Raw genomic sequence first — 56577 nt, 5'->3', positions numbered from 1 at the left:
TCGTCGAGCACGGCGCGCTGCGCCGGTGTGGCGCTCGCCGCGTCGAACGCGGGCAAGCGGGCGTGTGGCTGTGTCATCTGGCTGCATTCCCCGTTGGTCTGGCGTCGGCGCGGCAAACGTTGTCCGCGCCGATCGTGTCGGTGCGCGCCATCCGGCGCGTCTCGGCGCGACCGCGAACGACGCGGCACGGCCGCCCGGTCCGCTCAAAAACCACGCGGATCGCGTGGGATCGCGGACGGGCCGGCTCATTGTGCCACTCATCGGATCGCGCAACCGTTTGCGCGCATGCGTCGTTCGCGGCGGGCATCGCCATCGTGCGCACGGCACGGCGGCAACGCGCCCGGGGCGCGCGAATATGGGCGTGTCCGGTCGAGGGATTCACTCGTCACGGTTTCGTGCCGTCGGCGGGACGCGTCAAGCCCCACGCCTGCGACGAAGCGAGTGCCCAAGGTATTCGCGAGGCGCTTAATCCGGCCGATCGGCCGCCTTCGGCAGCCGTCCCGATCATGCATCTTCTTTGAATCGGAAGAGCGAACGTGGCCGGCCGTCCTCTCAAAAGGCTGTCCTCCGGTGCACCAGGCGCGGCCGGACGACGCGGCGCTGCTTGCGCGCCGCGACACAAACAAAGGAAGCACCCGTGCGGAAACGGCTATCAGCGCTCGCTCGCCGCGCCGCGGTCCGAGTCGACGGACGGCGAACGACGTGCCCGACAACGGATGACGCCCGCTCGCCCCGCGCACGCTCTCGCTATTGCCGCTTGACGAGGCCGCGCCGCGCATCACGCCACATAGGCCCCCTTCGCATGCAGATCCGCTTCCGCTTGTTCGAGCGCGGCGATCGCACCGCTGCCTTCGAGCGCGAGCAACTGCGCGACCAGCGCCTCGACCAGCGCATGCGCGGCGACCAGCGACGGAAAGAACGACGGGCTGTCGTGCGTGAAGATCAGGCAGGCATCCGCGCGCAGCGCGATCGGCGACACCGCGCTGTCGGTGATCGCGACGATCCTGCTGCCCCGCTCGCGCGCCGCCTGCGCGACGCGGCTGGCCTCGGCGGAATACGGGGCGAAGCTGACGATCACGGTCGCGCTGTGTTTCGCGATCGTGCGCAGCTCCATTTCCAGCGAACCGGCGACGCCCGTCAGCAGCGACACGGTCGGCCGGAACAGCCGGTAGCCGTAGACGAGGCCGAACGCGACGGGATGGCATGAGCGGAAGCCCGCGACGTGCACGTGCGGGGCCCTGCGGATCAGCTTCGCGGCGTCGACGAGCGCCCGCCCGTTCTGCGCGGCGGTCGCATCGAGATTGTGTTGCTGCGCGGCCAGCAGGTCGTGCGCGAGCGCCGCCCTCGCGTTGGGTTTCACGAGCGAGCGGGCGCGCTGCGTCAGCGGTTCGGGCCGCGTGCGCACACGCGCGACGAACAGGTCGCGCAATTCGTTCCAGCCCGGGAATCCGAATTGCTGCGCGAGCCGCACGAGCGACGCGGGCTGCACCTGCGCGCGCTGCGCGACCTTGCGCATCGACGACACGGCCACTTCGTCGGGATGATCGAGCAGGAACGCCGCGCCCACCTGGAATTGCGGACTCAGCTCGGAAAATTGCGCCCGGATCAGGGACGCGAGTTCATCGAAAGTGGCGGGCATCGTGATAACGGAAAGAACCGGCCGGACATGGTATCACCGGCCCCGGCCCGGCCGGCACGGTGCGTCCGCGAGCCGCGCGACGCGCCCGCCGCGCGTGTCCCGCGAGCGGATTCGCGGCGGCTGCGGCAATCACTCCGGAGGCATCGGCGCACACGCGCTGTTTGCCGTTGATGAACCTGAACCGCCCGCATGATTCGTCCTGCTGATCGTTGTTGCCGAGCGACTGCCGAGCGACTGCCGAGCGACTGCCGAGCGACTGCCGAGCGACTGCCGAGCGACTGCCGAGCGGCGACGGCAAGCTCCATCCCGACCGGTCGCGAGGAGGAAGCCGCACGCCGACATCGGCCCGCATCAGGAGACGATCGCCGGGCGATACGCTTGCGCCGGCGACGAGACGTGGCGCGGGGCCGACGACGCGCATGTCGATGAACGGCGTCGCGCCCGCATGCCGACGGCGACGGAGCCGACCGACGCATCCCGTGCACGCCCGCGCTTGTCCACAGATTGTGTTGGCAAGCATGTGGATATCCTGCGCATCGCTCGATCAACCCATTGATCCGGAAAGGCTTTCCACTCGGGGTCAGCGGCGCGGCAATGCCCGGTCGCAACCGCTCGCCGCGCAGGGTGCGAGCGCGTCCGATCGCGCGTCGGCGACACGCCTTTTATCCACAGATTTTGTGCGCAAGCTTGTGGATATCCTGAGCACCCGGCACTCAACCCCTTGATCCCGCATCGTTTTCCCGAACACGTGCGATCGGCGGCAATCGGTTCGATATCCGCGCCTGCCCGCGTCGCGGCACGCTCCGGTTCCGATCGCGAGCGCGCGCCTCCTGCAGGCGCCCCGCTCCAGGCGCGTACCAGGTGCGTGCTTGTCCACAGATTGTGTTGGCAAGCGTGTGGATATCCTGCGCATGTCCCCGTTAAACCGTTGATGCAGCGGACTTTTCCGCGCGGTGTCAGGCACGAGGCAATACGCTTGCTCCGCGCGCGCCGCAGTGCCCGCGTCCGACGACGCGCAGTGTGCCCCGTCCAATGAATTCGCAAGCGGGTGCCCATCGAGCGCATCCCGCCGTTAAAGCGTTGATGCGGCGCGTCTTTCCCATCGAGGAAAGAGCGGCGGCATGCAGCGCTCCGGCCTCCGATGAAGTGTCGCGATCCTCCGTCGATCGCGCGCGCCCGCCCGAATCGCGCTCGCCGCACCACGCGGCAGGTTCTCCACAGATTGTGTTGGCAAGCCTGTGCATATCCTGAGCATGCGGCCACCAAGCCGTTGATACGACACGCGTTTTCGTTCGATGTCACGCAAGCGGCAGCATGCGGGCGGCTCGCATCGAGAGGATCGCGCCGCGCGCGGCAAGGTCCGCGACCCTCGCGCCGCAGCGACCGCACCGCGCGAGGGCCGTCACGCGTTGTCCACAGATTGTGTTGGCAAACGTGTGGATATCCTGAGCATGTCCCGGCTAACGCGTTGATGCGAGACGCATTTCCGTCCGGTGTCACGTCTGCGGCAGGCGCGCCGATCGCAAGCCCTCCACCGCCGCCTCGCGCTTCGCCGCGCGGATTCGATCAGGGCTGCGCCGCCCGTCCGCCGCGACGCGGCGCGTTGTCCACAGATTATGTTGGCAAGCATGTGGATATCCTGAGCATGTCCCGACCAACCTATTGATACGCAACGCCTTTCCCGAGCGCATCAAGGATGCGGCAGCGGCACGCCCATCGTCAGGAATCCGTTCGATGCCGGGCGGCGCCGCGCCGCCGCCGTCACGCGGGATAGTCGAGCTTCGGATACCAGTGGGGATCGCGCCCTTCGGGGGTCGTGTCGAGGATCGTCCAGATCGGCATCAGGTCGGGCGCACCGCGCGGATCCTGGCCCGGATCGGCGGTCGCGTCGCCCATTTCGCCGCCCCAGAAATGCCGCACCGTGCCGTCGCGGCGCGTGAATACGTTGAGCCCCCCCTCTTCGCCGCCGTCCGCATCGACGCCGAAATAGTCGCGGCTGTACAGGCCGTTCAGGTCGGAATACAGCTTCAGGTCGCGCCAGCCGCGCGTCTGCTTGAACGCGACGAGCCGCTCGATCGGCGAGCGCGCCACCACCGCGAGCGACACGCGCTGCGCGACATCGCGCGCCTCGCCTTCCCACGCGCTGAGCAGCGACGTGCACATCGGGCATGGCCGCTCGCGCTGCGGGCCGAACATGTAGCTGTAGACCACGAGCGTGTCCTTGTCGCCGAACAGGCCCGCGAAATCGATCGGCCCGCGCTCGCCCTCGAACCGGTAGTCGCCCGTCACCGCGCCGCCGGGCGGCAGCGCGCGGCGCTGTGCGGCAACGCGCTCGATATGCCTGCGCAACTCGATCTCCTCGGCGAGCAGCGCGGTGCGCGCGCGCCGGTATTCGGCGCTTTCGTTCGGAAACCTGAAGGAACTGCGCTCGGCCAGCACGTCGGCGGGCACGAGAGACGAAGCATGCGTCATGTCTGTCTCCTGGATGGGAACGGCGGAATCAATCCCGCTCGGGTGCGCCGAGCGGGAACAGCGAACGGTACGGACGCGCCTCGTCGACCGCGCGCGCGAACGACGCCCGCATCAGCAGCCGGCGCCGGTACGCAAGCACATGATGAAACGACGCGTCGATCCGATGCGTCCAGTCCGCGTAGAAGAGGAACGGCGCGGCGGCGCAATCGGCCAGGCTGAAGTGCTCGCCGGCGGCCCATTCGCGCGCCGCCATCACGTTGTCGAGCCACGCGTACGCGACGTCCAGCTGCGCCCGCGCGTCCGCGACGCCGCGCGCATCGCGCTCCGCCTCGGGCCGCAGGCTGTCGGCCACGATCCGCTGCTGCGGCGTCGAGATGTAGTTGTCGAAGAAGCGGTCCATCGCGCGCACCTTCAGCGCCTCCGCGGCCGCCTCGGGCAGCAGCCGCACCGGCCCCGGATGATGCAGTCCGAGGTATTCGATGATGATCGTCGCCTCGACGACCGTGCAGCCCGCGTCGACGAGCACCGGCATCCGTTTCAGCGGCCACAGCGCGGCGAAGGTCTTCAGCAGATCCGGATCGTCGGGCGACAGCAGCCTGAATTCGAACGGCGTGCCGTTCTCGTAAAGCGCGACCAGCACTTTCTGGCAGTACGACGAAAACGGATGGGCATAGAGCGTCAAGGCCATCGCCAACACCTCCTGTCATGAACGGACCGACGGGAACGGAGCGCCGCGGCGCCCCGCCCGTCGCTCACCGGCCGCCTTGCTGCGCGATCATCTGTTCCATCCCTTCGCGGATCTGTTCGTTCGTCAGGTCGCGCCGGTGCGTCGCCACCGACCAGCGGTGCCCGAAAGGATCCTCGACCTGGCCGTAGCGGTCTCCCCAGAACATATCGGTCGCCGGCAGGGTCAGCTTCGCGCCCGCCGCGACCGCCTGCGCGATGACCGCATCGGCATCCTCGACATACAGATGGAGGAACACCGGCGAGCCTTTCAGCGCGAGCGGCCCGTGTGCGCCGCAGTCGGCCATTTCGTCGGCGAGCATCATCACCGAATCGCCGATCCGCAGCGCCGCGTGCATCAGCCGACCGGACTGCGGCGCGTCGAGCCGGGTGATCTCGACCGCGCCGAACGCCTGTTTGTAGAACGCGATGGCGGCGGCCGCGCCGTCGCAAATCAGATGAGGGGTCAACGAATGCATCCCTTCGGGGATCGCTTTGACGGCAGCGGACATGGTGGCGGCTCCTTGACTCGAAGTAAGTGACTCATGAAATGAGAGGCCCCCGGCACTTCGGGAAGACTCTACTCCTACGACGAGCGGCACGCGGCCGAATCGACACGTGCCCGACAATGCCTCTCCGACCGGCGGCTTGTCAGCCGGATCGCAGCGGGTTACGTTATCCACAGTTTTTGTGAGCAAGCATGTGGATATCCTGAGCATGCGCCCCGCAACCCGTTGATGCGAAGGGATTTTCGCGCAACCGATCCGATCCGGGCACCCCTGCCCCCTTGCCGCCCATGTCCAGCCCGATTGTGACGCTCCGCCCCGCCGCCGAAGCCGACGTCCCGTTCCTGATGATGCTGCGCGAACGCACGATGACCGAGCACCTGGCCCGCGCCGGCGCGCCGGTGGATGCGGCCAGCCACGAGGCGCGCGTGCGCTCGCGCCTCGACGATGCGCAGATCGTCTGCGTCGACGGCGAGCCCGCCGGCATGCTGAAGGCGTACCGGGAGCCGGATGCGTGGTGCGTGATGCAGATTCAGATCCTGCCCGCCCATCAGGGCCGGGGCATCGGCGCGCAGGTGCTGCGCGCGGTGATCGACGAAGCCGACCGGCAGCGCGTGCCGGTCTCGCTGCATGTGCTGAAGGGGAATCCCGCCCGGCGCCTGTACGAGCGGCTGGGATTCCGGGTCGAGGGAGAAACGGAGCTGGAGCTCCTGCTGATCCGCGAGCGCTGAGTGCGTCCCTGCGGGCTTGCCGTCACGGACGGCCTCGAACCCGCCGCGCGGCGGGGCTTGCGTCAGCCGGCGGACGCCGCTGCGTCGCGATGCATCGTCTCGGCAAGCCGCTCGATTTCCTGCTGCGCGAACACCGCGATGCCGTGCCGGCGCAGCAGCGCGGCCGTGACGCCCGCGCCTGCGTGCCGCCGGCCGCTGAACGAGCCGTCGTAAATGATCTCGCTGCCGCATGAAGGACTGCCGTCGGTCAGCAGCGCATAGCGGCACCCCTGCTCGAGCGCGAGCGCCAGCGCCGCGCGCGCACCGTCCACGAACGCCCCGGTCACATCCTGCCGCGCGCGGTCGACGATGCGCGCGGTGCCGTCCAGCACCGCGCTACCCGATGCGGCGCGCTGGATCTCGGCGGGCGGGCGCGGCGTCGGCATGCCGCCCGCCAGCTCCGGACAGATCGCCACGAGCCGGTGCTCGGCCTGCCATTGCGTCAGCAGCGGATGCAGCAGCGTCTTGGGCGATCCGTCATAGCGAACCGGCGCGCCCAGCAGGCAGGCACTGACGAGGATACGGAAGTCGTTCATCGATGGCGGGAGAAACAGAACAACAGATCGGGGATCGGGCACGCGCATCGCGTGCGGCAAGACAACACCCGGCCCGCCGCACCCAGGCGAAGGGCCGAACGGAAACGGCGACAGCGACGACAACCGCCGCGCGGACCAACAAACCCGGCGACTTCGTCATCCCGCCCGGGCCGGCGCGACACCCGAAGTTATCAACAGTTTTTGTGAGCAAGCATGTGGATATCCTGAGCATGCGCGCGGCAACTCGTTGAAACCGCGCGACTTTCCGCTCTCCCCACGATCGCGGGCAGCCGCGCGCCTTGCGCGTCAGCGCTTCTCGAGCAAGACCGTCAGTTCGCTGGCCTTGTCGCGCAGCGCCTCGTAACCCGAGCGGGCGTGTTCGGGCAGGTCGGGATCGCCGACCAGCGTGCCCAGCGTTTCGATCAGACTGAACAGGATGCCCTTCGCGGCGCCGGCCGCGATGCTCTGCGATTCGATCGATTCGTGCAGATGATTGACCGCCGCTTCGAGCTGTTCGAGTTTCGGTTGGCCGTCTTCCGGCCGCGTATCGTTCGACATGGAGGGTGCCTCCTGGAGAGGTGATGGGGTCGCGAACCGACCCGCGATACCGTCATTCTAGGCCCGGGGCCGCGCGCGCGCCCCGGGCTTCTCGCGAAGCGCTACAGCGCCGCGACGACCTTCGCGCCGCCCGGCTCCGCCGCCGCCACCACCTTGCCGTCGACCCGCCGGAACGTGAGCGACACGCTGTCGCCGCCCACGCGCAGCCCATCGAGCTGCAGCCAGTCGACGCCTTCGGGCAGCGCCGGCCGCTCGATCCGCACCTCGCCGCGCGCGGCGTCCACGCTCACGCCCAGGCACGCCTGCAGCATCATGAACGGCGCACCCGCCGCCCACGCCTGCGGCAGGCACGCCACCGGATACGCGGTCGGCGGCTCGCCGCGCCGCCGGGGAAATCCGCAGAACAGCTCCGGCAACCGCATGTCGAAGCTCACCGCCGCCTCGAACAGCGAGCGCAGCAGATCGAGCGCCGCGCGCTTGTCGCCGTAGCGCGCGAGGCCGCGCGCCGCGAGCGCGTTGTCGTGCGGCCACACCGAGCCGTTGTGATACGCCATCGGATTGAAGCGCGGCTGCCCGGCCGCCAGCGTGCGCACGCCCCAGCCGGTCTGGAACAGCGTCGAGCCGAGCATCCGCGCAACCGCTTCGCCCCGGCCCGCTTCCGGCAGCCCGAACGCCAGCAGGTGCCCGGCATTCGACGCGAACACCCGGCACAGCTCGCCGTGCCCGTCGAGCGCGATCCCGTAGAAGCCGGCCTCCGGCATCCAGAACAGGGTTTCGACCTGTTCGCGCAGCGCCCGCGCGCGCTGCGTATAGCGCACCGTATCGGCCGCATGGCCGCGCCGCCGCGAGAATTCCGCCATCGCCTCGAACGCGGCGCACGCATAGGCCTGCACCTCGACCAGCGCGATCGGCCCGTCCGGGAACCGCCCGTCCGCGTGGAACACCGAATCGTGGCTGTCCTTCCAGCCCTGGTTCGCGAGCCCGTGCTCGGAGGTCCGCTGATAGTCGAGCAGCCCGTGCGGATTGCGGTCGCACACCTTGATCACCCACGCCGCCGCGCGCTCGAGCGCGGGCCACAGCTCGTCGATCAGCGCATCGTCGCCGGTGTGCTCGAGGTAGGCGCCCGCGAGCACGATGAAGAGCGGCGTGGTGTCGACGCCGCCGTAGTACAACGCGAACGGCACTTCGCCGGTGGCCGCCATCTCGCTGCGGCGAAACTCGTGCATGATCTTGCCCGGCTCCGCGTCGCGGAACGCCGACGTCTCGCGCGCCTGGTGCGCGGCAAGAAAACGCAGCACGCCGCGCGCGAGCGATGGCTGCAGCCACAGCATCTGCAGCGACGTGATCACCGCGTCGCGCCCGAACGGCGTCGAGAACCAAGGGATGCCCGCGTACGGATACGGGCCGGTGTCGAGCTGCGTCGTCAACAGCCCGAGATCGGCCAGCGAGCGGTCGAGCCACGCGTTGAACAGCGGATTGCTGGTGCGCACCCGCGCCATCGCGCGGCGGCGCTCGCGCATCGCCCGGTGGACGCCGACCAGCGCCTTGCGCAGCGCGGGCCGCCCCGTCGGCGGCTGCAGCCGCGATTCGAGCGCGCGCGACGCATCGTGCGCGTCCGGCTCGCCGACCTGCGTCTCGACCGTCAGATAGATCGACACGCAGGCTTGCGCGGCGATCAGCAGCGTGTAATCGGCGCGGTCGGGCGCGAGCGCGTCGGGCTCGGGCGAGAACCCGATCCGCACGGCGCGCTCGACCCGGTCGAGTCCCGTGTAGCTGAGCCGGACCGCGCCCGCCTCGACGCACGGCGGCGCGATCGTGCCGCGCCGCTCGCGCGTCGTGCCGCGCACCTCGAACATGTCCTTGAAGTCGGCGCCGAACGAGATCGACAACGGCACCTCCGCATCGCTCGTGCCGTAGTTCGTCAGCGTGAGCGCGTCGTACAGCACGTTGTCGGCCAGCACCCGCATCCGTTCGATATGGATCACGCCCTCCGGCGTCTCGTGACCGCCGAGCGGCGGCAGCGGACGGTTCGTCAGATGCGCGGTGAACGACGCGTTGTCGGCGCTGGTCGCGCCCGACAGCAGCGACGGCGCGCGGCCGCCGAAGGTCAGCCGCCATTGCGAGAGCACCCGCATGTCGTCGACGAACAGGCCGTCGTCGTAGCCGCCGATGTCCCCGAGCGCATCGCTGACGGCGAATGCGTCGCCGGATTTCAGCACGTACTGGCTGCCGCGCACGGGCTTTTGCGCGTCGGGTTCAGGCGTGATGAAGGGCGGCACCGCCGGCGCGGGCGGGGAGGAAGAATCGTCTGCTGGCCTGCTGGGCATCGCGGCTCCTGTCCGGTTGCGGCGCGCGGCATGCGCGCCGTTTCGGCACAGGATAGGTCAGAACGCACCCGCCGCGCAGCGAACCCGGCACCGCGTGCCGCCGCATCGCGGCCGCACGCGCGAGGCGACCGGCCGGCGCTCGCCGCCCGAGCGCGTCACGCCTGCCGCATCCAGTCCGGAAACGGGTCGGCGAAGCCGCGCCACGCCGCTTCCGACATCGCCAGTTCGTCGTCGTTCAGCAGACACGCATCGAACGACGCGCGCAGCCCCGCCTCGTCCATCTCCGTGCCGATCAGCACCAGCTCCTGCTGACGGTCGCCGAAGCGCGCGTCCCAGCGACTGCGGATCATCGCCTGCGCCTCCGGGTCCTGCGGCCACGCGTTCGGCGGCACCGCCGCCCACCAGGTGCCCGCGCGGCCATGCCGCGAGACCGCCCCCGCCTGCGACCATTCGCCGACCATCTGCGGCCGCGACGCGAGCCAGAAGTACCCCTTCGAGCGCACGACGCCCGGCCATTCGTGCTGGATCCAGTCGAACAGCCGCTGCGGATGAAACGGCCGCCGCGCGCGATAGACGAAGCTGACGATGCCGTACTGCTCGCTTTCGGGAATGTGATCGCCGCGCATTTCCTTCAGCCATCCCGGCGCCTGCGCGGCGGCCTCGAAATCGAACAGCCCGGTGTTCAGGATCCGGTCCGTCGGCACGGCCCCGAAACGGCTTTCGACGATCTGCGCCCGGGTGTTGAGCGCGCGCAGCACGCCCTTGAGCCGGGCCAGATCGCCCGCCGTCACGAGATCGGTCTTGTTGAGCACGATCACGTCGCAGAACTCGACCTGCTCGGTCAGCAGATCGACCACCGTCCGCCGATCCGCGTCGCCCATGGTCTCGCCGCGATCGGCCAGGAAGTCGTGCGAGCCGTAGTCGTGCACGAAGCTATACGCGTCGACCACCGTGACCATCGTGTCCAGCCGCGCGATATCCGACAGGCTGCGCCCCTCGTCGTCGCGGAACGTGAACGTCTCGGCGACGGGCAGCGGCTCGGAAATCCCCGTCGATTCGATCAGCAGGTAGTCGAAACGGCTTTCCCGCGCGAGCCGCTCGATCTCGATCAGCAAATCCTCGCGCAGCGTGCAGCAGATGCAGCCGTTGCTCATCTCGACCAGTTTCTCGTCGACATGCGACAGCGCGCTGCCGCCGTCGCGGATCAGTTGCGCGTCGATGTTGACTTCCGACATGTCGTTCACGATCACGGCGACCCGCTTGCCTTCGCGGTTGTTCAGCACGTGATTCAGCAGCGTGGTCTTGCCGGCGCCGAGAAACCCGGACAGCACGGTAACGGGGAGCTTTCGCATGAGGGGGCCTCGTGATGGCGGATGCCGGCGCGGGGCTGCCGGTCTCATCGTTTTGAAATGATATAACATATCACTTCGATTCCGCTCGCCCGTCTCCCTTTCTTGCGCTGCTCCCCTCCCTTACGTCATTCCGCCCGCCCCGCCCGCCGCTTCCCGCCCGCCCGCCTCGGGCGGGCGCCGTCATGCGGCCACTTCGGTCTGCAGCCGGCCCATGGCTTGGCCCGCGCCCCGCACCGCGCAGGTCAGCGGCTCGTCCGCGACCCGTACCGCGAGGCCGGTTTCGTCGAACAGGCGCTTGCCCAGATTCGCGAGCAGCGCGCCGCCGCCCGTCAGCACCACGCCCCGGTTCGCGATATCGGTGATCAGTTCGGGGGGGGCGTTCTCGAGCGCGGTCTTCACCGCGCCCACCACTTGCTTGAGCGGCGCGGCGAGCGCATCGGCGATGTCGTGGTTCGTCAGTTCGATGGTGCGCGGCAGGCCGTCCTCGACGCTGCGCCCGACCGCGTGCATCGACTCGCGCGGCACGCCGTAGCTGGCGGTCCCGATGATCTTCTTCACGTGCTCCGCCGTCTGCTCGCCGAGCAGGACGCCGTACAGGTTGCGGACATGGTTGACGATCGCCGCGTCGAACTGGTCGCCGCCTACCCGGATCGCCTCCTGGTACACCACGCCGCCGAGCGCGATCACCGCGACCTCGGTCGTGCCGCCGCCGATGTCGACCACCATCGACCCGACCGCCTCCGTCACCGGCAGCCCGGCGCCCAGCGCCGCCGCGAGCGACTCGCCGATCAGGCTGACCTTCGAGGCGCCGACCGCCACCGCGGCTTCGCGGATCGCGCGCCGCTCGACCGCCGTGGCGTTCGACGGCACGCAGATCGTGAATTCGGCGCGCCGCCCGAACAGCGCGCGCGCATGGGACATGTCGATGAACTGCCGCATCATCTGCTCGGCCGCGTTGTAGTTCGCGATCACGCCGTGGCGCAGCGGGCGGACCGCCTGCAGGTGCTCGGGGGAGCGCCCGAGCAGCGCCTTCGCCTGATCGCCGACCGCCTCGACGCGCGCCTTGTCGACCGTCGCGCCCGGCTTGCGAAAGCACACGACGGACGGCTGGTTCAGCACCACGCCGCGGTTGTGGACATAGATGAGGGTGCTCGCGGTACCGAGATCCACCGCGATGTTGTGCGCAAACAGCCTTCCGAGAAGGGGGGTCGACATGATGATGCCTTTACGGACGAACGAACCAGGGAGGGCTTTGCGGGACGCCGGCTTGCCGCCGGATGGTCTCATGCGCCGTGCGGCGGTCATAAGCGCTTAGCGGCAGCTTGTAACAATACTTTAGGCGATTTCGAATATTTTCTACAGAAAATGAGCGACGGGTCGCAAACCCCCGCCGTTGCGCTGTCGCAGCGGAATCCGTTCTCCATGGGATATAAAAAGCGGTACTCTTGCGTCTTTGTGCATTTTCCCAACCGCACTCCCACTGTCCGACCACACCAAGTAAAGAAAATGACGGTGCCCGCCTTTCCCGGCCGTCCGGGCTTTCTTGTCGGCATGCGCCGCGTCGCGCCGCTCCTTTGCTGTATCGCAGCATTTCACTGCGCCTCCGTGCTGGCGGCGGATCCGGCTCGTCCCGCACCCGTCGCGGCTTCGGCTTCGGCTTCGGCTTCGGCTTCGGCTTCGGCTTCGGCTTCGGACCCGACCTCGCCGGCCGCAGCGTCGAGCCTGTCCTGCACGCCGGACGGCGGTCCGGGCGGACGGCCGTCGATCGGCCTGGTGCTGTCGGGCGGCGGCGCGCGCGGCTATGCTCACGTCGGGGTGCTGAAGGTGCTCGAAGCACATCGCATTCCGATCGACTGCATCGCCGCCACCAGCATGGGCGCGGTCGTCGGCGGCCTCTACGCGAGCGGGATGACGGCGGAGGAAATGGAAAGGAAGCTGTCGCACGTGAACCTCGCCGACATCGCGTTCGACGTGACCGACCGCGCCGACCTTCCGCAAGCCCAGCGCGAGGATGAAAGCACCTATATCAATAGCCTGACGATCGGCTTCGGCTCGAAGGGCTTCAAGGCGCCCGCCGGACTCGTGCAGGGCAACCGCCTGCAGGCGCTGCTGGCCGACTGGACGGCCGCCGTGCCGACCAACCAGCCGTTCGACCAGTTGCCGATTCCGTATCGCGCGATCGCCACCGACCTGCAGACCGGCCAGATGGTCGTGCTCGACCACGGTTCGCTGCCGCTCGCGATCCGCGCGAGCATGGCGCTGCCGGGCCTGTTCGCGCCGGCCGAAATCGACGGCCGCACGCTGGTGGACGGCGGCCTCGTCAGCAACCTGCCGGTCGACACCGCGCGCGAGATGGGCGCGAACGTCGTCATCGCCGTGGACATCGGTTCGCAACTGAGGCCGCTCGACGCGCTCGCGTCGCCCGCCGACGTGATGCAGCAGATGATCGGCATCCTGATCCGGCAGAACGTGTCGAGCCAGCGCAAGCAGCTTACGTCGCGCGACGTGCTGCTCCAGCCGGCGCTCGGTTCGCTGAGCTTCACGGATTTTCAGACCGCCAGCCAGGCGATCGAAGCCGGCGCGGCGGCGGCCACCGCCGCGCTGCCGAGGCTGGAACGGTACGCGCTGACGCCCGAACAGTACGCGTCGTACCGCGCCGCCCATACCGAGCCGCCGCCGCAGCCGCTGCGCATCACGTCGATCGACATCCGGATGAACGGGCCGGTGCCGAAAAAAATCGTCAGCAACGCACTGCACGTTCGGCCGGGCGACACCTACGATCCGAAGGCGGTGAGCCAGGATCTGCTCGCGTTGACGACGAGCGGCAACTTCGAGAGCGTCACGCAGCAGGTGGTCAGCGACGGCGACGCGCACACGCTCGTGATCGATGCGCGCGAGAAATACTGGGGGCCGAACTTCCTGCTGTTCGGCCTCGGCATGTCGAGCAGTTCGAGCGACGAAGGCGGCTTCCGCCTGCACGTCGGCTACCGGCGGCCGTGGCTCACGCAATCGGGGCTCGAGTTCCGCGCCGACGCCACGCTCGGCAGCGATCTGCAGTCCGGACACCTCGAACTGCGTCAGCCGCTGTCCGACAAGGTCGGCTACTACATCGCGCCTTACGTGGAAGTCGAGCGGCGCTACGCGAATCTCTACGACGAGAGCGGCGAAACGAAGCTGAACCAGCTGCGGCTGCGCACGCAGCGCGCCGGTATCGACTTCGGGGTGCCGATCGGGCGCCTCGGCGACTTCCGCATCGGGCTCGCCTATGCGCACGGCACCGCGACGCCGAACTACGGGACGTTGGACTTCGACGACGGCGACGACGCCGATTCGCTCTTGCTGTCGACCTTCCCGCTGCCGACCTACACGTCGCAGGCGCTGAGCGCCCGCGCGCGGCTCGTGATCGATCAGCTCGACGATCACCTGTTCCCGCGCAAGGGCTATTACACGGAGTTCAAGGTCGAGCGCTCGCTCGCCACGAGCACCCGCCTCGTGTTCGGGCCGGACGATTTCACCGACAACACGCCGTACACCGAGGTGCGCGGCAAGGCGATGATCGCGCAGCAGTTCGGGCGGCACAGCTTCAGCGCCGGCGTGGAAGCCGGCAAGAGCTTCGGCGGCACCAACAACGTGTTCAACGGCTTCGACTTCACGCTGGGCGGCTTCCAGCATCTGGCCGCCTATGCGGCCGACCAGTTGAACGGCGATGCGCTCGTCTACGGGCAGATCACCTATATGAACCAGCTGATGACGTTCAACGCGTCGCCGATCAAGGCGCTGTACCTCGGCGCGAGCGCGGAAGTCGGCAACGTCTGGTCCGACGGCGCGCGGATCGGCGGCGGCGCGCTCAAGCAAAGCTATACGTTCTTCACCAGCCTCACGACGTCGTTCGGGCCGCTGTACATCGGTGTGGCGTTCGCGCCGGGCGGCCGCCGCAATCTGTACTTCCAGCTCGGCCGGACCTATTGACGGAACGGACTTCGGCGCGGCGGCGCGCCGCAGTCCGGCGAACGCGCGCGATGCGGCGTAGCGGGGCATAGCGAGGACGGGAACATTCAGCCACGTCGATCACGCGGGCACCGGTCTGTTTCCGCGGCCCGTGCAACGCGGCCGCTTGGTTCGCTTGGTTCGCTGAATTCACCCGGGCTTCGCGACTGCGCCGTCGGAATCCGTCGCACCCGCGCTGCGATGCCGCGCCGGCGCTACACTGTCACGCGCGAATCCATTTACCGGCGGTTTCCCGAACGCCGCGCGCATCGCGCACGCCGCACCCGGCCCATCCGTCCGCTCACGCCCCGGACCCGCACGGGATCGCGCTCACCGCCAGCCGAGTCACGCCATGTCCACAGGCACGCTGTCCGATCCGGTCCCGCCGCGCTGGCTCAGGGCGGCGCCCGTGCTGTTCCTGCTGCTGTGGTCGAGCGGCTTCGTGTTCCTCAAGCTCGGCCTGCGCTACGCCGACCCGCTGACCTTTCTCGCACTCCGCTACGCGTGCGTGGTCGCCCTGCTCGCCGTGCCCTGCGCATGGCTCAAGCCGGGCTGGCCGTCGAGCCGCCGCGCATGGCGGCATCTGCTGGCGGTCGGCCTGCTGCTGCAGGCGGGCTACTTCGCGTTCACCTATCTGAGCTTGAAATTCGGGATGTCGGCGGGCGCGGTCGCGCTGATCACGTCGCAGCAGCCGATCCTGGTCGGGCTGCTCGCGCCGGCAATCGCCGGGGAACGCGTCGACCGGGTTCGCTGGATCGGGCTGGCGCTGGGGATGGCCGGCGCGGCGATGGTCATCCTGGCGCGCTCGTCGATCGATATCGCGTCGCCGCTGGCCTTCGCGTATGCGCTGCTCGCGCTCCTGTCGATGACAGGCGGCACGCTGTGGGAAAAACGCTTCGGCGCCGCGAACCCGACCCACCCCGTCACCGCCAATCTGGTGCAGTACGCGGTGGGACTGGCCGTCACCGCGCCGCTCGCGTGGCTGCTCGAACCGATGCATGTCGAATGGACGCCGGGCCTGTTCGGCTCGCTCGCGTACCTGGTGTTCGGCAACTCGATCGTCGCGATCTCGCTGCTGCTGGCGATGCTCCGCCACGGCGAAGCGTCGCGCGTATCGGCGCTGTTCTTCCTGGTGCCGCCGGCGACGACCCTGATCGCATTCGCGGTACTCGGCGAGGCGATTCCGGCGCTGGCGTGGCCGGGCATGCTGCTGGCGGCCGCCGGCCTTCATCTGGTGATGCGCAAACGCGCGGGCTAGCCGCCGCCCGCGCCGCTTACACCGGCCAGCTGATCTCGAAGCGCGCGCCCGGCAGCAGTTGCGGATCGGTCACCGCGATCCGTCCGTTATGCGCGTGCAGCACCTGCTGCGTGATCGCGAGGCCGAGGCCGTAACCGGCCGTGTGGCGGTCGAGCCGCACGAACGCCTCGAAGATCCGCTCGCGCTCGCTCTCCGGCACGCCGTGCCCGTCGTCCTCGACATAGATCTCGATGTTGCCGTGGCGCATCTCGATCCCGACGACGATCGTCGACTGCGCGTACTTGCTCGCGTTGCGCAGCAGATTGCGCATCGCATACGACATCAGCCGCTTGTCCATCCGCACCCGCACGTCGCGCGCGATCGCGATGCGCGACTCGATGGTCTTGCTCGCGTACAGCAGCGCCGCATCGGTGACCTGGTTCTCGAACCACGCGACGAGCACGGTCTGTTCGAGATTCGATTGCAGCGAACTGTATTCGAGCCGCGCGTAGGTCAGGCTCATGTCGATCAGTTCGTCCAGCTCGGTGACGTCCTGCGCGATGCTGTCGAGCGCGTTCTGATATTCGCCGGCCGAGCCCGGCTCGCGCAGGATTTCGAGCGCGAAACGCACCCGCGCGAGCGGCGTGCGCAACTCGTGCGAAATCCCGTTGGTCAGGTCGCGCTGCGCGGCGATCAGCCGCTCCATGCGCATCGCCAGCGCGTTCAGCGTGCGCGCGAGCGGCCCGATGATCACGCTGTGCGATTCGCGCGCGCGGGTATTGAAGCGCCCGCCGCTGAAATCGATCGCCCGCTCGCGCACCATCACCAGGTCCGCCCACACCGGCCGCATCCAGCGATAGGCGGCGAGCGCGGGCACCACGCAGACGAACAGGAAGATCAGCAGCGCGCCGCCCGGCAGCACCTCATACGCATGCCAGACCCTCTCGGGCGTCAGCACGACGCACAGCGCGAGCACCGGCACGAGCGTCGTCAGGAGCACGAGGCCGATCAGGTGCAGATAGGTCCGCACATAGAGCCGCGACCAGCTCGGAATCCGGTCGGCACGCATGTCGGTCCACGACCGGCGAAAGTTCAGCCAGCGCCACTTGCAATAGCGGAACAGGGAAAGTTGAGGCGCAGCACTGCGGTTCATGGTCGTTGGCGAGCGTCAGGAAGGACGGGCGTGACGGAAAGACAGGCGCGGCGCGAACGGGATCGGTTCGGGCGCTGGCGGCGGGATCATTTAATCATAGTGATCAATATCCGCCGCCTGTGTCGATTTACCTGTCGTTCTGTCGACTTATGTCGCAGTCGCCCCCCGCAGCCCCCTATTCCCACGCGTGCTTGCTGAACTGATAGCCCTTGCTGCGGATCGTCTTGATCCGTTGCGGGCTGCTGGCGTCGTCGCGCAGCTTGCGACGCAGCTTCGAGATCCGACCGTCGATCGTCCGGTCGAGCCCGTCGAACTCGACGCCGCGCAATTGCAGCATCAGGTCGTCGCGGCTCACCACCTCGCCCGCGTGGCACACCAGCGCCCACAGCAGGTCGAATTCGGCCGACGTCAGATCGGGCGCGCTGCCGTCGGGCAGGCGCACGGTCCGGTTGGCGCGGTTGATCGCGAATTTCCCGAACGTATAGCTCTCGGGCTGGCTGCTGGGCTCGGGCTGGCGCACCGGCGCGCGGCGCAGCTGCGCCTTGATCCGCGCGAGCAGGATGCGCGGCTCCACCGGCTTGTGCACGTAGTCGTCCGCGCCGAATTCGAGGCCGAGCAGCTCGTCGAACTGCTCGTCGCGCGCCGTCACCATGATGATCACGCCGTCGTAGTGCTCGCGGGCCTCGCGGCAGATCTCGAAGCCGTCCTTGCCCGGCAGGTTGACGTCGAGGATCACGAGGTCGGGCTGGCCGTGAAGGATCGCCGGCACGGCCTCGTCGCCGTGCAGCACGGTCTCCACGTCATAGTCATGCTTGCGCAGGTAGCCCGCGATCAGCGTCGATAAGCGGTTGTCGTCCTCGACAAGAAGAATCCGGAAAGGCATGGGCAGTCGGTCGATACGCACGGAATTGATACAAAACAGGGACAGATACCCCATCGTCCGAGTGGTCGAACAACGTTTGTAATATCCCGAAATGTTTCGCATGATACGCGCCGCTGGACGTAGCATGAATTCCATGTTCAAAAAAGGGCTGGATAATTGCCAAAAAAGGCGACCCCGACTATCTCACTTTTGAGCGGCGGCTGCCGGCGGATTTGGCCGGCCGCTCCGCCGGGCGTCGGCGCCCGCGCTTGACGAATCGGCGCCGAAACGGTTCCATACGGGCTCGCTCGACACCGCGCGGCGCCGCGGCGCCCGCCCGATTCAATGAATTACCTCCCGATTCTCGAACGTATCCACTCCGAACTCGCGCCCTGGATCGGCGCGGGACGGGTCGCCGACTACATCCCCGAACTCGCGAAAGTGCCCGCCGATCGCTTCGGCATGGCGATCGTCAAGCTGAACGGCGAGATCTGCACCGTCGGCCATGCGCGCGAGCGCTTCTCGATCCAGAGCATTTCGAAGCTGTTCGCGTGCACGCTGGCCTTCCAGCTGCTCGGCGACGAACTGTGGCAGCGGGTCGGCCGCGAGCCGTCAGGCACCGCGTTCAATTCGCTGGTTCAACTGGAGAGCGAGCGCGGCAAGCCGCGCAATCCGTTCATCAACGCGGGGGCGCTGGTCGTCACCGACGTGCTGGCGCGCCGTTTCGTGCGCGCCGAGACGGCGCTGGTGGAGTTCATCCGGCGGCTGATCGGCGTCAACGACATCGACTACGACTCGCGCGTCGCGCAATCCGAGCTGCAGCACGCCGAGCGCAACCGCGCGATGGCGCACTTCATGGCGAGCTTCGGCAACATGCGGATGCCGCCGGAAACCGTCGTGGACGCGTACTGCCGCCAGTGCGCGATCACGATGAACTGCGTCGAACTGGCGCAGGCCGCGCTGTTCCTCGCGAACGGCGGCGTCGCGCCGATCACCGGCGAGCAGATCGTCGACGCGAGTTCGGCCAAGCGGCTGTCCGCCTTGATGCTGACCTGCGGCACCTACGATGCGGCGGGCGACTTCGTCTACCGCGTCGGCCTGCCCGCGAAAAGCGGCGTGGGCGGCGGCATCGTCGCGGTGCTGCCGGGCGAGATGGCGGTCTGCGTGTGGTCGCCCGGCCTCGATCCGAACGGCAACTCGCTGGCGGGCACGCTGGCGCTGGAGTGGCTGACCACGTATTCGGAGCGCTCGATCTTCTGAGGCGTCGAATACGTCGGTTCGAAACGAAGCGACCGCTTCGCGACGGACCCTCCGGAGGGATGGCTGTTCCGTGATGCGCGTCAGGCGCTGCGATGCGGCGCCGATTCCCGGGCTTCATTCAGCATCCATGTCGCGAATGCCCGCAGCGGCCCCTCGGCCAGTTCGAGCGGTTCGGGAAGGACGAGGCAGAAGTGCTTGGCAATCGCTTTGCCGTCCGGCCACGGCGCGACCAGACGCCCCTGCTCCAGCTCGGCTTCGATATAAAGGCGCGGCACCAAGGCGACACCCAGACCGGCCAGCGCCGCTTCTATCAGCATCGCATGCAGATCGTAACGCGCGCCGATCGCCGAATTGGCCAGCACGATGCCGGACTCCTGCGCATACATCTGCCAGGCGTCGGGGTTTTGTCGCCGGTGAAGGCGCGGCAGATCGTCCAACGACGGGTTCGCTCCGGCGCCCGCGAGAAGCGCCGGACTACAGACCGGCACCAGCACTTCCTCCAGCAGAGGATGCAGATGCATCCCCGCCCATGCCGGGTGCTCGAAATGAATGGCTGCGTCGAAACCGCTGCCGGCCAGAAGGAACGGCTCCATCCGTTCGGCGATATGCACCGTCACGTTCGGATGCCGATTCTGGAAACGTTTCAGCCGGGGAATCAGCCAGCGGGTGGCGAACGTCGGAATGGCGGCGATATCGATGCTCGCGCCTTCGATGGGCTGCCCCATCAGATACAGGCTGTCCCGTTCCAGCCGATCCAGGATCTCGCGCACCTGCACCGCGTATCGCGTGCCGTTGGGTGCAAGCCGTACCCGGTTGCCGATTCGCTCGAACAGGGCGACGCCCAAAAACGCCTCCAGCCGGCCGATCTGACGACTGACGGCGCCCTCGGTCCGCGCCAGTTCCTCGGCGGCTCGGGCAAAGCTCCCGTGTCGGGCCGCAGCCTCGAACGCCAGAAGCGCGGAATTGCTTGGAATCTTGCGTGGCATCGGCGCCTCATCGATCAGAGTGTGTTCGCCGTCAGCTTGAGTAAATATCACTGAAGCCTGACTTTATTTCGTTTTATCCCGTGGAAATGCGAGCTTAGCATGACGTTACCGCACTGAATATCAAACGTTCGCAGCAGGACGGGCCTCCTGCCCGAAGGACAATCCGATGATCTATACCGTGGAATGCAGCTTCGCCGATCTCGACAGCGAAGCCGAATGGAACGACTTCTACAGCCTCGACAAGCTGCCCGCCCTTCTCTCGGTGACCGGGTTTCACACGTCGCAGCGGTTCAAATCGATGAGCGCAGGTTGCCCCCTCTATCTGGCCATCCACACGATCGACGGCCTCGACGTCCTGACCGGAGAGGAATACCGGCGCAAGGGCGGCGGCAATTTCGCGAGGTGGCAGCAGCACATCACCGACTGGCATCGAAATCTCTACGGCGCTATCGGCACCGCTCCAGCGGTAAAGGACGATGAGCGCCTCGTGCTTTGCGCAAGCGGGCCGGCGCCCCTGATCCGGATGGGCGTCACGCCGCTGGCCATGCAGGCCGTCGCGCTGGAGAAGTGTCCGGCGCGCCGTTGGCTGGCCGTCCTGCCTCGGGATAGCGCTCAGTTGGCTGAAAACATCGCCGAGGACATTCACCTTTACTCGCCGATGACAGCGCAGCTGACAAGCGCCCGCCCCCTTCCGACCGAGCAGGAATAGGCCCGCGATGCCCAACGTCACGTTCCATATCGACGCGATGCGGATGCCGTCCGACGCAAGCCTTGCCGAACTTTCGCGCGACTGCGTCGCGCTTTGCACAACCGTTCTCGAAGCCAAGATCAAGAACGTTCACGTCATGTTCCTGGATGTTCGGCATGGGTACGGACACCCGGTCTTCGCGGACATCCAGTATCGCCTCGAGACGTTTCGCACGCCGCCGGTCATGAACCGGTTCATGGAAGCCCTGGATAGCGCGATCGTCCGCCGCACCGGTCTCACGGCGCGCATCCGCCTTTTTGGTTACGCCGCGTCGAACATTCACGCCCGAAATTAGCCAGCCCGGAGAAGCACAATGTCCGCCCTTAGCTTTCCCAGTCAGCAAGTCGGGGATTTCACGATCACCGCCATCAGCGACGGCTATCTCACCGCCAGCCTCGAGCTTCTGTCGAATATCGATACGTCCGAAGCGTCCAGAATGCAGCGCGACGCAGCGCAGAAAGAGCCCGCCGCCGTGCACATCAATTGCTACGTCGTACACGGGGCGGGCCGCACCGTTCTCATCGACGGCGGCGCGGGAGGAATCAAGCAATGGGGCGGCCGCCTGACGGCCAACCTGGCGCTTGCGGGTATCGAACCCGCCGCGATCGACACCATCCTGCTCACCCACGCTCATCCCGACCATGTCGGGGGGCTCGTGAACGGAGCAGGACGCGTCGTCTTCCCGAATGCGGAGCTTGTCGCGCATCGGCGAGAGGTCGAGTTCTGGCAAGACGACGGCAATCTAAGCCGCGCCGGCGAGCGGGCACGCGGTAACTTTCTGATGGCGCGTCAGGTGTTCGATGCCTATCGCGACACGCTCCGTCTGTTCGACGGCGGAGCAGTGCTTCCCGGTATCAGCGCGATGCCGCTGCCGGGACACACCGACGGGCACACCGGGTATGTTCTCGAATCCCGCGATCGGGGCCTGCTCGTCTGGGGAGATGTGGTGCATTTTCCGCACATCCAGATTCGGCGGCCGGATGTATCGATTGCCTTCGATCAAGACGCGGCTCTCGCGGCCGCCACACGGTCGAGGCTGCTGGATCGGGTCTGTTCGGAGGGGCTTGTGATCGCCGGCATGCATCTGGGCGAACTCGGTTTCGCGCGAATCAGGCGAAGCGGCGGGGAATACGGTCTGCTTTATGAGACCGACTGATGGGCGGCCGACCGAAAACGCGGGGGGATGAGGGTTTCCGGCGGGGGACCGTTTTAGCCGCGATGGCTAGGACGGGGTGACAGGCGAACTTCACGCTGCGCGGTAGGGCGTTGCTCAAGGGACCCACCCTGCTATTTCGGCGATCGACCCGACGCCAGCTCGGCTCGCTTTTTCAACGCGTCATTCATCGCATGCATGCTATCGACCGTGTCGTTCAGGACGCTCCGGGTCAGGGTTCCGGCAAGCATGCCGGTGAAGGTTTCACCCTGGATAAAGCGCGTTTTATTGCCCACGGCTTCGAGAATGAAGCGGTGCTCGCCGTCAAAAATTCCGGGAAACCCCACGTACCCTTTCCATCGCAATTCTCGACCAGCCTGCACCGCAAGTATCTTGGGATGAAACACCATTGCGTCCTGCCCCGTCCCCTCTGCAAACTCGATGACGTTGCCCTCGCGAAGCTGTCCACTCAGTCGTGAAATCTCCGGATTCCACGACGGATAGTCGTCGGTCGCCGTGAGGACCGTCCACACCGTTTGAGGCGAGCTGTCGATCAAGATCTCCGTCTCGATCGACCCATTGCGATGCAACGCCAGTATTGTCAGGACGCTCAGGAAAACCACGCCGGCAAAACCGTAGATAACGCGCTTTGCTAAGGTCAAGACGAGTTCCTTGCGGTCGGAGAAATCGCATATTAACCGGTGCGGTGTGTTCGTTACTCCAACCGATTATGGCTTCAAGATTGTTGCGGATTGGCGGCGCGCTTTCGGGCGTCTCAGCTTGGCCGGACCTCGTCTCATGCGATGGGCATAGAACGCCTGCATTTGTGAGCGAGGCGTGCCGATTGCAACGTGTGGCGCAGGTTATCGCTCACGGTCGTCAGATCAGGTCCGCGCGCGGAGTCCGATCTGCTACGGAATGCCGACGCATGACTGTGTGTCTGAGAGACGGATCACCCATCGGTAGAAACCGTCACCCCCTCCCAAGCCCCAATCTCGCCCTCCAACGCAGATAACCTCCCCCTCACGACCTGCAACGCATCGCTACCAAGCAACAAATGCACCGGCGGGTTCTCCGCCCGAATCACATCAAGCATCGCCCGCGCCGCCTTCACCGGATCGCCCAACTGCTTCCCGCTCTTTTCCGTGCGTGCCCGGCGAACCGGATCGAAGATCGCGTCGTAATCGGCAATGGAGCGCGGCGTGCGGCTCATCGACCGGCCGGCCCAGTCGGTACGGAATGAGCCCGGCGCCACCGCGGTCACCGCGATCCCAAAGGGCCGCACTTCCTTGGCGAGCGCGTCCGAGATACCTTCCAGCGCGAATTTGCTCCCGCAGTAATAGGCGATACCGGGCATCGTGATGTAGCCGCCCATCGACGTGATGTTCAGAATATGCCCCCGCCGGCGCGCTCGCATGAAAGGCAGCACCGCCTTCGTCATCGCAACCGCGCCGAACACGTTCACGTCGAACTGGCGGCGCATCTCGGACAGCGGCGACTCCTCCAGAATGCCCTCATGTCCGTACCCCGCGTTGTTGACGAGGACGTCGATCGGGCCGACGTTCGCTTCGATCTCCGCCACAACGCCGTCGATGGCGTCGAATTCCGTCACGTCGAGCAGGCGGGCGAACGCGTTGTCCGCCGACAAGGCTTCGAAGTCCCGCTTCGCCTGCTCGTTTCTCACCGTACCGACCACGCGGTGGCCGGCCGCCAACGCCTCCCAGGCGAGTGCCCGACCGAAGCCGCTGCTGACGCCGGTGATGAGCAAAAGTTTGCTGGATGCCATTTATACGACTCCCGTAGATAGACTGGAAATCGCATATTATTCTTCCAATATCGTCTCAGTAAGCACGTATTTTCTATTTTTCTTGCCTGAAACTATGACCCTCAAGAAAGCCGTGAGCGATCGCTCCCGCTCGTCCGATCAAGCGCAGCGCCGCACGGTCGATCTGCTCCGCACGTTGGCGCCCGACGAGGGCTACAACCTCACGGCGCTTCCCGGCGTGCGGATACTGCGCTCCGATCGCGCGCTATCGCGCACGCCGGTGCTCTACGATCCGGGCATCGTGATCGTGTGCCAGGGACGCAAACGCGGCTACTTCGGCGACAAGCTGTACGTCTACGATGCGCAGCACTACCTGGCCGTGGCCGTTCCCGTTCCGTTCGACATGGAAACGGACGCGACGCCCGCGCGCCCGCTGCTCGCGATTTACCTGCATCTCGATTTCGCGGTTGCCGCGGAGCTGATGCTGCAGATCGACCGTCAGTCGACGGCCGAGCGAACGCAGGCGCCGCAGAGCATGATGTCGAGCCCGATGGATGCGGACATGCGCGCTTCGGTGCTGCGCTTCCTCGAAGCGATGAACCGTCCGCTGGAAGCGGCCGTCCTGGGCCCCGGCCTATTGCGCGAACTGTATTTCCGGGTGCTCGCCGGCACCCAGGGAAGCGCGATGCGGGCGGCGCTGGCGATGAAAGGCCACTACGGAAAGATCGGCCGCGCGCTGCGCTGCATCCACGCCGGCTACGCGGAACCGCTCAACCTGCCGCAGCTCGCCCTGGAAGCCGGCATGAGCATTCCCGCGTTCCACAGCCACTTCAAGGCGATCACGCAGACATCCCCCATGCAGTATCTCAAGTCGACGCGCCTGCATCAGGCCCGCCTGCTGATGGTGCGCCAGGATCTGACCGCGGAGGCCGCGTGCCGTGCCGTGGGTTATACGAGTCCGTCGCAGTTCAGCAGGGAGTTCAGACGGCTGTTCGGTTTGACGCCGGCGGCGGAGACGAAGCGCATGCGGCAGCACTTCGCGATCCCCCCGGTGTTCCCCGATGCGCAATACGTGTCGTCGCACTGAGCGTTGCGCGCGGAGGCCGGATTGAATCGATCAAAGCGCTTCGCGCGAGACGGCGCGAAGCAGCCGGCCCACGCTCGATATGACGCCTCGTGCCGCCCGACTACCGGACGACCCGCTCGTAAAGCGACGCGATATAGCCGCTGGGAAACGGCTTCGTCCCAACCCGGGCGAAGCCCAGAGATTCATAGTAGGCGCACAGCCCGGCGTTCTTTACTTCGCAATCCAGCCGCAAGCGATCGCGGTGGTTGGCGCGAACGAAATCCGCACACCAGTCGATTGCGTAACGGCCGAGGCCCAGCCCGCGAAAACCGTCGCGCACCGACAGTCCATGCACGTAGCCGGCATCGGGCTCCCGCGGCCCCCAGTATTCGTCGTCCTGCCACGACAGCGACAGCATCCCCGCCGGAACCCCGTCCTGCTCGACGACGTATGAGCCGCCCCGATCCAGCATCCGCTGCGCCGTTTCGAGCGTCCATCCGCTGGCGCCCCAGACGGCATCGCCCCGTTTCAGCTTGTATGCGATCGACTCGTTGCGAATAGCCGCGAGCAGCGAGGCATCCCCTGCTCCGGCACGACGGACGTGCCGCCGATGAGGGGACGCTTCCCTCGTGCCGGAACCCGTTGGATTCATCATTTGTGTCGACAGCTCCTGGCAAGACGGCCTGCGCACGGGCCGCGCGGAGCAGGATTGTCGGCGATTCGCGCTCCGTCGTCGAGCGCCCCTTTCGAAACGGCGGCCAGGGTCTTGAAGCACCCCGAACCGCCGCCCGCCCTTACTTCGAGATATAGACGCCGGACGACGGGCAGGTGCCCTGCACGTTGCCGTCCGTCACGAGCGACGCCGTGCTCGGAAACTGCGCCGCCGAGGCCGTCTTGACCGAGATCCACGCCTCGGTGAAGTAGCTGACGCCGTTCGCTTTCGTGCACTTGAGCGACACCGCGCCGCGCGTATTGCTGCCGAACGCGGTTTCGAACGCGGCGAGCAGCTGGTTGCGCGTCACGGTCTTGCCCGTGTTCGCCTGCAGGTAGCTGTTGAACGACGTGTTCGCGAGCCGGCTGATCATGCCCGTCGCCTGGTTCCAGTACGCATCGGGCGAAGCGGCCGACGCGCAAGTGCCGTGCTTGAACCACTCATGCTTATCGAGGCACGACGCGACGCCCGGCATGTAGGTCGACAGCGTGTTGCGGGTGGCCGTGCTGATCGGATAGGCATCCATGCTGCACCACGCATGGCTGTTGTCGAGATCGATGTCGCGTTGCGGCACGCCGCAGTAGAAAGGCTGGTCGCCGTCGTAGTTGTTCGGCCAGAGGCCGTGCAGCGACAGATTCGTCGCCGCATACGAACCGGAGAGATTCGTGCATTCCGGCGTGTCGTGGGTCGCGCAGAAGCCCGGCTCCCAGGATGCCGCCAACAGCAGATAGTCATAGGACTGCGCGCTGGCGAAACCGCAGTTCAACGCAATGACAAGCCCACCCACCACGCGCACGAGCGTTTTGATCATACCGGCCCCTTTTGTAGGTTCGCGGTTGCTGCGTCGCAGCCGCCGCGATGTTGACGAAATGTCGGGTGCCTATTGTGCTTTCGCCAATATTACGTCGTCATGACTAAATGCCGACATGCGGCAGGCGCGCGGCATCGGGCGTGCACCGGCGGGGCGAACGGGTGCTCGGAAGGAGCGAGGCGAGGCGGCACCGGTCCGGTGCCGCTCGGTATGGCGGGAAAAGCGTTCAGGCCGGCTGCGGATCCCGTTGCCGTTCGAGTTCGCGCACCAGCGGCAGCACGCGCTTGCCGAAATACTCGACCTCCTCGTGGTAATGCAGGAAGCCGCCCAGCACCAGATCGACGCCGAGCGCCTTCAGCGCGACGATGCGCGCGGCGATCTGTTCGGGCGTGCCGATCAGATTGGTCTTGAAGCCGTCGTTGTACTGCACCAGATCCTCGAACGACGAGTTCGCCCACATCCCCTTCCCGTCCGGCGCGGCCTTGCCGGCCTGCTTCACCGCGTGGCCGAAAGCCTTGACGGCATCCACGTCGGCATGCCGGACGATGTCGTCGAGCACCTGGCGGGCCTCGTCCTCGGTATCGCGGGCGATGATGAACGCGTTCACGCCGAACTTCACGCGGCGCCCCTGCGCCGCGGCCGCCGCGCTGATCTCGTCGATCTGCGCGCGGTGGCCCTCGGGCGTGTTGCCGTTCATGAAATACCAGTCGGACACCGCCGCCGCCATCTGCCGCGCCGCCGCCGAATTACCACCCTGGAAGATCTCCGGATGCGGCTGCTGCAGCGGCTTCGGCTTCAGCGTGTAGTCGTTGAAGCGGTAGAAGTCGCCCTTGAACGTGAAATGATCCTGCGTCCACACGCCCTTCACCGCGCGGATGAATTCCTCGGAGCGGCGATAGCGCTCGTCGTGTTCGAGCCAGGGTTCGCCGAGCGCGGTGAATTCCCCCTTGAACCAGCCGCTCACGACGTTGATCGCGACGCGGCCCTGGTTCAGCTGATCGATCGTCGCGAGCTGCTTCGCGACGACCGCCGGGTGCCACGGCCCCGGCAGGATCGCGGCGATCACCTTCAGGCGCTCGGTGGCCGCCAGCAGCGCATGGCTGAACGCGACCGACTCGTGCTGGTACTCGGCGCCGTAGCCGGCCGTGAAGCGGATCTGCGACAGCGCGTAGTCGAAGCCGTTCTGCTCCGCGAGCTGGGCGAGACGCCGGTTGTAGTCGATATCCCAGCTGGTGCGCTGCTCGATCTTGCTGACGACCAGGCCGCCGCTGACGTTCGGCACCCAGTAGGCGAACTTGAGAGATTCCTGCTCGTGGCTCATCGAAACATTCCTTGCATGGACAGGCAAACAGCGACATCCGGCCCGCGTGCCGCGCAAGCGGCCGATGCGGACCGGCCAGAGGCCCTCGCGCGCCGTTTCTTCGCACGGCATCTGTGTCGCCGCATCGTAGAAGCGCCGGCCCGTTCGCCCAACCAAGGATTTCGGCTATCGATGCCCGGCACGCACGTATAAGCAAATGAAAGTCGCGATCGGCCGCCGCGGCATGACCGCCGCGCGACAAACCTTCCTCCTACGCAACAAAACCTCGGATTAATCACGCGGAAGCGGGTAAAGAGGCGCGAAAATTGTGAATATCTGTCGGAAAGTTGAGAAGTTTTGTCTCCCCCTTGAACTGGCGGGCCAATCTGTATTCCAATAACCGGTTTGCAATTTCATTACATTCCAACCGTTCGTTCGGACCGCCCGCTCTCTCATGAAAAAAAGTCAACGTCGCTGGATCGGCCTCGCGGTGGGCATCGTCGTGCTGATCCTGCTCGTCGTGCTCTACCAGCACTGGTTCGCCAAGGACAAGGGGCCGCTCTACCTGACCGCGAAGGTCGGCCGCGCGGACCTGGAAAATGCCGTCCTCGCCACCGGCACGCTGCAGGCGTTCAAGCAGGTGGACGTCGGCGCGCAGGTGTCGGGCCAGTTGAAATCGCTCAAGGTGAAGCTCGGCGACAAGGTGACCAAGGGCCAGTGGCTCGCCGAGATCGATCCGGTGCTGCCTCAGAACGCGCTGCGCCAGGCGCAGGCCAGCGAGGACAACCTGATCGCGCAAAAACGCTCCACCGCCGCGCAGCTCACGCAGGCGGAACTCGCGTTCAAGCGCCAGCAGCAGATGCTGCCCGACGATTCGACGTCCCGTCAGGACTTCGAGACCGCGCAGGCCAACCTCGGCGTGCAGCGCGCGGCGCTCGCGTCGTTGGACGCGCAGATCCGCTCGGCCCGCATCCAGATCGAAACCGCGCAGGCCAACCTCGGCTACACGCGGATCATCGCGCCGATGGACGGCGAAGTGGTCGCGATCGTCACGCAGGAAGGCCAGACCGTGATCGCGCAGCAGCAGGCGCCCGTGATCCTGAAACTCGCGGATCTCGATACGATGACCGTCAAGGCCCAGGTCTCCGAAGCGGACGTGATCCGCGTGCATCCCGACCAGAACGCGTACTTCACGATCCTCGGCGAACCGGACCGGCGCTACTACGGCAAGCTGCGCACGACCGAGCCCGCGCCGCAGAACTTCCTCGACTCGCAGAGCCCGATGGGCGGCGGCATGAGCAGCGGCGCCGCCAAAAGCAACACGGCCGTGTTCTACAACGCGCTGTTCGAAGTGCCGAACGCCGACCACCGGCTGCGCATCTCGATGACCGCGCAGGTCAACGTGCTGCTCGGCACCGCGCGCAACGCGCTGAACATCCCGGTCGCCGCGCTCGGCACGAAGGACAAGGACGGCACCTACCCGGTGCGCGTGCTCGGCGCGGAAAACAAGGTCGACACCCGCAAGGTCCGCACGGGCATCAACAACAGCGTGAAGGTCGAGGTGCTGTCGGGCCTGAAGGAAGGCGAGCGCGTGATCATCGGCGATGCGGCGGACCGCGCCGAGGCCGATGCCGCGGCGTCCGGCGCGGGGAACTGACGATGCGGGAGCCGCTGCTGCAACTGACGAACGTCACCCGCCGCTTCCCGGCGGGCGACAAGGACGTCGTCGTGCTGAAGGACGTGAATCTGTCGATCGACGCGGGCGAGATCGTCGCGATCATCGGCGCGTCCGGCTCCGGCAAGTCGACGCTGATGAACATTCTCGGCTGCCTCGACCACCCCACCTCGGGCAGCTACCGAGTGGGCGGCCGCGAGACCGGCGAGCTGACCAACGACGAGCTGGCGCGCCTGCGCCGCGAGCACTTCGGCTTCATCTTCCAGCGCTATCACCTGCTGCCGCACCTCACCGCCGCGGGCAACGTCGAGATGCCCGCCGTCTACGCGGGCACCACGCATGCCGACCGGCGCGCGCGCGCGACCGAACTGCTCGCGCGCCTCGGGCTCGCCGATCGCGCCGAGCACCGGCCGAGCCAGCTGTCGGGCGGTCAGCAGCAGCGCGTCAGTATCGCGCGCGCGCTGATGAACGGCGGCGAGGTGATCCTCGCCGACGAGCCGACCGGCGCGCTCGACACCCGCAGCGGCCAGGAAGTGATCCGCATCCTGCGCGAACTGAACGCGCTCGGCCACACCGTCATCATCGTCACCCACGACGAGCACGTCGCCGCGCACGCGCGGCGCATCATCGAGATCAGCGACGGCGAGATCGTGCGCGACCGCCCCAACCCGCACGACGCGAACGGCGATGCGGCCGCCGAGGCCGGCAGCGACAGCCGCGGGCTGCGTCACGCCGCGCGGCTGTCGGCCGGCTTCGGGCGCTTCGCCGAGGCCTTCAAGATGGCCTGGGTCGCGCTCGTCTCGCATCGGCTGCGCACGCTGCTGACGATGCTCGGCATCATCATCGGCATCACGTCGGTGGTGTCGATCGTCGCGATCGGCGAAGGCGCGAAGCGCTACATGCTCGACGAGATCGGCAGCATCGGCACCAACACGATCAACATCTATCCGGGCACCGACTGGGGCGACAGCCGCAACGACACGATCCAGACGCTCGTGCCCGCCGACGTGACCGCGCTCGGCGAACAGCACTACGTCGACAGCGCGACGCCCGAGACCTCCCGCAGCCTGCTGCTGCGCTACCGGAACATCGACGTCAACGCGATGATCAGCGGCGTCGGCGAGAACTTCTTCCAGGTGCGCGGGATGACGATGGCGCAAGGCATCGGCTTCGGCGCCGACGAGGTGCGGCGCCAGGCACAGGTGGCGGTGATCGACCAGAACACCCGGCGCAAGCTGTTCGGCGCGAATCCGAACCCGCTCGGCGAGGTGGTGCTGATCGACAACCTGCCGTGCATCGTGATCGGCGTGACCGCCGACAAGAAAAGCGCGTTCGGCAACCTGAAAAGCCTGAACGTGTGGGTGCCCTACACCACCGCGAGCGGCCGGCTGTTCGGCCAGCGCCACCTCGACAGCATCACGGTGCGGGTCCGCGACGGCCAGCCGAGCGCGGCGGCCGAGCAAAGCCTCTCGAAGCTGATGCTGCAGCGCCACGGCCGCAAGGATTTCTTCACCTACAACATGGACAGCGTCGTCAAGACCGTCGAGAAAACCGGCCAGTCGCTGACGCTGCTGCTGTCGCTGATCGCGGTGATCTCGCTGGTGGTCGGCGGGATCGGCGTGATGAACATCATGCTGGTGTCGGTCACCGAGCGCACGCGCGAGATCGGCATCCGGATGGCGGTCGGCGCGCGCCAGACCGACATCATGCAGCAGTTCCTCGTCGAGGCCGTGATGGTCTGCCTGATGGGCGGCGCGATCGGGATCGTGCTGTCGTTCGGCATGAGCTTCCTGTTCTCTCTCTTCGTCAACCAATGGAAAATGGTGTTCTCGGCCGGCTCGATCGTGTCGGCTTTCCTGTGCTCGACGCTGATCGGCATCGTGTTCGGCTTCATGCCGGCCCGCAATGCATCGCGGCTCGATCCGATCGATGCGCTCGCCCGCGATTGAGGACGACAAAACCATGACATCGATCGCCCGTTTCCCGCGCCGCGCCGTTGCCCTCGCCTGCGTCGCCGTGCTCGCCGCCGGCTGCGCGAATCCGCGCAACGCGCCGCCCCCTCCCGTCGAGATGCCCGCGCACTGGACCTCGCCCGCCGCGCCGAACGCCGCGCCCGCGCAGGCGCTGTGGTGGCGCAGCTTCAACGACCCGGTGCTCGATCAGCTGATCGAGGACGCGCTGCGCACCAACAACGACCTCGCGGCCGCCGCGATCCGCGTCTACCGCGCGCAGCTGCAGGCCGGGATCGCCAACACCAACCTCACGCCCAACGTCACGCTCGGCGCGACCGGCAGCGTATCGCGCACGCTCGACACGCACGTGATGAGCCGCGCGAGCGCCCTCACCGGCACGCTCAACTACGAGCTGGATCTGTGGGGCAAGCTCGCCGCGCAGCGCGACGTCGCGCGCTGGGAGGTCGAGGCGACCGTGGCCGACCGCGAGGCCGCGCAGCTGTCGCTGATCGGCACCACCGCCGCGCTCTACTGGCAGGTCGGCTACCTGAACCAGCTGATCGCGCTCGGCGACGCGAACATCGCCTATGCGCAGCAGACGCTCTCGCTCGTCCGGTCGCGCTATACGGCCGGCGCCGTGTCGGGGCTCGACGTCGCGCAGGCCGAGCAAAGCCTGTCCCAGCAGCGCGCAGCGCAGACTCAGCTGATCCAGCAGCGCACCGAGAACCGCAACGCGCTCGCGATCCTGTTCAATCGCCCGCCGCAGGTTGCCGCGGCGGAGCCGAACACCCTGCCCGATCAGCCGCTGCCCGATGTGCAGGCCGGCCTGCCCGCCGATCTGCTCGGCCGCCGGCCCGACCTGCGCGCGAAGGAATTCCGGCTGCGCGAATCGTTCGCGAACGTCGAGATCACGCGCACCAGCTTCTACCCGACGTTTTCGCTGACGGGCTCGCTCGGCACGACCAGCACGAGCCTCGAGCGCGTGCTGCAGAATCCGGTCGCCACGCTCGGCCTGGGGCTCACGCTGCCGTTCATTCAGTGGAACACCACCCAGCTGCAGATCAAGGTGTCGAAGACGCAGTACGAGGAAGCGGTCGTGAACTTCCGCCAGACGCTGTACGGCGCGCTGCGCGAAGTGGAAAACACGCTGTCTGCGCGCGTACAGCTCGACAGCGAGGCCGAGCAGCGCCGGCTGTCGCTCGATCAGGCGCAGCGGGCGGAAACGCTCGCGCGTTCGCGCTACCAGGCGGGCGCGAGCGGCGTGCAGCCGTGGCTCGACCAGCAGCAGCGGCTGCGCGACGCGCAAAGCACGCTCGCGCAGAACCAGTTGAACCGGCTCAACAACCAGATGAAGCTGTATCAGGCGCTGGGCGGCGGCGCGAGCTGAGCGGCGGCCCGCGCCGTCACGTCACTCCGCGCATGCGCTCGCCACGCGCGTCGGCTGGGTCGGCGCGAATACCAGCAGGCTGGCCAGCGCGAGCACGCCGACGCCGATCGCGCCGTAATCCATCGCCCAGCCGAAGCCTTGCGCAAGCGCCGCGTGCATCGCGGCGCCCGACGGATCGAAGCGCGCCAGCTCGGGCGCCGCGTCCCTGAGCGCGCCGGCATGCCCCACCGCGACCTGCTGCGCGACCCGCCGCAGCGCCGCCGCGTCGACCGACTTCGGCAGGCTCGCCTTCAGGCTCGACACGATACCCGCCATCACGATGAACCCCATCATCGCGATGTTGAGCGCGAGCGAGATCATCCGCGCGCTCATGTCGATCCCCGACGCCATCCCCGCGCGGGCACTCGGCACCGCGCCCGTCGTGGTGTTGGTGACCGGCGTGTTCGTCAGGCCGAGTCCCATGCCGGCGACCACGCAGCCGGGCAGCATCGTCAGCCAGTCGGGATGCGCGGCGCCGCTGCCGAGCCGCATCAGCACGAAGCCCGCGCAGATCGTGAACAGCCCCGCCGGAATCACCATGCCCGGGCCGTAGCGCAGCGCGAGGCGCTCGCCGAGCGGCGGAAACACGAGCGTCGGCAGCGTATAGGCGAGCAGCGCGAGGCCGGCCGTCACGCTGTCGTAGCCGAGCGCGATCTGAAAGTACGCCGGCAGATAGATCATCAGCGGCCAGAAGCTGAAATTCATGCCCATCGATCCCAGCAGCGCGCCGGAGAACGCCCGGATCCGGAACACCGAGAAGTCGAACATCGGGCGCGGGCTGAACCGCTCGGCGAAGCCGAACGCGATCAGCGCCAGCACCGTCGCGGCGAGCACCCCGAGCCCGGCCGCGCTCGTCAGGCCGAGATCCGCGCCTTGCGTGATGTAGTACGCGAGCCCGAGCACCGCGAGCGACAGCGTGACGATGCCGGCGAGGTCGAGCCGGCCGGCGTGCGGATCGCGCGACTCCCGCACGCCGCCCGCGACGAGCGCGAGCGACACGACGGCGAGCGGCGCATGGACGAGGAACACCCACTCCCAGCTGGACAGCGCGACGATCATCCCGCCGACGATCGGACCGAAACCGAGCCCGATGCCGAACACGATGCCCCAGATGCCGAATGCGCGGCTGCGCTCGCGGCCGTCCTGGAACTGGTGCGACAGCACGGCGATCTGCGAGATCAGCATCGCGCCGCCGCTCGCGCCTTGCAGCAGCCGGCCGGCGATCAGCACCGGCATGCTCGGCGCGACGCCGCACAGCAGCGACGTCACGCCGAACAGCACCACGCCGATCGTGAACATGCGCTTGCGGCCGAACCGGTCGGCGAGCGTGCCGGCCGCCATCAGCACCGTCGTGCAGGCGATCGTGTACGCATTCATGATCCACTGCATGCCCTTGAAGTCGCCGTGCAGCACGCGTTCCAACGTGGGCAGGATGACCGGCACGCTGGAAATTTCCAGACCGAACATCAGCGAGGCAAGGCAGACGGCCGCCAGCGCGACGGCATTTTGACGGGAACGGGACAAGGTCATCGGTATCGCGCGATGCTCGGCGGGCGAGCGGCGCGCCTCCTGGGCAACAGGGTTGGGCCGCGCCGCGCGCGCCGTTCGTCGGGCGGCGCGCGGCATTCGAAGTGGGTAATATAGGGTGAATTTTCATCCCCATTGGATCGATTGATTCGCCCAAATAGGTCCATATAGGAACCAATCAAGGACAGCCCGCCCATGACCGACAAGCTCGATGGCGTGACGACTTTCGTCCAGGTCGTCGAATCCGGCAGCTTCGCGCTGGCCGCCGAACGGATGAACATCACGCGCTCGGCGGTGGGCAAGGTGGTGGCCCGGCTGGAGAAACGTCTCGGCGCGCGCCTGCTGCAAAGGACCACGCGCAGCCAGAGCCTGACCGACGACGGGCAGGCGTATTACGACCGCTGCGTGCGCGCGCTGGCGGAGCTGGAAGCGGCGGAGGCCGATCTCGACAACGGCCGGCGCGAGCCGCGCGGGCGCTTGCGCGTCAGCGCGCCGCTTGCGTTCGGCCACTACTGCGTCGCGCCGGTGCTGCTCGATCTCGCGCGCACCTATCCGTACCTGCAGATCGACGTGTCGATTTCCGACCGCTTCGTCGATCTGGTCGAGGAAGGCGTCGATCTGGCGATCCGGATCGGCCGGTTGCGCGACAGCACGAGCCTCGCGGCGCGGCGTCTCGGCACGCAGCACGGCAGCCTCGGCGCGGCGCCGTCGTATCTCGCCCGCTACGGCACGCCTACCCGCATCGACGAACTGGCCGGGCATCGGACCATCGCCTATGCGCGGGGCGGCGTGCCGATGCCGTGGGATGTTCGCGACGCCGAAGGCCGCGTGACGCGGATCGAGCCGCGCCATCAGCTGAGCTTCGACGACGTCCAGGCGATCGCGCAGGCGGCGGTGTCGGGCTTCGGGATCGCGTGGCTGCCGAGCTGGCTGCTCGCGCGGTACGTGCAGAAAGGCGAACTGGTCGCGGTCAGGGATCGCTGCTTCGAGCCGGAGCAGGATATCCACGCGGTGTGGCCGCAGACGCGGTATCTGCCGCGCAAGACGCGGTGTGCGATCGATGCGCTGGTGGGGGCGATTCCAGGAATGATGGGGGAGTGAGGGGGCGGACAGCAGTCCATCCATGCTGCGGCCACGCGCATTCATCGCAAGGCCGCACACGCGCACTCGGCGGCGCGGGCGGTTCGGGTGATGCGCGTTGAAATTGTCATCGGCCCCATACGCATGGAACCCGCGTCACCGCCATGCATCGGCCTACCCACCATCGGGATGGATATCGCCTAGGCCTCCCGGGGGCTAACCCGCATCGATCACGATTGCTCCGTCGCCGATCCAGTCGCGGCGATTGAGGTGCGGCTTCCCTGCTTCGCCGACGCTGATTTCAGCGCGTCGACTCTCCGCCTCAAGTCATACAGCTTCAACACGGGGAAGCAAGATCGAATTGCCGTCGCGCCGATGCCGCACTCAGAGGGAACCAAGCATCGGATTTAAGTCCGGCGGCGGCGCTTACGCTGTTGCAGCGACGCCATCCGTTCGATCACGTCCTGCGGCAATTTGCGTGCGCGAGCGATCGCCACGCTGTCGCGGCCCGCCGAATCCGGAATCGAAGGGTCCGCCCCCGCCTCGATCAGCAAGTCCAGCGTCGCGAGCCGCTGCAGCCTCGCGGCATAGAACATGGGGGTCTCGCCATGCGCCCTCAGGTTCAGTTCCGGTTTTGACTTCAACAGTGCGCGGCACATATCGGCATCGTCCCGCCACACCGCCGCCCAAAGCGAATAGCTGGCGTTGGCGCCACGCCGCAAAAGAAACTCGACCAACGGAAAATTTTCGCCACGGGCGACCGCGTACCAGAGCGGCGTCGCGCGGAAATCCCCTTCGTCCTCATCCATGGGCACGGCCTGTTCGAGGTCCGCGCCCGCTTCGAGCAACATTGTGACAGTCTTGACGCCGTTCGGCTCGACCCGTTGCGAACGACTGTCGGGCTTGACCGCGCAAGCGCGATGCAACGCAGTGTGCCCCTGCGGATCGCTCGCCGCGACGAGTTCGGGGGCCGCATCCAATAATGCAGCGACCGTTCGCCAGTCCCAGATGCGGGAGGCAGAAAATAACGCTGTTCTCGAAGGCTTACCCATGTGCGTCTCCGCCCTTGATTGCGACTGCTCCGTCGCTCGCAGTCCCGATTGCCACCAAGCCCAGGTGTCGGATTGTCGTCAATTCGGAGCAGGCAGTCCAATGGCCTGCGTGGCCGAGTCCGGCTCAGCGACAAGGATTGCGTTGCATCGTCGGAACTGTAGGCGCCGAAGGCGGTTTCCGACCCGATTCGGTCGATACGCCGCCTTCCTCGTCCCGCCGCCCCGCAAGCCCACCGGCCTTGCCACGCGCGGCGGGGCGCGTGCTATTGATCGCAGCCATGCAGACGCAACGCATCGGTCAGGCTCGCGTGCGCACCGCGCAAATAATCCAGCGCGTAGGCAGCCTGATCGAGATCCGTCGGGTCGAGCAGGAATGGCGTCAGCGGCGGTTTGAAGTCCGCGAACAGATTGAACTGGTCGGCGGACGCGTAATGCCTCGTGTGCGGCGACCAGGGCAGCCGCATGAGTACGGCATAGGGCGGCGCGGCTTGCAGCGAGACACCGGCCGCTTGAAGCTCGGCCACCAACGAGGCGCTGCCGTGGTAAGTCACGGGGCTGCCGTCGAATACGGATCGGATGGCGGCGAGCCTTGCCCGTTTGTCCGCATCACTCATGGCGCGGTCGAATAATCTGGGCGTCAGCATGACCGCCACCGAGGCACCTGGCTCGACGAAGCCGCGCAGCGGGCGAAGGGCCGCGACGATTTCCCCGGTCGTCAAGACCCGCGGCTTGCCCGTCCCATCCGTGTAATTCCCGCCCAGCCAGATGACGTGATCCGCGGCGGCCAACACGGTGTCCGCGTGGCCATCCTCGTCGGACCGGGGCGGCAAGGTGGTGTCCAGCGCCAACGGCGCGGACCAGACGCGCGCCGGTTCGATGCGCAACATGGCGTAAGCGGACGCATTTCTCAACCGGAGCAAGGCAAGCTGGGAATCGGTAAAAAACAGATTCAGCGCGCCGCGCCCACGCAACGCCTTCGCCAGCGCCAAGCCAGCCTCGTCGATCACGTGCGCGTAGAGCCCGACGGTCCGCCCGGACAGCTTGGCGGTCGCCGACGCGGCCTGCGCCATGTCTTGGATGGCGCCTTGCCCGACGACCAGAACGCAGCGATACCGCGCTAGATCCGCATGTTCCGCTGACTCGCTGGAAAGATTCAACAGATCGGGTTTGACGCCGCCCCAGGTGCTTTGCAGAACCCTCGCTCCGCTTGCGTCCCCGCCGCCGCCTTTCGTGATGATCAGCGTTCGCGTGTCGGCCGCGCCGGCATCCGGCTCCGCACCGGCTCCGCAAGCCGCGGAACAGGCTGTGCACAAAACCAGCACGACCCATCGAGATAAATACCAGCGCACCATCTTTCCTCGCCTTGAACACCCGCCATCGTCCGACCGCCTTGCTGGGCGTCCGGGCCTAAGACGCGGCCGCCCGGCCGCGCTTGCTCACCGGCGCGGATCGCGTCCGGGCCCGCCCGATCCGCATGCCGCGCCGATGCTGCCCTCGACCGCCGAGGGCGTCGTTAAAAGACCGCATACATCAAACTGCCGTCCCCGCGAGAACGAACCGACGCAGCAAGCGGCAACGCCTACGCCGCCCGCAGATCCCGCAACACCTCAAGCACGTGTTGCGTGGAACGCTCAATGTGCCCGGCACGATGCGCAATGCCGAGCCGGCGCCACAACGCCGGGCGCAGCGCACGCATGACGATGCGCCCGTCGGGTAACGGCGTCGCGGCCTCATGAGGCAACAGCGCCGCGCCGTAACCTGCCGCGACCAGACTCTTGATCGCGTCGTTGTAGTTGAGCTGAATGCGCGGCACGGGATGATGCCCCGCGGCCGCGAACCACTCCGCGGTCAGACGCGAGAGACGCGTGTTCGCGTCATTGAGAATGAGCGGTCGGGCAGCGAGCCATTCGGCCGTGACGCGGGCCGGGCACTGCCAATGCGCGGGGACGAAAGCCATCACGGGGTCGCGGCGCCAAGGCTTTATCACGAGCCCGGCCACCGGCGGCTGAGGCAGTGCGACCAGCCCGATATCCAGCGTTCCATCCGCCAGCCGGGACAGCGTTTCATGCGAAGTGAGCACCGCAACCTGAATGTCGATGGCGGGATGGTGCCGGCGCAGCACCTCGAGCGCCTGCGGCAACAGATGCGCGATCGCGCCGGTCGACGCACCGAGCCGCACGCGTCCTTCCAGCCCCTGAACCTGGCGTTGAATATCGTCCAGCGCCCGCTCCGCATCGGCCAGCAGCCGACGCGCGCGCTCCACCAGCACCTCCCCGATCGCCGACGGCCTGACCTGTCCGCGCTTGCGTGAAAGGAGCGGCGCGCCAATGCGATCCTCGAGTTCAGCGATGTGGAGGCTGACCGTCGGCGGCGCCAGGTTCAATGCACGCGCTGCGTCGGCGAACGAGCCACGGTCGGTAATCGCGACCAGGGTGCGCAAGCGGTCCAGGCTGATCTCTCGCATGTCGGTGTCCAGATTCAGAAAAGCTGAATACACTCGTTATGAAATTCAACTTTCTCTATTCTAGCAATCCATCGAACATAGGGGCTCGTTCTCCTTGTTACCACCGACAGTCACCGGGGTCTTCCACGTATGAGCGCTCCCATTGTCTTCATCGACGGCGACCAAGGCACCACCGGGTTGCAAATCCACGAACGGCTGCGCGGCCGGACCGATCTCAGACTGTTCACGCTTGCCGCGTCCGAACGCAAAGATCCGCGGCGCCGCGCGGAAGCCATCAACGCCTGCGACATCGCTATCCTCTGTTTACCCGATGCCGCCGCGCGCGAGGCCGTGGACGCCATCGTCAATCCCGCTGTCAGGGTCATCGACGCAAGCTCCGCCCACCGCACCCGGCCGGACTGGACATACGGCTTTCCGGAAATGGCGCCGGGGCAGGCCGAGCGCATTGCGAACGCGCGTCGCGTCACCAATCCCGGTTGCTACCCGACCGGTGCCATTGGCTTGCTGCGTCCCCTGTCGCAGGCCGGGCTCATACCGGACCACTACCCCGTGAGCATTCAAGCGGTGTCGGGCTACTCGGGACGCGGGCGCGCCGGCGTGGAGGAACATGAAGGGCAAGGTGCCGTCAACGCACCCTCATATCAGGTATATGGGCTGGAACTCGCGCACAAGCACACTCCGGAGATCCAGTTGCATGCCGGGCTCGCGCAGCGTCCCCTCTTCGTCCCCGCGTATGGTGCGTTCCGCCAGGGCATCGTGCTGACGGTGCCCTTGGCGTTGCGGCTGCTGGCGCCCGACGTGGATGGCGCGATGCTGCACGCATGCCTCGCGCGTCACTATGCCGAGGCGGCGCACGTACGCGTGTTGCCGCTGCACGAATCGTGCGCGTTGAAGCATCTGGATCCGCAAGTGCTGAACGGGACGAACGACATGCACTTGAGCATATTCCCCAACATGGAACACGGGCAGGTCCTGCTGTCCGCGGTTTTCGACAATCTTGGCAAAGGCGCATCAGGCGCCGCGGTTCAGAACCTGAACCTGATGCTCGCGCAGCAATAGCGGCCGACGCCTCGAGCTAGCGTTCCGCCGCATCCAGATGCCGGCGCGTGCTGCCGATCGGGACGGGACCGTCGAATGTCACATGCCGGCGGATCGCTGCCGTCCGTCCTCACCGGCAACGGGTCGAACGGAGCGCTTCGCGCATGCGCGTTCGGGCCGTTGCCTTCCCGCTGGCTCCGAACCGCCAGCCTGCTCCACGGCCGGCGTTAGTCATCCACGGATCAGGGTTGACGTTTGCCACGGCCGCCGGCGGGTTTGCCAGCCGGCCTGCCCGAACCCGCGGCCGGCTTGCCGGCGGGTTTGCTGCGCGGCTTTTGCATGCTGAACGGGTTATCGCCGAACGAACGGGTTCCTTGACCCGCGGGCATCGCCCGCTGCGCCGCAGACTTGCGCTTGCTTTCGCCACGTTGCGGGCGCGCTTTTCTACCGGGCACCTGGACGGCCCCCGGCGCAGCTTGCGGCACTTTGGGCTTCTTGGGCTTTTTGGGTTTCTTGATGATCTCGCCCGTCGCGCTGGTTTGCGGCACGCGGTGTTCGGCTTCGAAACCCGGCTCTTCTTCACGGGGCAGCGTTTGCCGGATCAGCGCTTCAATCGCGGCCAGTTGCGGCGCTTCATCGGCGCATACAAGGGACACCGCCACGCCGCTGGCGCCCGCGCGTCCGGTACGGCCGATACGGTGCACGTAGTCTTGCGCCACGATCGGCAGATCCACGTTGATCACGAGCGGCAGGTCGTCGATATCCAGCCCGCGCGCAGCCACATCGGTGGCCACCAGCATATGGACTTCGCCCGTCTTGAAGCGCTCCAGCGCACGCAGGCGCGCGGGTTGCGGTTTGTCGCCGTGGATGGTGTCGACCGAATAGCCCGCTTCATCCAGGATGGCCGCCAGGTAATCCACGCCTTTGCGGGTTTTGACGAACACCAGCGCGTGCTGCCAGTGGTTCTCGGCCACCAGGTGCATGAAGAGGTCGGGCTTGTTCTTTTTATCCACCGGCACCACCCACTGCTTGATCCTGCTGGCCGTGGCATTGGGCGGGCTGACGCTGATATTGACCGGGCCGCGCAGAATGCTTGCCGCCATCGCACGGATGTCGTCGGTAAACGTGGCGGAAAACAGCAGGGTCTGGCGCTGAGCGGGCAACGCGGCGAAGACGGCGTTGAGTTCGCGCGCGAAACCGAGATCCAGCATCCGGTCGGCTTCATCCAGCACCAGCGTCTGCACCTGATCGAACTGCACGGCGTTCTGGCGATGGAGATCCAGCAAACGGCCCGGCGTGGCAACGAGCACATCCACGCCCTTGCGCAGCTTCATCATCTGCGGGTTGATGCTCACACCGCCGTAGGCGGCCAGACATCGCAAATCGAGGCCTTTGCCGTAATCGACAAAGCTCTGCAGCACTTGTTCAGCCAGCTCACGCGTGGGCACCAGCACCAGAACGCGCGCGCGGTTGCTGGACACCGCCGGGCCGTGCTGCACCAGCCGTTGCAACAGCGGCAGCGCAAAACCCGCCGTTTTGCCGGTGCCGGTTTGTGCCGCGGCCATGACGTCCTTGCCGCCGAGCACAGCGGGAATCGCCTTGGCCTGCACCGGCGTAGGTGTCCGGTAATTGAGGCCCTGCACATTACGCAGCAAGGGTTCGATCAGGCCAAGCGAGGCAAAAGACATGGGGGCATTCCGGGCTAAAAAGCGCAATTCTAGCGGGTACGCCCGCGCCGGCGGCCGTTTTCGGCCGCCGATCACGGCCGGTTGCCGTCCGGCGATTTTCAATCGACACAAACCGACCCCAAGCAAACCGAATCAGGACAGTTTCAACAAACGACGCAAATAGATGGGATTGATCAACGTCGCATGGAGAGCCGAACATTCTCGAGCGCTTTTTGCAGTCAATTTCAATGCGCACAAGCGCCCGCGGCTTCTACACTGTCAGCGATCACGAATTCCCGATTAACCGGAAGGTGATCGTCGCCTACGCTCATTTTTCGAGACCATTTACACATGGAGGATGTGGGATGAAACGGATCATTGTGACCGCGCTTGCCTCAGCCCTGCTGCTCAATGCAGGACACGTGCTCGCATACACATGCAAAGCGGATACGGGCAAACCCCTGACGGCGAAAGAAACCGAGATGGCCAACCAAATGGTTAATAACCTGGTGGATTTGAACAATAACAATAATGCCACCAACTATATTCAAAAATGCTATTACGCTCCGGCAAAAAGCTGTCAAGTCGGCGTAGATGTCGGCGCGACTCACATCAACGATGGCGATTCAAGGCCTCATTGGACATGGCGAATCGGGAAGGCTCAGGATATCGGCGTTGCTTCGTCCGTCAGGACGACACATATCTATGCGGCCGATCAAAAGGGGAAATATCCGTATTGGGCGTATGACACGGGTTCCGACTATCCCTGCGGCGCGCCATAAGACGGCCCTTCCGGTGTTGCTGACCGGTGCGGCGAAGGTGGACTCGATTTCCTCGGGCGGACAAAGGCGCCAGCGAAGGCGCGCCGGTTCCGGATCGAGCGTGGGGAAATCGTGAGCCGGCTGACGCATCCTCCAAGCGTGTCGCAGCCGGAGAGCCGGGCGGGCCGCTGGCTCATGGGTGTGGCGGGTGGTGCCTGACGGGGAGGCGCCGGCAGATAACATGGCAGCGCTGCGCCGGAGCATCGACGTGTGGACAGCCCGTCACCTTTAAAGTACGGCCACAGCAGAACGGATCGGCAAACTTTTTCAGACGCGACGCGAAAACATTCTGGAGAACGAAAAAGTGACGACATGTTCGGCGGACAGCGTCTTCATCCTGCTACGTATTTGTGATCGGAGCGAAAGGAGTCGAACGTTCGATCGTCCGACCAAAATCACGCGCGCCATCGCTTGACCGGCAGCGGGTCGCTCGTCAGCGGTCGTTCGCCGGCAGTTCGTGAAAGCCCGCCGATAGCCGGCTGCCATCGTACACGGGCGGCCTCAACCACCCCGCAACGCACTCCCCCGCGGGCCTGCGCCCCCAGGCACGCATTGCATACACATTGACGCATTTTGCTAGTTACAAGGCGCGTCGTGCAGGCCATCATGTCTCCAATCCATTCTCACGGAGCTGGCAACATGAACATCGACAAGAACCTCCCCGTCATGGTCACCGGCGCGACCGGTTACGTCGCGGGCTGGCTGGTCAGGCGTCTTCTGGAAGCAGGCCTGACGGTCCACGCGCCGGTCAGGAATCCGGCAGACGCCGGCAAGCTGAAATACCTCGACGAGATCGCGGCCAACACGCCGGGGCAGATCCGTTATTTCAAGGCCGACCTGCTGAAGGCCGGATCCTATGACGAAGCCATGGCCGGCTGCCAGGTGGTATTCCATACGGCGTCGCCGTTCAAGATCGACGTCAAGGACGCACAGAAGGAACTGATCGAGCCTGCCCGGCTCGGCACCCGACACGTCCTGGAAGCGGTCAACCGCACCCCTTCGGTCACGCGGGTCGTGCTCACCAGCAGCTGCGCGGCCATCTACGGCGACAATGCCGATCTCGACCGCACCCCGGGCCGGATGTTCACCGAAGCGATCTGGAACACCAGTTCGTCCCTGCAACATCAGCCGTACGCCTACTCCAAGACGCTGGCCGAGCAGGAAGCCTGGACCCTCGCCGCGGCCCAGCATCGCTGGGATCTGGTGACGATCAATCCGTCGCTGGTGATCGGCCCGGGCATCAATCCGGACAGCACCTCCGAGAGCTTCAACCTCATTGGCCAGCTGGGCGACGGCACGATGAAAGCCGGTGTGCCGAACCTCGGTATCGGCGCGGTGGACGTGCGCGACGTGGCCGACGCGCATGTCCGCGCCGCCTTCACTGCGGAGGCCAGCGGACGCTACATCGTGTCGGGTCACAACACCAGCCTCCCGGACATGGCGGCAACCCTGCTCGATCGATACGGCAAGGACTACCCCATCCCCCGCCGCACCCTGCCCAAATGGCTGGTCTGGCTGGTCGGCCCCGTCACCAACAAGAGCCTGACCCGGAAAATGGTCTCGCTGAATGTCGATCGCCCGTGGATCGCCGACAACCGGCGCAGCCGGGACGAACTGGGCATTCGCTATCGTCCGCTGGCCGAATCCATGAACGAATTCTTTCAGCAGCTCGTGGACAGCGGGAGGATCGCCAAATGAACCGCTTCGCGATCGGTTCGAGCTGGAAGATCCTGCTGACCGATATGGGCATCGCACCCGGAGAACTCCTGCGGCGGGCGCAACTCCCTTCCGACCTTTTCGTCCAGGCGGACGCGAGCCTGTCGAGCCGCGAGTACTTCGGCTTGTGGCAAGCGCTGGAAGATCTGGCCGGCGGCTCGGCGCTCCCGGTCCGCATACTCGAAAGCCTGTCGGTCGAGATGTTCGACCCGCCCATTTTCGCCGCGCTGTGCAGCCCGAACCTGGAGGTGGCGGCTCGACGCGTCAGTCAGTTCAAGCCGCTGATCGGACCGATGCGGCTGGACGTCGAGACGGGGGCCGACGCGATGACGCTCTCGATCGCGTTCCTGGAGCAGGATGCCGCCGTGCCGGATCTTCTGGTTGCGCTCGAACTGGGCTTCTTCGTGCAATTGGCCCGGATCGCGACACGCACGCGCATGACGGCGCGCGCCGCCACCACGCCGCGCGACGTGCCCGGACGGGACGCGTACGCCGGATTCCTGGGCGTGATGCCCACGCGCGGCGACGCCCTCAGCGTCACCTTTTCGCTGACCGATGCGCGCCGGCCGTTCGTGACGGAAAACAATGCGATGTGGACGGTATTCGATCCCGAACTGCGCCGGCGGCTCGCCAGCCTGTCTGCGCAAGCGAGCATGACGGAACGGGTTCGGGCCGTCCTGCTCGAGTTGATTCCCAGCGGCCTGAGCAGCGCCGACGACGTGGCGGCAAAGCTGATCGTCACGCGGCGCACGCTCCAGCGGCGGCTCGCGCAGGAACACACCCGTTTCAAGACGGTGCTGGCCGAAGTTCGCGAAGCGCTCGCACGGCATTACATCAGCCATACCAACCTGCCTCACAGCCAGATTTCATTCCTGTTGGGATATCAGGACCCGAACTCCTTCTTTCGTGCATTCCACGCGTGGACCGGCATGACCCCGGACGCCGCCCGCGCTCGGCGCCCTGTGCTGACGTAGCGCAGCGCGCGGCACGGCGACCCGCGCGGCGGCCGGATGCTTCCGCCGGGTCCCGCCCTCGCGGCCACTCGATCGACCGCGCCGAGCAGCTCCCCGGCGGCGACGGCAAAACATGCTTTTGGTAAGATCGGCGCCGATCAAGACAATGCCGACGAAAACCCTTCACGCCCCGCGCACATGCCCTTGCCCACCCCGACGCTGCCTACCGATCGCCTGGTGTTGCGCCCTTTCACGGAAGCCGATACAGATGCCCTCTTCTCGCTGCAGAGCAACCCGCGCGTGTTGCGCTACTGGGACGCATCGCCGTGGACGACACGCGCGCAGGCGGAACGCTTCATCGAGGTTTGCCGGCAGATCGAACGGGAAGGCAGTGGCGCGCGACTGGCCATCGAGCGTGCCGCCAGCGGCGTGTTCATCGGCTGGTGCGCTTTGATCCGCTGGGATCCGGACTATCGCAGCGCGAAAATGGGCTACTGCCTCGAAGAGGCCGCATGGGGCCAAGGCTTCGCGACCGAAGCCGCGCATGCGTTGCTGCGGTGGGCGTTCGGCACGCTGGACCTGAATCGCGTCCAATCCGAGGCGGACACCCGCAACACGGCATCGGGCCGCGTGCTGGAAAAGCTCGGGTTTGTCCGCGAAGGGACGCTGCGGGAAGATTGCATCGTGGATGGCGAGGTATCGGATTCCTGGGTGTACGGGCTTCTCAGGCGGGAGTGGACGCCGTTGCAGCCGGGGTCGGCGGCGGGTTGAATCGGGCGCGCCTCGGCGCTCGCCGCCCGACGGGGTGATTCGGATTCGCCACGCGTGCGCACGTCCGTGTCGTATAGACTGTCGCGCATCGCCCGCGCCACGCTCTCCGACATGCCCCGGTCTTCCCCGCCCCGCCCACGCCCGCCCGTCGTCGTCTGGTTCCGCGACGATCAGCGTCTCGCGGACAACCCCGCGCTCGAACACGCCGTCGCCACGGGCCATCCCGTCGTGTGCGTGTACGTCCACGACCCCGATCCGCAACAGACGCGCCTGCCGGGCGCCGCCGCGCGCTGGTGGCTGCACCAGTCGCTGCATGCGCTCGATGCGGCGCTTGCCGCGCTCGGCGGCGAACTGATCGTGCTGCGCGGGCCGGAACGGCAAGCGATCGAAGCGTTCGCCGCGCAAATCGGCGCGACGAAGGTATGCTGGAATCGCCGCTACTCGGCCGCGCAACGCGAAACGGATGCCGCGATCAAAGCGGCACTGAAAGAACGCGGGATAGCGGCGGCCTCCTTCAACGGACATCTGTTGCGCGAGCCGTGGACCGTGGCGACGCGCGAGGGCCGGCCGTTCCGGGTATTCAGTGCGTACTGGCGCGCCGCGCGCGACGCGTATTCGCCCGAGCCGCCGTCGCCCGCGCCCGGGCGAATCGATTCCTTCCCCGTGCCGGAAAACGCAGCGGCACGCGTCCTGGATCTGTCCGCGCTCGGCCTTCAGCCCGCCGCGCCCGACTGGGCGAGCGGGCTGCGCGAGACGTGGCAATGCGGCGAGGCCGCCGGACAGCGTCAGTTACAAGCATTCCTGGCGGGGCCGCTCGCGAGTTACGCAAGCGGCCGCGATATCCCGTCGATGCACGCGACCAGCCGGCTGTCTCCCTATCTTCGTTTCGGCAATCTCTCGGCGCGGCAGATCTGGCAGGCGGCGTCCACGGCAGACATCCCGCTCGACAAGTTTCTTGACGAACTGGGCTGGCGCGAGTTCTCGTACTACCAGCTCTACCATTTCGCGCCGCTGCATCAAGTCAACTTCAAGCGCGAATTCGACGCCATGCCGTGGCGTACCGATCCCGAATCGCTCGGCGCGTGGCAGCGCGGCAAGACCGGCTACCCGCTCGTCGATGCCGGCATGCGCGAGCTATGGCATACCGGCTGGATGCACAATCGGGTGCGCATGGTCGCGGCGTCCTTTCTCGTCAAGCACCTGCTGATCGACTGGCGCGAAGGAGAAGCGTGGTTCTGGGATACGCTCGTGGACGCCGACGAGGCCAGCAACCCCGCGAACTGGCAATGGGTGGCCGGCAGCGGCGCCGATGCGGCGCCGTACTTCCGCATCTTCAATCCGGTGCTGCAGGGCGAGAAGTTCGACCCGCAAGGCGACTACGTGCGGCGCTGGGTGCCCGAGCTCGCGCGCTTGCCCGGTGCGTCGATCCACGAGCCTTGGCTCGCGCAGCCGGCGCAGCTGGCCGCCGCGTCGGTTCGGCTGGGTCACGACTATCCGTTGCCGGTGGTGCCACACGCGCACGCGCGCACCCGCGCGCTCGAGGCCATGAAAATGCTGCGCGGGGGCAGCGGCGAATGACCCTCGCCTCGCGCAACGGGGCGATATGAGAGCGGCGCGTCATGGCGGCGCAGCCGCCGACCGGTCCTGCACTCGCCGCGCCGCGCTCTTCACGAGTTCGCGCATTCTCTTTCGCCTTCACGATCGGATGTAGCCGGTTCGTCGGGCAACCGTGAACGCTCCGCGTCGTTCGTCAACGAACAATCGCGCACGTGCGCACGCTCGTTTTCAAGGCGCGAGCCGACCAGGGCTTCCTCGCCCGACTCGATCAATCGATGAGAGGTGTCCCTTGTTCAAGATCAGGCGCGCTCGTCCGAACGCCGCAGAACGAACCCCTCCGGCCGGATCAGCACCTCGCCGTCTTCAGTCGGTCCCGTCAGCGCATCCCCGTCCATCCCCGCCTCGATAGAATCGAAATTCTTGCCTGCAGCAAGGACGGCCGGCGTATCGGGGTTCAGGCAAGACCGGCTCGACGAACGCACCGACGCGCTCGGGCCGGCCTGCAGCACATAGCCGTCGCCGAACTTATCCAGCGTCGACATCCGCCGCCCCTCGCTTCGGGTCCGCCCGTGCGGAAAGCGCGTCCCGATTCGCGCTTCCAGATGGGCGACGGAATCGGGCATGCCGCCGCCCGGCGCAGCCGTCGTATCGAAACGGGCCAGCGGAGCGCCGATCGAGCCGATCGAGCCCGACGCGGCTTTCGAATTCGGACTGGGCTTGATGGTCGATGGACTGGGCGGCGGGCGAGGCAAGCGTCGTTGACTCCCGAGGCGCCGTTGCCGGGCGGACGAGCCGGTACGGCGATCCTCATCTGCCTGCCGCCCCCGATTCCCACTATTTAGCTTCACTAACAATACATTGCGCTTACATTCCTCGCGCCTCTATTCTTCCTTTCGATTTTTCATCAATCGAGAATACGAGCGAAGGAGATACGCATGTCGCCATACTCAAGCGCCCGCGGCCGTGTCGCGCGGGGCATCATGGTTGTCCCCATGTTGTGGTTGTCAGTCTATGGCATCTGCGCTCACGCAATCGGCCCCGCATTCCCGGCATCCGAAGCCAGGGCGGCGTCGGCGCCGGAGCCCTTCCCGACGATCTACAAGACGGTCGACGCCACGGGAGCGGGACAGCTTCCCGCCCCCAAGACCGTGCCAATGGGCTGGAACGCCTGGAATACCTTCCGCTGCAATGTCTCGGAGAGTCTCATCAAGTCCGAAGCCGATGCGATCGTCTCGTCCGGACTGAGCGATTCGGGCTATCAACACATCAATCTCGACGATTGCTGGATGGGCGGACGCGACGCCAAGACGGGAGAATTGATCAGCAATCCGGTGACGTTCCCGAGCGGCATCAAGGCGCTGGCGGATTATGTTCACGGCAAGGGATTGAAACTCGGCATCTACGAAGCGGGCAATACCAAGACATGCGCGGTGATCTGGGACAATTATCCGGCCGATTCCGGAAAGGGCAGCGTGGGATTCGAAGCGCGCGATGCCAAAACGTTTGCCGCGTGGGGCGTCGATTACGTCAAATACGACCACTGCGACGGGCCGAGCGACCGCAAGACGTTCTCCACCATGCGCGACGCGCTCGCGTCGGCGGGCCGGAACATGTTCTACTCCGTCAACCTGGATTACCCCGGCACGGGCGGTTCGAGCGTCGATCAGATCGCACATACCGCACGCGTGTCATCGGACGTCAATGCTTCGTTCAGTTCGCTGCTTTCGCAAATCAACGCATCCAATAATCTGATCGGCTATGCGGTGCCGGGTTATTGGAACGACATGGACATGCTCGAAGTCGGCCTGCTCCCGAACGCCGATCAGGACCGCGTCAACATGGGCATGTGGGCGATGATGGGGAGCCCGCTCATTATCGGGACCGACATCCGCAATGCCGGCGCGTCGACCCTGGCGATCTTGAAGAATCCCGACGTGATCGCCGTCAGTCAGGATCCGCTGAATATGCAGGCCGCATTGGTCCGCCAGGACTCGGCCGGGCTGCAAGTATGGAACAAGCCCTTGTATCCGAATGGGCAACGAGCAGTCGCGCTGTTGAACCAGACCGGTACCGCGGCAAATATCTCGGTCAAATGGACCGATCTGGGGTTGCGCAGCGGCATCGCACAGGTCCGCAATCTCTGGACGCAGACCGATGGTGCGCCGGCGAAGGATCAGTTCACCGCTTCGGTGCCTGCGAACGGCATGGTCATGCTGAAGGTCACCGGCACGGAAAACGGGGTCCCGGCGGGCGACTCCCCGCTCGTCAATGCCACCCCCATCTACACGGCAAACAGTTTCGGCCCTGTCGAGACCAACATGTCGAACGGCGAGGCGGCGAAGGGCGACGGTACGCCGTTAAGCATTGCCGGGGTGGCGTACAAGAGCGGGTTCGGGACCAATGCGCCATCGCACCTTGCCTTTCGCCTGAACGGCGCCTGTACGTCGCTCACGGCGCAGGTCGGCGTCGACGACTACATCAACCGCAAGAACGGCACGGCGGGCCACGGCAACGTCATCTTTCAGGTCTGGGGAGATGGTCGCCTGCTGACGCAAAGCGCCACGATGAAACCCGGCGCCGCGGCGGCATCGCTCAAGGCCGACGTCACCCGGGTGGCCGTCCTGAGGCTGATTGCCCGTCCCGCCGACAACAGCAACTGGTTTGATTACGCGGACTGGATCGCGCCGACCGTGACCTGTCGATAACGTGCCGTGAGCCCCGGTTCGGCACACCTGCCGGAACGGGGCGCGGTCGGTAAATCAGGATAACAGACCATCAAATACCGGGCCTCAGCGTCATCTTGAATGATCGGGGCGCCTCGCCGTTTTCATTCACCGGCATCGGATCGGCCTGTCTGAGCGCTGCGACAGCCGCCCTGTCCCAGGCCGCGTTTCCGCTCGAGTGAACAATGCTGACCGACTCGAGGTTGCCCGATGACGTGCAACTCACTTCGACAACCGTTTCACCGTGAACGACCGTTCCATCCCAGACGATGAGTGGACGCACACGCTTTCGGACCATTTCCGCGTAATCGAACACTGCCGGCACAAGGGCAGGCTGCTTGGAAGGCTGAGGTATCGAACTGAAATTCTTCAGCATCGTGACGAGCGCGAAGGCAAAATCTCTCTGGTTTTCCAGCCCGGCAAGGATGATCCAGTCCTGTTCCGGTTGTGGCGTCTTGCTGAGGGCGTCGCGATAGAGACGTGTGGCCTTGCACCATGCCACCGGAGAAAGGTCTGCTTGTTTTCCGCTCATCAACAGCCCGAGATCGTCTGCCTCGGAAGGGTCTTGTTTCAGAGCATCTGCGATAGATTGGGAGAGCGCAAGTTGCGCCTGCAGCCGCTGTGCCGCCGTGATCGGCGGCGGCGTATCCTCGGTTGACTGTTTAAGCAAGTCGAACGTTGCGCGCAGCTGGGCCCGTAACGCCTCATCACTCTCCGTTTCCAGCGAGAGATAGCGTGACGTCATCACCTGGAGACTCTTGGTGCCCCCACAATCCGGCGGCGCACCGTCGAGCGCGCGTTTTGACAGGCCCATCAGCGCTTCTCGGTCTTGCTGCGAAATTCGCCGCATTCCGTCCACCATACCCAATGCATGCGACAAGGCCAATGTGCTCGCGCCAGTTGGATCCGTATTGGCAGTAGAAAAGTAGGTTTTGATGTCCGGATCGGACGCGACTTTTTTTGCCCATTCCGCCAGGATCTTCGACTTGGATGAACCTGACGCAATACCCAACCTCGCGAGCACGGTCGTGTCGATAGGCTGACCGGCCTCAAACGGCAGCGCGGCTGCCAGGGGTGAGGGCGAGTGGGCAACGCTCGCCGAAAGCGGGGGTTGGCGCACGGCGCTTGTCGCAACTGGATCGCTCGCCGCTGCGATACCCGGATCGGCCTGTCTTGCGCTGGCTTTCGGCTGCGCGGCATGAAAAACGAAGTTGGGTCTTACGTGAGGGAAAGCCACCGTGTCTGCGTGACAAAGCATGCTGTGCAACTGCGCTGCCGTCGGTGAAGCTAAAGCGGGGCCGCTAATGGAATAGGACGACTGTTTAACGGAATTGACGACATTCTTACTTCCGTTGATTGTGACCGTACTGTTCGCGCGCCCCCAGTGGAAAAACCATTGCATGTTTCCGTTAGCGGCAGGCTCAACCAGGATCCCGAACGTATCGCCGTCACCGGCGAGGGTTTGATAGACGGCATCGCCGCGCGGCGAAACGCCTGGCGTAAGAATGCGCCCCTGCAGCCCTGCATTGGTCGCCGTCCCGGCTGCCAACCTATAGCATCCGCTCCCCACGGACGCGGGGCCTTCATCATCCTGTTCGAACGCAGTGATTTGACCATTCTGATCGATCTCGATATATCCATGGGTCGGCACTTTTACGCCGTCGATCGTGACGGGGTGTGCCGAACTGTAGACACCGGCCAATGCGGATACATTGCCTGCGCAATTGCCCGTTTGAGCCTATCCGGCGAACCCCAGCACGAGAAACGAAATAACTGAGATATATCTGGATTCCATGGATCAAGGCCGAAAAGGCTTCGAGTCAGTCGATGCAGTCGCTGCGCTCGCGCATCGCGCATTTCAATTGCAGTGCGGTCATGGATGACGACCATCTACGCGTTAATGCCGGCCGAGCGCTCATGGCCAATTTCCGTCGAACGCGGTTAGCCGAGGCCGATCCGTTTCCGCCACGTGTGTTGCTTGGGAGCAGACGTTCAGGAAGCGACCTAGATCACACCGGAGGTCGCATACCTTGTGATGTGACCAACGCCGATTGACCGTAAGACACGCGTCAATTATTTGTCATGCTTACTTTGCGTTCGTATTTGATCCGGCCAAGTTCAAAATACGTTATGGTCCATCCGGCGTCAACTTGACGAACATCACACACCGCCAGGCGGCGCGGAGATCTGGTCCGGCTCGTAGAACCATACCGTTTGAATGAGTCCGTCATGAACCTCATAGACCACCATCACCTCGAAAGGCTCGGGCCGGACGCCGACCGCGCGTTCGTGGTCGACGACCTTGTTTCCGATGACCAAACGCCCGAGGATCTGCGCGTGCAAACCCGGATTCTTGAAGGTCTTGCCACCGTAGTGTTCAATGATCTGCGCCTTCCCGCGAAATCGCAGGTCGCAGTGCGGCATGCGATAGATGCACGCATCGTCGGCATACGTCGCTGCAAACGCCTCGACATCTCGAGCGTTGTACGCGTCGAGCTGTCGGTTCACCACTTCTGCCGGGGTCATCGAGAGCTCCCTGTCGATTGACGCAACACGCGTTCACAAGCGGACGATGCGCACTTGCGAACGCGCCTCAATGAAAAAATCAAGCCTCGGGTTGATGGCAAACCACTTCGACATTGTGCCCGTCCGGATCGATGACGAACGCCGCGTAGTAGTTCGCGTGGTAGCGCGGGCGCAGGCCCGGCCCGCCGTTGTCCTTGCCGCCGGCCTCCAGCGCCGCGCGATGGAACGCGTCGACTTGCCGGCGATGCTCGGCGACGAACGCCAGGTGAAGATGCGCCGGCTTCTCCTCGGTCTGAAACAGGCACAAGGAAGTCTTGCCGTCCGAACTCAGCTCGATGCCGTGCGGCCCTTCCTGGACGACAGCCAGGCCGAGCGGTTCGAGAGCCTTGAGAAAGAACGCCTTGCTCGCTGCATAGTCACGGACTCCGAATACCACGTGGTCAAACATGTGCGCTCCTGAAGGACATGAGTCCAGGCAAGCTCCGGCAAGTGAGGCAAGCAACCCGTGAGCCCGGACATTTCTGGTAGGGAAACCAGGGAGAACGCCCCTGCGGACAGGCTTTCCAACGACTGACGATCCACCCGGCCGACGCTCTCCCGAGAGCGATGGTAGCGGCAAATGCAGCCGGAAAAATTCAGTTCGCATTGAATTTCCGCCATTGCATCGGAAACATCTCGTCGCTTCCCTTGAACACCGCTCCGGATGGGTCTCCCGCACCGCTCGCGAGGAGCCCTCGCCCCGAAGGCGATAGCGCTTTCCGGAATACGATTCCACCGCAAGGCGTGAGAGAGGATTGGGGGAGAAAAACCGGGAGACAGGCACCGCTGCGATCCTCGACGCGAGAATCCACAAGTTCGGCGTGGCGAACACGGCCGAGGAGATAGTCAAGCTCGAAGACAAGGCCGCCAAGCGCATCGATCCGCCAAAACGAAGAGGACCCTCTCCGGCCGCCGCGCCGTATCGACACCCCCTATCGACCGATCACATGATCGCCTGCAACTCCGGCGCGAAGGGGTCAGCCAGGGCCAATACACCGCACCTTCACGAACGTGGCGGAACGCGCCACCAGGTCAGCACGACGGCCACCAGAAACGCCACATAAGCCGCCGCAAATACCCAGCCGGGAAACGTATAGAACAGCCAGTAGCCGACCCAATGCTGGATGAATCCCTCCGTGCCTGCGCGGCCGGTGCGGAGCCGATCCTCCAGGACCGTCAGCGGGCACGGGATATCAAGCGCGGCGAGCGCCGCCACGATGCCGATCGCGACGAGGTGAACGATCCGGAACGCGCGATTGCGCACCCACCCGAGCGTCAGCCATGCGCCGCCCCAGATCGCGATCAACCCGCCGGCGATGAACAGGACGACCAGCGAGTGCAGGACAAGAACGGTGTCGGCCAGCCAGTTCACGATGCAGTGTCCGGTTCGGTCTCCGCGACGCAGGCGCCGCTCGATCCCCGGTTGCGGCGCGTCAGCGCCGAGGCAGTCGTTCGAGAGAGAATCCCGAGTATCAAGCACGCCCTTTCGGGTGCCGAAGGGCGCACACCCCGACCTCGCCCTACTCCGCCGCCCCCAACCCCGCCAGCGGATGCGCATCCGCCTTCCACGGCGACGTCAGAAAATGCCGCGCGCGCTCCGCACGCACCTCGACCAGCGATGCCGGCGCCCAGCGCGGCTTGCGATCCTTGTCGACGAGATGCGCGCGCACCCCTTCGCAGAAATCGCCTTCCTCGATCGCCCGCACGACGATGCCCAGCTCCATCCGGAACGATTCGGCGAGCGTCATCTGGCGGCCGCGCAGCAGCGCGTCGCGGGTCACGTTGAGCATCGTCGGCGAATGGCCCAGCAGCGCGTCGAGCGTCGCCTGCAGCCATTGGCGCTGCTCGCGCGACAGCTCGTCGCGCGCCAGATCCTGCCGCAGCGTCGCGGCGATCCGCTCGACCCCCGAGCGCTTGTCGAAATGCCGGACGATCCACGGCAGCTGTCCGTCGAGCGCCGCATGCGGCACGACGTTGCACGGCGGCTCGAACACCGCGCGCAGCGCCTTCAGCAGATCGCCCGACAGGTCAGCCCGTTCGAGCCGCGTCTCGAACGTATCGAGCCACGCCGACGGCACGCACAGGTCCGCAAGCCCCGCGCTCAACGCGTCGGCGCCCGACAGCGTCGCGCCCGTGAGCCCCACGTACAACGACAGCTCGACCGGCAGCTTCGCGAGGAAGTGCGTCGCGCCGACGTCCGGCACGAATCCGATGCGCGTCTCCGGCATCGCGATCTTGCTGCGTTCGGTGGCCACGCGCAGTGCCGCGCCCTGCGCGAGCCCCATCCCGCCGCCCATCGTGATGCCGTCCATCAGCGCGACGATCGGTTTCGGGAAGACATGCAACGCGTAGTCGAGCCGGTACTCGTCGACGAAAAACGGCAGCCAGTCGAGCCCGCCCTGCTTCGCTGCCTGGTACAGCGCGCGCACGTCGCCGCCCGCGCAGAAGCCCTTTTCTCCTGCTCCGCGCAGCACGACCGCGACAATGGCATCGTCGGTCCGGCAGCGTTCGAGCAGCACGGCCAGCTCGCGCACCATCCCGTGCGACAGCGCGTTGAGCGCGCCGGGACGGTTCAGCGTAATCAGCGCCACGCGGTTCACCACGCGCAGCAGCACTTCATTCGCGGCGTCCGTGTCGCGTCCGTCGCGCTCGATCACCGGCGTACTCATCGCGCCCCTCCTTCGTCCTGGTTCCAGCGCGGCTTGCGCTTCTCGAGAAACGCCGCCACCCCTTCGCGCGGCTCGCCGCCGTCGAACAGATCGACGAAGCGCTCGCGCTCGATCGCGAGCGCCGCGCCGCGCGGCACGCCCTGACGGGCAAGACCGATCAGCCGCTTGCTGTACTCGATCGCGAGCGGGCCCTGCCGGACAACCTGGCGCGCCAGCGCCAGCGCCGCGTCGCGACCGCCGCCCGTTTCCACCACGTCCTCGACGAGCCCGATGCGCAGCGCGGTGTCCGCGTCGACGCGCACGCCCGCGAGAATGATCCGTTTCGCCCAGCCCTCGCCCACCAGCCACGGCAGCGTCTGGGTGCCGAGACCGCAGGGGAGCAGCCCGACCGACGGCTCGGGCAGCGCCATCTGCGCATGCCGCTCGGCGATCCGCAGGTCGCAGGCCAGCGCGCATTCGAGTCCGCCGCCCATCGCATAGCCGTTGATCGCGGCAATCGTCACGAAACGCGCATCGTGCAGCGCCTCGAACGCGGCGCCGAAGCACGCGGCCATCGCGCGCGCCGTCGCGGGGTCGCCGTCGGCGAACGTCTTCAGGTCGGCGCCCGCGCTGAAGAACTTCGGGCCGGCGCCGGTGACGACGAGCGCGCGCACGCGCGGCTCGGCGTCGAGCCGGCCGACGATCTCGCGAAGCTGCCGGAGTCCGTCCTGCGTGAAGGTGTTCGCGGACGGATTGTCCAACGTGACGAGCGCGATCGCGCCGTCGTCGGTGTAGTCGAGTTCGATCATCAGGCGTCCTTCTTCTGCGCCGGCTGGTACAGGCGAATCACCGCCGAAAAATCCAGCTTGCCCGCCCCTTGCGCGCTCATCGTCTGATACAGCTGCTGCGCGAGCGCGCCGAGATACACCGGCTGTCGCGCCTGCTTCGCCGCGTCGTTCGCGAGCCCCAGATCCTTCAGCATGAGGTCGGTGCCGAAGCCGCCCGTATAGCCGCGCGAC

Annotated in this window: 52 protein-coding genes (1 of these 52 only partly in view); 20 read left to right on the top strand and 32 right to left on the bottom strand. The window is 66.2% G+C overall.

Going from position 1 to position 56577, the window contains the following annotated elements:
- The 6 genes from RZR99_RS19000 to RZR99_RS18975 all read right to left on the bottom strand — a co-directional run.
- A protein-coding gene (locus RZR99_RS19000; protein ID WP_323121315.1) for a carboxymuconolactone decarboxylase family protein crosses the window boundary here: on the bottom strand, positions 1-77 show its start. The gene continues 487 nt to the left of window position 1, outside the view; the window shows 77 of its 564 coding nt (coding positions 1-77); the start codon lies at positions 75-77; its stop codon lies beyond the left edge, outside the window.
- Between the two features lie 701 nt (positions 78-778).
- Positions 779-1639, bottom strand: a complete 861-nt coding sequence (locus RZR99_RS18995) for a MurR/RpiR family transcriptional regulator (protein ID WP_323121314.1) — start codon at positions 1637-1639, stop codon at positions 779-781.
- A complete protein-coding gene (locus RZR99_RS18990; RefSeq protein WP_323121313.1) occupies positions 1620-2060 on the bottom strand; it encodes a hypothetical protein in 441 nt (146 codons plus the stop codon). Before RZR99_RS18990 ends, RZR99_RS18995 begins: the two co-directional genes overlap by 20 nt.
- 1340 nt (positions 2061-3400) lie before the next feature.
- Positions 3401-4111, bottom strand: coding sequence for a DUF899 family protein (locus RZR99_RS18985; RefSeq protein ID WP_323121312.1), 711 nt, complete (start codon positions 4109-4111; stop codon positions 3401-3403).
- 28 nt (positions 4112-4139) lie between these two features.
- Positions 4140-4799 (bottom strand): glutathione S-transferase family protein, encoded by a 660-nt coding sequence (locus RZR99_RS18980; RefSeq protein ID WP_323121311.1) that lies wholly within the window; start codon positions 4797-4799, stop codon positions 4140-4142.
- A 64-nt stretch (positions 4800-4863) separates the two neighbouring features.
- A complete protein-coding gene (locus RZR99_RS18975; protein ID WP_323121310.1) occupies positions 4864-5346 on the bottom strand; it encodes a VOC family protein in 483 nt (160 codons plus the stop codon).
- A 284-nt stretch (positions 5347-5630) separates the two neighbouring features.
- Here RZR99_RS18975 and RZR99_RS18970 point away from each other — a divergent pair, with 284 nt between their 5' ends.
- Positions 5631-6071 carry a GNAT family N-acetyltransferase gene (locus RZR99_RS18970; protein WP_323121309.1) on the top strand — a complete coding sequence of 147 codons (441 nt, stop codon included), beginning with the start codon at positions 5631-5633 and terminating at the stop codon, positions 6069-6071.
- A 62-nt stretch (positions 6072-6133) separates the two neighbouring features.
- On the opposite strand, the gene RZR99_RS18965 is transcribed toward RZR99_RS18970, so the two are convergent.
- The 5 genes from RZR99_RS18965 to mreB form a co-directional block, all read right to left on the bottom strand.
- A complete protein-coding gene (locus RZR99_RS18965) occupies positions 6134-6646 on the bottom strand; it encodes a DUF523 domain-containing protein (protein WP_323121308.1) in 513 nt (170 codons plus the stop codon).
- Positions 6647-6952: 306 nt separating this feature from the next.
- Complete coding sequence (locus tag RZR99_RS18960) at positions 6953-7204, bottom strand: hypothetical protein (protein ID WP_323121307.1); 252 nt, start codon at positions 7202-7204, stop codon at positions 6953-6955.
- Positions 7205-7305: 101 nt separating this feature from the next.
- A complete protein-coding gene (locus RZR99_RS18955) occupies positions 7306-9531 on the bottom strand; it encodes an amylo-alpha-1,6-glucosidase (RefSeq protein WP_323121306.1) in 2226 nt (741 codons plus the stop codon).
- 155 nt (positions 9532-9686) lie between these two features.
- Positions 9687-10883 (bottom strand): zinc metallochaperone GTPase ZigA, encoded by a 1197-nt coding sequence (gene zigA / locus RZR99_RS18950; protein ID WP_323121305.1) that lies wholly within the window; start codon positions 10881-10883, stop codon positions 9687-9689.
- Positions 10884-11063: 180 nt separating this feature from the next.
- Positions 11064-12098 carry a rod shape-determining protein gene (mreB, locus tag RZR99_RS18945; protein ID WP_323121304.1) on the bottom strand — a complete coding sequence of 345 codons (1035 nt, stop codon included), beginning with the start codon at positions 12096-12098 and terminating at the stop codon, positions 11064-11066.
- A gap of 336 nt (positions 12099-12434) precedes the next feature.
- Here mreB and RZR99_RS18940 point away from each other — a divergent pair, with 336 nt between their 5' ends.
- Both RZR99_RS18940 and RZR99_RS18935 read left to right on the top strand, forming a co-directional pair.
- Positions 12435-14852, top strand: coding sequence for a patatin-like phospholipase family protein (locus tag RZR99_RS18940; RefSeq protein WP_323121410.1), 2418 nt, complete (start codon positions 12435-12437; stop codon positions 14850-14852).
- Positions 14853-15222: 370 nt separating this feature from the next.
- Positions 15223-16128 carry a DMT family transporter gene (locus tag RZR99_RS18935; RefSeq protein WP_323121303.1) on the top strand — a complete coding sequence of 302 codons (906 nt, stop codon included), beginning with the start codon at positions 15223-15225 and terminating at the stop codon, positions 16126-16128.
- 16 nt (positions 16129-16144) lie between these two features.
- On the opposite strand, the gene RZR99_RS18930 is transcribed toward RZR99_RS18935, so the two are convergent.
- Positions 16145-17260, bottom strand: coding sequence for an ATP-binding protein (locus RZR99_RS18930; protein ID WP_323121302.1), 1116 nt, complete (start codon positions 17258-17260; stop codon positions 16145-16147).
- A gap of 175 nt (positions 17261-17435) precedes the next feature.
- On the bottom strand, positions 17436-18143 hold the full coding sequence (locus RZR99_RS18925; RefSeq protein WP_323121301.1) for a response regulator: 708 nt from the start codon (positions 18141-18143) through the stop codon (positions 17436-17438).
- Positions 18144-18467: 324 nt separating this feature from the next.
- Between RZR99_RS18925 and RZR99_RS18920 the strand changes: the two genes are divergently transcribed.
- Positions 18468-19382: a glutaminase gene (locus RZR99_RS18920; protein WP_323121300.1), complete on the top strand. Its 915-nt coding sequence runs from the start codon at positions 18468-18470 to the stop codon at positions 19380-19382.
- An 80-nt stretch (positions 19383-19462) separates the two neighbouring features.
- Here the strand turns inward: RZR99_RS18920 and RZR99_RS18915 are convergent, their stop codons facing one another.
- Positions 19463-20368, bottom strand: coding sequence for a LysR substrate-binding domain-containing protein (locus RZR99_RS18915; protein ID WP_323121299.1), 906 nt, complete (start codon positions 20366-20368; stop codon positions 19463-19465).
- A gap of 166 nt (positions 20369-20534) precedes the next feature.
- Here RZR99_RS18915 and RZR99_RS18910 point away from each other — a divergent pair, with 166 nt between their 5' ends.
- The 3 genes from RZR99_RS18910 to RZR99_RS18900 are packed head-to-tail and all read left to right on the top strand — an operon-like array spanning position 20535 to position 22272.
- Positions 20535-21077: a sugar ABC transporter gene (locus RZR99_RS18910; RefSeq protein WP_323121298.1), complete on the top strand. Its 543-nt coding sequence runs from the start codon at positions 20535-20537 to the stop codon at positions 21075-21077.
- 7 nt (positions 21078-21084) lie between these two features.
- The gene (locus RZR99_RS18905) at positions 21085-21411 is read left to right on the top strand and encodes a hypothetical protein (protein WP_323121297.1); all 327 of its coding nucleotides are present in this window, start codon (positions 21085-21087) and stop codon (positions 21409-21411) included.
- An 18-nt stretch (positions 21412-21429) separates the two neighbouring features.
- Complete coding sequence (locus RZR99_RS18900; RefSeq protein ID WP_323121296.1) at positions 21430-22272, top strand: MBL fold metallo-hydrolase; 843 nt, start codon at positions 21430-21432, stop codon at positions 22270-22272.
- 131 nt (positions 22273-22403) lie between these two features.
- Here RZR99_RS18900 and RZR99_RS18895 read toward each other — a convergent pair whose 3' ends face one another.
- Both RZR99_RS18895 and RZR99_RS18890 read right to left on the bottom strand, forming a co-directional pair.
- The gene (locus RZR99_RS18895) at positions 22404-22931 is read right to left on the bottom strand and encodes an SRPBCC domain-containing protein (RefSeq protein WP_323121295.1); all 528 of its coding nucleotides are present in this window, start codon (positions 22929-22931) and stop codon (positions 22404-22406) included.
- 290 nt (positions 22932-23221) lie between these two features.
- On the bottom strand, positions 23222-24055 hold the full coding sequence (locus RZR99_RS18890; RefSeq protein ID WP_323121294.1) for an oxidoreductase: 834 nt from the start codon (positions 24053-24055) through the stop codon (positions 23222-23224).
- 94 nt (positions 24056-24149) lie between these two features.
- On the opposite strand from RZR99_RS18890, the gene RZR99_RS18885 reads away from it, so the two are divergent.
- Complete coding sequence (locus RZR99_RS18885; protein ID WP_323121409.1) at positions 24150-25121, top strand: AraC family transcriptional regulator; 972 nt, start codon at positions 24150-24152, stop codon at positions 25119-25121.
- 100 nt (positions 25122-25221) lie between these two features.
- On the opposite strand, the gene RZR99_RS18880 is transcribed toward RZR99_RS18885, so the two are convergent.
- The 3 genes from RZR99_RS18880 to sfnG all read right to left on the bottom strand — a co-directional run bounded on the left by RZR99_RS18880 (position 25222) and on the right by sfnG (position 27944).
- Positions 25222-25755: a GNAT family N-acetyltransferase gene (locus tag RZR99_RS18880; protein ID WP_323121293.1), complete on the bottom strand. Its 534-nt coding sequence runs from the start codon at positions 25753-25755 to the stop codon at positions 25222-25224.
- Positions 25756-25894: 139 nt separating this feature from the next.
- The gene (locus RZR99_RS18875) at positions 25895-26623 is read right to left on the bottom strand and encodes a ribonuclease T2 (protein WP_323121292.1); all 729 of its coding nucleotides are present in this window, start codon (positions 26621-26623) and stop codon (positions 25895-25897) included.
- 226 nt (positions 26624-26849) lie between these two features.
- Positions 26850-27944, bottom strand: a complete 1095-nt coding sequence (sfnG, locus tag RZR99_RS18870; RefSeq protein WP_323121291.1) for a dimethylsulfone monooxygenase SfnG — start codon at positions 27942-27944, stop codon at positions 26850-26852.
- Between the two features lie 433 nt (positions 27945-28377).
- Here sfnG and RZR99_RS18865 point away from each other — a divergent pair, with 433 nt between their 5' ends.
- From RZR99_RS18865 to RZR99_RS18855, 3 genes are read left to right on the top strand one after another with little or no spacing between them, the layout of a single operon-like run.
- Entirely contained in the window at positions 28378-29580 is a 1203-nt protein-coding gene (locus RZR99_RS18865) for an efflux RND transporter periplasmic adaptor subunit (protein WP_323121290.1), read from the top strand.
- A 2-nt stretch (positions 29581-29582) separates the two neighbouring features.
- Positions 29583-31547: a macrolide ABC transporter ATP-binding protein/permease MacB gene (macB, locus tag RZR99_RS18860; RefSeq protein ID WP_323121289.1), complete on the top strand. Its 1965-nt coding sequence runs from the start codon at positions 29583-29585 to the stop codon at positions 31545-31547.
- A gap of 13 nt (positions 31548-31560) precedes the next feature.
- Positions 31561-32937 (top strand): efflux transporter outer membrane subunit, encoded by a 1377-nt coding sequence (locus tag RZR99_RS18855; RefSeq protein ID WP_323121288.1) that lies wholly within the window; start codon positions 31561-31563, stop codon positions 32935-32937.
- A gap of 21 nt (positions 32938-32958) precedes the next feature.
- Here RZR99_RS18855 and RZR99_RS18850 read toward each other — a convergent pair whose 3' ends face one another.
- The gene (locus RZR99_RS18850) at positions 32959-34506 is read right to left on the bottom strand and encodes an MFS transporter (protein ID WP_323121287.1); all 1548 of its coding nucleotides are present in this window, start codon (positions 34504-34506) and stop codon (positions 32959-32961) included.
- A gap of 192 nt (positions 34507-34698) precedes the next feature.
- On the opposite strand from RZR99_RS18850, the gene RZR99_RS18845 reads away from it, so the two are divergent.
- Positions 34699-35604 (top strand): LysR family transcriptional regulator, encoded by a 906-nt coding sequence (locus tag RZR99_RS18845; RefSeq protein WP_323121286.1) that lies wholly within the window; start codon positions 34699-34701, stop codon positions 35602-35604.
- Between the two features lie 386 nt (positions 35605-35990).
- Here the strand turns inward: RZR99_RS18845 and RZR99_RS18840 are convergent, their stop codons facing one another.
- From RZR99_RS18840 to RZR99_RS18830, 3 genes are all read right to left on the bottom strand, one after another.
- Complete coding sequence (locus RZR99_RS18840) at positions 35991-36635, bottom strand: ankyrin repeat domain-containing protein (protein WP_323121285.1); 645 nt, start codon at positions 36633-36635, stop codon at positions 35991-35993.
- A 263-nt stretch (positions 36636-36898) separates the two neighbouring features.
- Positions 36899-37987: a PI-PLC domain-containing protein gene (locus tag RZR99_RS18835; RefSeq protein ID WP_323121284.1), complete on the bottom strand. Its 1089-nt coding sequence runs from the start codon at positions 37985-37987 to the stop codon at positions 36899-36901.
- A gap of 227 nt (positions 37988-38214) precedes the next feature.
- Positions 38215-39099: a LysR family transcriptional regulator gene (locus RZR99_RS18830; protein WP_323121283.1), complete on the bottom strand. Its 885-nt coding sequence runs from the start codon at positions 39097-39099 to the stop codon at positions 38215-38217.
- A gap of 129 nt (positions 39100-39228) precedes the next feature.
- Between RZR99_RS18830 and argC the strand changes: the two genes are divergently transcribed.
- Positions 39229-40158, top strand: coding sequence for an N-acetyl-gamma-glutamyl-phosphate reductase (gene argC, locus RZR99_RS18825; protein WP_323121282.1), 930 nt, complete (start codon positions 39229-39231; stop codon positions 40156-40158).
- Positions 40159-40379: 221 nt separating this feature from the next.
- On the opposite strand, the gene RZR99_RS18820 is transcribed toward argC, so the two are convergent.
- On the bottom strand, positions 40380-41825 hold the full coding sequence (locus RZR99_RS18820) for a DEAD/DEAH box helicase (RefSeq protein WP_323121281.1): 1446 nt from the start codon (positions 41823-41825) through the stop codon (positions 40380-40382).
- Positions 41826-42169: 344 nt separating this feature from the next.
- Between RZR99_RS18820 and RZR99_RS18815 the strand changes: the two genes are divergently transcribed.
- From RZR99_RS18815 to RZR99_RS18795, 5 genes are all read left to right on the top strand, one after another.
- Positions 42170-42586 (top strand): hypothetical protein, encoded by a 417-nt coding sequence (locus tag RZR99_RS18815; protein WP_323121280.1) that lies wholly within the window; start codon positions 42170-42172, stop codon positions 42584-42586.
- Between the two features lie 678 nt (positions 42587-43264).
- On the top strand, positions 43265-44323 hold the full coding sequence (locus RZR99_RS18810) for an NAD-dependent epimerase/dehydratase family protein (protein WP_323121279.1): 1059 nt from the start codon (positions 43265-43267) through the stop codon (positions 44321-44323).
- The gene (locus tag RZR99_RS18805; protein ID WP_323121278.1) at positions 44320-45315 is read left to right on the top strand and encodes an AraC family transcriptional regulator; all 996 of its coding nucleotides are present in this window, start codon (positions 44320-44322) and stop codon (positions 45313-45315) included. The genes RZR99_RS18810 and RZR99_RS18805 overlap by 4 nt, the downstream gene beginning before the upstream one ends.
- Before the next feature lie 36 nt (positions 45316-45351).
- The gene (locus RZR99_RS18800) at positions 45352-46065 is read left to right on the top strand and encodes a GNAT family N-acetyltransferase (protein WP_323121277.1); all 714 of its coding nucleotides are present in this window, start codon (positions 45352-45354) and stop codon (positions 46063-46065) included.
- 111 nt (positions 46066-46176) lie between these two features.
- The gene (locus RZR99_RS18795; protein ID WP_323121276.1) at positions 46177-47643 is read left to right on the top strand and encodes a cryptochrome/photolyase family protein; all 1467 of its coding nucleotides are present in this window, start codon (positions 46177-46179) and stop codon (positions 47641-47643) included.
- A 278-nt stretch (positions 47644-47921) separates the two neighbouring features.
- Here RZR99_RS18795 and RZR99_RS18790 read toward each other — a convergent pair whose 3' ends face one another.
- Entirely contained in the window at positions 47922-48164 is a 243-nt protein-coding gene (locus RZR99_RS18790) for a hypothetical protein (RefSeq protein WP_323121275.1), read from the bottom strand.
- 79 nt (positions 48165-48243) lie between these two features.
- Here RZR99_RS18790 and RZR99_RS18785 point away from each other — a divergent pair, with 79 nt between their 5' ends.
- Both RZR99_RS18785 and RZR99_RS18780 read left to right on the top strand, forming a co-directional pair.
- Positions 48244-48384, top strand: a complete 141-nt coding sequence (locus tag RZR99_RS18785) for a hypothetical protein (protein WP_323121274.1) — start codon at positions 48244-48246, stop codon at positions 48382-48384.
- A 173-nt stretch (positions 48385-48557) separates the two neighbouring features.
- Positions 48558-50327 (top strand): NPCBM/NEW2 domain-containing protein, encoded by a 1770-nt coding sequence (locus RZR99_RS18780; protein WP_323121273.1) that lies wholly within the window; start codon positions 48558-48560, stop codon positions 50325-50327.
- Between the two features lie 70 nt (positions 50328-50397).
- Here RZR99_RS18780 and RZR99_RS18775 read toward each other — a convergent pair whose 3' ends face one another.
- The 7 genes from RZR99_RS18775 to RZR99_RS18745 all read right to left on the bottom strand — a co-directional run.
- Positions 50398-52047, bottom strand: a complete 1650-nt coding sequence (locus tag RZR99_RS18775; RefSeq protein ID WP_323121272.1) for a TonB family protein — start codon at positions 52045-52047, stop codon at positions 50398-50400.
- Between the two features lie 458 nt (positions 52048-52505).
- The gene (locus tag RZR99_RS18770) at positions 52506-52871 is read right to left on the bottom strand and encodes a nuclear transport factor 2 family protein (protein WP_323121271.1); all 366 of its coding nucleotides are present in this window, start codon (positions 52869-52871) and stop codon (positions 52506-52508) included.
- Positions 52872-52950: 79 nt separating this feature from the next.
- A complete protein-coding gene (locus tag RZR99_RS18765; protein ID WP_323121270.1) occupies positions 52951-53319 on the bottom strand; it encodes a VOC family protein in 369 nt (122 codons plus the stop codon).
- Positions 53320-53913: 594 nt separating this feature from the next.
- A complete protein-coding gene (locus tag RZR99_RS18760; RefSeq protein WP_323121269.1) occupies positions 53914-54282 on the bottom strand; it encodes a DUF2784 domain-containing protein in 369 nt (122 codons plus the stop codon).
- A 148-nt stretch (positions 54283-54430) separates the two neighbouring features.
- A complete protein-coding gene (locus RZR99_RS18755; protein ID WP_323121268.1) occupies positions 54431-55579 on the bottom strand; it encodes an enoyl-CoA hydratase/isomerase family protein in 1149 nt (382 codons plus the stop codon).
- Positions 55576-56367, bottom strand: coding sequence for an enoyl-CoA hydratase (locus RZR99_RS18750; protein WP_323121267.1), 792 nt, complete (start codon positions 56365-56367; stop codon positions 55576-55578). Before RZR99_RS18750 ends, RZR99_RS18755 begins: the two co-directional genes overlap by 4 nt.
- On the bottom strand, positions 56367-56577 hold a 211-nt coding region (locus RZR99_RS18745; protein ID WP_323121266.1), incomplete at its 5' end, for an NAD-binding protein. The genes RZR99_RS18745 and RZR99_RS18750, both read right to left, overlap by 1 nt.

It is taken from the genome of Burkholderia alba (assembly GCF_034721475.1).
GTDB classification, from domain to species: Bacteria; Pseudomonadota; Gammaproteobacteria; order Burkholderiales; family Burkholderiaceae; genus Burkholderia; species Burkholderia alba.
This window is presented reverse-complemented; position numbering and strand designations above follow the sequence as displayed.

What these genes read in the sequence shown, in the direction of transcription:
- RZR99_RS18805 (WP_323121278.1), top strand. Translation starts at nt 44,320, where the DNA reads ATGAACCGCTTCGCGATCGGTTCGAGCTGGAAGATCCTGCTGACCGAT.
- RZR99_RS18930 (WP_323121302.1), bottom strand. Translation starts at nt 17,260, where the DNA reads ATGAACCGCAGTGCTGCGCCTCAACTTTCCCTGTTCCGCTATTGCAAG.
- RZR99_RS18765 (WP_323121270.1), bottom strand. Translation starts at nt 53,319, where the DNA reads ATGTTTGACCACGTGGTATTCGGAGTCCGTGACTATGCAGCGAGCAAG.
- RZR99_RS18835 (WP_323121284.1), bottom strand. Translation starts at nt 37,987, where the DNA reads ATGGTGCGCTGGTATTTATCTCGATGGGTCGTGCTGGTTTTGTGCACA.
- RZR99_RS18865 (WP_323121290.1), top strand. Translation starts at nt 28,378, where the DNA reads ATGAAAAAAAGTCAACGTCGCTGGATCGGCCTCGCGGTGGGCATCGTC.
- RZR99_RS18955 (WP_323121306.1), bottom strand. Translation starts at nt 9,531, where the DNA reads ATGCCCAGCAGGCCAGCAGACGATTCTTCCTCCCCGCCCGCGCCGGCG.
- RZR99_RS18965 (WP_323121308.1), bottom strand. Translation starts at nt 6,646, where the DNA reads ATGAACGACTTCCGTATCCTCGTCAGTGCCTGCCTGCTGGGCGCGCCG.
- RZR99_RS18935 (WP_323121303.1), top strand. Translation starts at nt 15,223, where the DNA reads ATGTCCACAGGCACGCTGTCCGATCCGGTCCCGCCGCGCTGGCTCAGG.
- RZR99_RS18990 (WP_323121313.1), bottom strand. Translation starts at nt 2,060, where the DNA reads ATGCGCGTCGTCGGCCCCGCGCCACGTCTCGTCGCCGGCGCAAGCGTA.
- RZR99_RS18770 (WP_323121271.1), bottom strand. Translation starts at nt 52,871, where the DNA reads ATGACCCCGGCAGAAGTGGTGAACCGACAGCTCGACGCGTACAACGCT.
- RZR99_RS18900 (WP_323121296.1), top strand. Translation starts at nt 21,430, where the DNA reads ATGTCCGCCCTTAGCTTTCCCAGTCAGCAAGTCGGGGATTTCACGATC.
- RZR99_RS18875 (WP_323121292.1), bottom strand. Translation starts at nt 26,623, where the DNA reads ATGATCAAAACGCTCGTGCGCGTGGTGGGTGGGCTTGTCATTGCGTTG.
- RZR99_RS18980 (WP_323121311.1), bottom strand. Translation starts at nt 4,799, where the DNA reads ATGGCCTTGACGCTCTATGCCCATCCGTTTTCGTCGTACTGCCAGAAA.
- RZR99_RS18995 (WP_323121314.1), bottom strand. Translation starts at nt 1,639, where the DNA reads ATGCCCGCCACTTTCGATGAACTCGCGTCCCTGATCCGGGCGCAATTT.
- RZR99_RS18750 (WP_323121267.1), bottom strand. Translation starts at nt 56,367, where the DNA reads ATGATCGAACTCGACTACACCGACGACGGCGCGATCGCGCTCGTCACG.
- RZR99_RS18985 (WP_323121312.1), bottom strand. Translation starts at nt 4,111, where the DNA reads ATGACGCATGCTTCGTCTCTCGTGCCCGCCGACGTGCTGGCCGAGCGC.
- sfnG (WP_323121291.1), bottom strand. Translation starts at nt 27,944, where the DNA reads ATGAGCCACGAGCAGGAATCTCTCAAGTTCGCCTACTGGGTGCCGAAC.
- RZR99_RS18830 (WP_323121283.1), bottom strand. Translation starts at nt 39,099, where the DNA reads ATGCGAGAGATCAGCCTGGACCGCTTGCGCACCCTGGTCGCGATTACC.
- RZR99_RS18840 (WP_323121285.1), bottom strand. Translation starts at nt 36,635, where the DNA reads ATGGGTAAGCCTTCGAGAACAGCGTTATTTTCTGCCTCCCGCATCTGG.
- RZR99_RS18975 (WP_323121310.1), bottom strand. Translation starts at nt 5,346, where the DNA reads ATGTCCGCTGCCGTCAAAGCGATCCCCGAAGGGATGCATTCGTTGACC.
- RZR99_RS18820 (WP_323121281.1), bottom strand. Translation starts at nt 41,825, where the DNA reads ATGTCTTTTGCCTCGCTTGGCCTGATCGAACCCTTGCTGCGTAATGTG.
- RZR99_RS18880 (WP_323121293.1), bottom strand. Translation starts at nt 25,755, where the DNA reads ATGATGAATCCAACGGGTTCCGGCACGAGGGAAGCGTCCCCTCATCGG.
- RZR99_RS18890 (WP_323121294.1), bottom strand. Translation starts at nt 24,055, where the DNA reads ATGGCATCCAGCAAACTTTTGCTCATCACCGGCGTCAGCAGCGGCTTC.
- RZR99_RS18915 (WP_323121299.1), bottom strand. Translation starts at nt 20,368, where the DNA reads ATGCCACGCAAGATTCCAAGCAATTCCGCGCTTCTGGCGTTCGAGGCT.
- RZR99_RS18780 (WP_323121273.1), top strand. Translation starts at nt 48,558, where the DNA reads ATGTCGCCATACTCAAGCGCCCGCGGCCGTGTCGCGCGGGGCATCATG.
- RZR99_RS18940 (WP_323121410.1), top strand. Translation starts at nt 12,435, where the DNA reads ATGCGCCGCGTCGCGCCGCTCCTTTGCTGTATCGCAGCATTTCACTGC.
- RZR99_RS18960 (WP_323121307.1), bottom strand. Translation starts at nt 7,204, where the DNA reads ATGTCGAACGATACGCGGCCGGAAGACGGCCAACCGAAACTCGAACAG.
- RZR99_RS18785 (WP_323121274.1), top strand. Translation starts at nt 48,244, where the DNA reads ATGCCGCCGCCCGGCGCAGCCGTCGTATCGAAACGGGCCAGCGGAGCG.
- RZR99_RS18920 (WP_323121300.1), top strand. Translation starts at nt 18,468, where the DNA reads ATGAATTACCTCCCGATTCTCGAACGTATCCACTCCGAACTCGCGCCC.
- RZR99_RS18905 (WP_323121297.1), top strand. Translation starts at nt 21,085, where the DNA reads ATGCCCAACGTCACGTTCCATATCGACGCGATGCGGATGCCGTCCGAC.
- RZR99_RS18790 (WP_323121275.1), bottom strand. Translation starts at nt 48,164, where the DNA reads ATGTCGACGCTGGATAAGTTCGGCGACGGCTATGTGCTGCAGGCCGGC.
- mreB (WP_323121304.1), bottom strand. Translation starts at nt 12,098, where the DNA reads ATGTCGACCCCCCTTCTCGGAAGGCTGTTTGCGCACAACATCGCGGTG.
- RZR99_RS18850 (WP_323121287.1), bottom strand. Translation starts at nt 34,506, where the DNA reads ATGACCTTGTCCCGTTCCCGTCAAAATGCCGTCGCGCTGGCGGCCGTC.
- zigA (WP_323121305.1), bottom strand. Translation starts at nt 10,883, where the DNA reads ATGCGAAAGCTCCCCGTTACCGTGCTGTCCGGGTTTCTCGGCGCCGGC.
- RZR99_RS18970 (WP_323121309.1), top strand. Translation starts at nt 5,631, where the DNA reads ATGTCCAGCCCGATTGTGACGCTCCGCCCCGCCGCCGAAGCCGACGTC.
- RZR99_RS18925 (WP_323121301.1), bottom strand. Translation starts at nt 18,143, where the DNA reads ATGCCTTTCCGGATTCTTCTTGTCGAGGACGACAACCGCTTATCGACG.
- RZR99_RS18810 (WP_323121279.1), top strand. Translation starts at nt 43,265, where the DNA reads ATGAACATCGACAAGAACCTCCCCGTCATGGTCACCGGCGCGACCGGT.
- RZR99_RS18855 (WP_323121288.1), top strand. Translation starts at nt 31,561, where the DNA reads ATGACATCGATCGCCCGTTTCCCGCGCCGCGCCGTTGCCCTCGCCTGC.
- RZR99_RS18885 (WP_323121409.1), top strand. Translation starts at nt 24,150, where the DNA reads ATGACCCTCAAGAAAGCCGTGAGCGATCGCTCCCGCTCGTCCGATCAA.
- RZR99_RS18800 (WP_323121277.1), top strand. Translation starts at nt 45,352, where the DNA reads ATGCTTCCGCCGGGTCCCGCCCTCGCGGCCACTCGATCGACCGCGCCG.
- RZR99_RS18815 (WP_323121280.1), top strand. Translation starts at nt 42,170, where the DNA reads ATGAAACGGATCATTGTGACCGCGCTTGCCTCAGCCCTGCTGCTCAAT.
- RZR99_RS18910 (WP_323121298.1), top strand. Translation starts at nt 20,535, where the DNA reads ATGATCTATACCGTGGAATGCAGCTTCGCCGATCTCGACAGCGAAGCC.
- RZR99_RS18755 (WP_323121268.1), bottom strand. Translation starts at nt 55,579, where the DNA reads ATGAGTACGCCGGTGATCGAGCGCGACGGACGCGACACGGACGCCGCG.
- argC (WP_323121282.1), top strand. Translation starts at nt 39,229, where the DNA reads ATGAGCGCTCCCATTGTCTTCATCGACGGCGACCAAGGCACCACCGGG.
- RZR99_RS18795 (WP_323121276.1), top strand. Translation starts at nt 46,177, where the DNA reads ATGCCCCGGTCTTCCCCGCCCCGCCCACGCCCGCCCGTCGTCGTCTGG.
- macB (WP_323121289.1), top strand. Translation starts at nt 29,583, where the DNA reads ATGCGGGAGCCGCTGCTGCAACTGACGAACGTCACCCGCCGCTTCCCG.
- RZR99_RS18845 (WP_323121286.1), top strand. Translation starts at nt 34,699, where the DNA reads ATGACCGACAAGCTCGATGGCGTGACGACTTTCGTCCAGGTCGTCGAA.